Source organism: Guggenheimella bovis (assembly GCF_054492335.1).
In genome coordinates, this window is record NZ_JBQWTF010000003.1 from 53308 (window position 1) to 110978 (window position 57671).

At 41.1% G+C, this 57671-nt stretch carries 46 protein-coding genes, 2 tRNA genes, 1 pseudogene and 1 riboswitch (2 of these 50 only partly in view); of the genes and pseudogenes, 10 read left to right on the top strand and 39 right to left on the bottom strand.

The window, feature by feature from the left end; all coding sequences use genetic code 11:
• The 15 genes and pseudogenes from ACUB3H_RS07800 to ACUB3H_RS07870 form a co-directional block, all read right to left on the bottom strand.
• Positions 1 to 1930 carry the 5' portion of an ATP-dependent helicase gene (locus tag ACUB3H_RS07800; protein ID WP_459130116.1) on the bottom strand. 185 nt of this gene lie to the left of the window's left edge, so the window shows 1930 of its 2115 coding nt (coding positions 1-1930); it begins with the start codon at positions 1928 to 1930; its stop codon lies off the left edge, out of view.
• Positions 1931 to 1993: 63 nt separating this feature from the next.
• Positions 1994 to 2566 (bottom strand): indolepyruvate oxidoreductase subunit beta, encoded by a 573-nt coding sequence (locus tag ACUB3H_RS07805; RefSeq protein WP_459130117.1) that lies wholly within the window; start codon positions 2564 to 2566, stop codon positions 1994 to 1996.
• Positions 2556 to 4349, bottom strand: a complete 1794-nt coding sequence (locus ACUB3H_RS07810) for a thiamine pyrophosphate-dependent enzyme (RefSeq protein ID WP_459130118.1) — start codon at positions 4347 to 4349, stop codon at positions 2556 to 2558. Before ACUB3H_RS07810 ends, ACUB3H_RS07805 begins: the two co-directional genes overlap by 11 nt.
• A 15-nt stretch (positions 4350 to 4364) precedes the next feature.
• Positions 4365 to 4946, bottom strand: coding sequence for an ECF transporter S component (locus tag ACUB3H_RS07815; protein ID WP_459130119.1), 582 nt, complete (start codon positions 4944 to 4946; stop codon positions 4365 to 4367).
• A 52-nt stretch (positions 4947 to 4998) separates the two neighbouring features.
• Positions 4999 to 5111, bottom strand: a riboswitch (FMN riboswitch).
• Entirely contained in the window at positions 5112 to 6647 is a 1536-nt protein-coding gene (locus ACUB3H_RS07820) for a hypothetical protein (protein ID WP_459130120.1), read from the bottom strand. It abuts the riboswitch before it with no gap.
• Positions 6648 to 6694: 47 nt separating this feature from the next.
• Positions 6695 to 7096: a CBS domain-containing protein gene (locus ACUB3H_RS07825; RefSeq protein WP_459130121.1), complete on the bottom strand. Its 402-nt coding sequence runs from the start codon at positions 7094 to 7096 to the stop codon at positions 6695 to 6697.
• 9 nt (positions 7097 to 7105) lie between these two features.
• A complete protein-coding gene (locus ACUB3H_RS07830; RefSeq protein ID WP_459130122.1) occupies positions 7106 to 7645 on the bottom strand; it encodes a histidine phosphatase family protein in 540 nt (179 codons plus the stop codon).
• Positions 7642 to 7986 (bottom strand): cupin domain-containing protein, encoded by a 345-nt coding sequence (locus ACUB3H_RS07835; protein ID WP_459130123.1) that lies wholly within the window; start codon positions 7984 to 7986, stop codon positions 7642 to 7644. Before ACUB3H_RS07835 ends, ACUB3H_RS07830 begins: the two co-directional genes overlap by 4 nt.
• 14 nt (positions 7987 to 8000) lie before the next feature.
• Positions 8001 to 9200: a phosphoribosylamine--glycine ligase gene (gene purD / locus ACUB3H_RS07840; protein WP_459130124.1), complete on the bottom strand. Its 1200-nt coding sequence runs from the start codon at positions 9198 to 9200 to the stop codon at positions 8001 to 8003.
• Positions 9201 to 9208: 8 nt separating this feature from the next.
• Entirely contained in the window at positions 9209 to 10696 is a 1488-nt protein-coding gene (gene purH, locus ACUB3H_RS07845) for a bifunctional phosphoribosylaminoimidazolecarboxamide formyltransferase/IMP cyclohydrolase (RefSeq protein WP_459130209.1), read from the bottom strand.
• Positions 10697 to 10732: 36 nt separating this feature from the next.
• Positions 10733 to 11236, bottom strand: a pseudogene (locus tag ACUB3H_RS07850) (formyltransferase family protein); the annotation flags it as partial.
• Positions 11233 to 12231, bottom strand: coding sequence for a phosphoribosylformylglycinamidine cyclo-ligase (gene purM / locus ACUB3H_RS07855; RefSeq protein ID WP_459130125.1), 999 nt, complete (start codon positions 12229 to 12231; stop codon positions 11233 to 11235). The pseudogene ACUB3H_RS07850 and the gene purM, both read right to left, overlap by 4 nt.
• A gap of 8 nt (positions 12232 to 12239) precedes the next feature.
• Entirely contained in the window at positions 12240 to 13640 is a 1401-nt protein-coding gene (gene purF / locus ACUB3H_RS07860) for an amidophosphoribosyltransferase (RefSeq protein WP_459130126.1), read from the bottom strand.
• Positions 13633 to 14136, bottom strand: a complete 504-nt coding sequence (gene purE, locus ACUB3H_RS07865) for a 5-(carboxyamino)imidazole ribonucleotide mutase (protein WP_459130127.1) — start codon at positions 14134 to 14136, stop codon at positions 13633 to 13635. Before purE ends, purF begins: the two co-directional genes overlap by 8 nt.
• The gene (locus ACUB3H_RS07870) at positions 14136 to 17690 is read right to left on the bottom strand and encodes a phosphoribosylformylglycinamidine synthase (RefSeq protein ID WP_459130128.1); all 3555 of its coding nucleotides are present in this window, start codon (positions 17688 to 17690) and stop codon (positions 14136 to 14138) included. The genes purE and ACUB3H_RS07870 overlap by 1 nt, the downstream gene beginning before the upstream one ends.
• 81 nt (positions 17691 to 17771) lie before the next feature.
• Between ACUB3H_RS07870 and ACUB3H_RS07875 the strand changes: the two genes are divergently transcribed.
• The 3 genes from ACUB3H_RS07875 to ACUB3H_RS07885 all read left to right on the top strand — a co-directional run bounded on the left by ACUB3H_RS07875 (position 17772) and on the right by ACUB3H_RS07885 (position 18857).
• Complete coding sequence (locus tag ACUB3H_RS07875) at positions 17772 to 18647, top strand: LysR family transcriptional regulator (protein ID WP_459130129.1); 876 nt, start codon at positions 17772 to 17774, stop codon at positions 18645 to 18647.
• 49 nt (positions 18648 to 18696) lie between these two features.
• Positions 18697 to 18773, top strand: a tRNA-Pro gene (locus tag ACUB3H_RS07880).
• A gap of 7 nt (positions 18774 to 18780) precedes the next feature.
• A tRNA-Val gene (locus tag ACUB3H_RS07885) sits at positions 18781 to 18857 on the top strand.
• Positions 18858 to 18977: 120 nt separating this feature from the next.
• Here the strand turns inward: ACUB3H_RS07885 and ACUB3H_RS07890 are convergent.
• The 5 genes from ACUB3H_RS07890 to ACUB3H_RS07910 form a co-directional block, all read right to left on the bottom strand.
• Positions 18978 to 19103 carry a hypothetical protein gene (locus tag ACUB3H_RS07890; RefSeq protein ID WP_459130130.1) on the bottom strand — a complete coding sequence of 42 codons (126 nt, stop codon included), beginning with the start codon at positions 19101 to 19103 and terminating at the stop codon, positions 18978 to 18980.
• A 308-nt stretch (positions 19104 to 19411) separates the two neighbouring features.
• Entirely contained in the window at positions 19412 to 19723 is a 312-nt protein-coding gene (locus tag ACUB3H_RS07895; RefSeq protein WP_459130131.1) for a hypothetical protein, read from the bottom strand.
• Positions 19724 to 19755: 32 nt separating this feature from the next.
• Complete coding sequence (locus ACUB3H_RS07900) at positions 19756 to 21948, bottom strand: peptidase U32 family protein (protein WP_459130132.1); 2193 nt, start codon at positions 21946 to 21948, stop codon at positions 19756 to 19758.
• Positions 21945 to 22115, bottom strand: coding sequence for a hypothetical protein (locus tag ACUB3H_RS07905; protein ID WP_459130133.1), 171 nt, complete (start codon positions 22113 to 22115; stop codon positions 21945 to 21947). The genes ACUB3H_RS07900 and ACUB3H_RS07905 overlap by 4 nt, the downstream gene beginning before the upstream one ends.
• A 91-nt stretch (positions 22116 to 22206) precedes the next feature.
• Positions 22207 to 22698: a DUF1836 domain-containing protein gene (locus ACUB3H_RS07910; RefSeq protein ID WP_459130134.1), complete on the bottom strand. Its 492-nt coding sequence runs from the start codon at positions 22696 to 22698 to the stop codon at positions 22207 to 22209.
• A gap of 102 nt (positions 22699 to 22800) precedes the next feature.
• Between ACUB3H_RS07910 and ACUB3H_RS07915 the strand changes: the two genes are divergently transcribed.
• Positions 22801 to 23100, top strand: a complete 300-nt coding sequence (locus tag ACUB3H_RS07915; RefSeq protein ID WP_459130135.1) for a hypothetical protein — start codon at positions 22801 to 22803, stop codon at positions 23098 to 23100.
• On the opposite strand, the gene ACUB3H_RS07920 is transcribed toward ACUB3H_RS07915, so the two are convergent.
• Genes ACUB3H_RS07920 through ACUB3H_RS07935 form a run of 4 tightly spaced genes read right to left on the bottom strand, consistent with a single transcriptional unit; the run spans position 23086 to position 27177 of the window.
• A complete protein-coding gene (locus tag ACUB3H_RS07920; protein ID WP_459130136.1) occupies positions 23086 to 23484 on the bottom strand; it encodes a response regulator transcription factor in 399 nt (132 codons plus the stop codon). The genes ACUB3H_RS07915 and ACUB3H_RS07920 overlap by 15 nt on opposite strands.
• A 47-nt stretch (positions 23485 to 23531) precedes the next feature.
• Entirely contained in the window at positions 23532 to 24380 is an 849-nt protein-coding gene (locus ACUB3H_RS07925) for a 2-oxo acid dehydrogenase subunit E2 (RefSeq protein WP_459130137.1), read from the bottom strand.
• Positions 24381 to 24403: 23 nt separating this feature from the next.
• On the bottom strand, positions 24404 to 25966 hold the full coding sequence (locus tag ACUB3H_RS07930) for an NAD(P)/FAD-dependent oxidoreductase (protein ID WP_459130138.1): 1563 nt from the start codon (positions 25964 to 25966) through the stop codon (positions 24404 to 24406).
• A complete protein-coding gene (locus ACUB3H_RS07935) occupies positions 25963 to 27177 on the bottom strand; it encodes a BaiN/RdsA family NAD(P)/FAD-dependent oxidoreductase (protein ID WP_459130139.1) in 1215 nt (404 codons plus the stop codon). The genes ACUB3H_RS07930 and ACUB3H_RS07935 overlap by 4 nt, the downstream gene beginning before the upstream one ends.
• Before the next feature lie 246 nt (positions 27178 to 27423).
• Here ACUB3H_RS07935 and ACUB3H_RS07940 point away from each other — a divergent pair, with 246 nt between their 5' ends.
• Both ACUB3H_RS07940 and ACUB3H_RS07945 read left to right on the top strand, forming a co-directional pair.
• Entirely contained in the window at positions 27424 to 28308 is an 885-nt protein-coding gene (locus ACUB3H_RS07940) for a 4Fe-4S dicluster domain-containing protein (protein ID WP_459130140.1), read from the top strand.
• Positions 28309 to 28311: 3 nt separating this feature from the next.
• Positions 28312 to 29193, top strand: a complete 882-nt coding sequence (locus ACUB3H_RS07945) for a DMT family transporter (protein WP_459130141.1) — start codon at positions 28312 to 28314, stop codon at positions 29191 to 29193.
• A gap of 22 nt (positions 29194 to 29215) precedes the next feature.
• On the opposite strand, the gene ACUB3H_RS07950 is transcribed toward ACUB3H_RS07945, so the two are convergent.
• The 4 genes from ACUB3H_RS07950 to ACUB3H_RS07965 all read right to left on the bottom strand — a co-directional run bounded on the left by ACUB3H_RS07950 (position 29216) and on the right by ACUB3H_RS07965 (position 34354).
• Positions 29216 to 30175 carry a LysR family transcriptional regulator gene (locus tag ACUB3H_RS07950; protein WP_459130142.1) on the bottom strand — a complete coding sequence of 320 codons (960 nt, stop codon included), beginning with the start codon at positions 30173 to 30175 and terminating at the stop codon, positions 29216 to 29218.
• A 152-nt stretch (positions 30176 to 30327) separates the two neighbouring features.
• Positions 30328 to 31608, bottom strand: coding sequence for an amidohydrolase (locus ACUB3H_RS07955; RefSeq protein ID WP_459130143.1), 1281 nt, complete (start codon positions 31606 to 31608; stop codon positions 30328 to 30330).
• A complete protein-coding gene (locus ACUB3H_RS07960) occupies positions 31608 to 33074 on the bottom strand; it encodes an aminotransferase-like domain-containing protein (protein ID WP_459130144.1) in 1467 nt (488 codons plus the stop codon). The genes ACUB3H_RS07955 and ACUB3H_RS07960 overlap by 1 nt, the downstream gene beginning before the upstream one ends.
• Positions 33074 to 34354, bottom strand: coding sequence for an MFS transporter (locus tag ACUB3H_RS07965; RefSeq protein WP_459130145.1), 1281 nt, complete (start codon positions 34352 to 34354; stop codon positions 33074 to 33076). The genes ACUB3H_RS07960 and ACUB3H_RS07965 overlap by 1 nt, the downstream gene beginning before the upstream one ends.
• Positions 34355 to 34663: 309 nt before the next feature.
• Here ACUB3H_RS07965 and ACUB3H_RS07970 point away from each other — a divergent pair, with 309 nt between their 5' ends.
• Complete coding sequence (locus ACUB3H_RS07970) at positions 34664 to 35512, top strand: hypothetical protein (RefSeq protein ID WP_459130146.1); 849 nt, start codon at positions 34664 to 34666, stop codon at positions 35510 to 35512.
• Positions 35513 to 35548: 36 nt separating this feature from the next.
• Here ACUB3H_RS07970 and ACUB3H_RS07975 read toward each other — a convergent pair whose 3' ends face one another.
• From ACUB3H_RS07975 to guaB, 9 genes are all read right to left on the bottom strand, one after another.
• Positions 35549 to 36316, bottom strand: a complete 768-nt coding sequence (locus ACUB3H_RS07975) for a nucleoside phosphorylase (RefSeq protein ID WP_459130147.1) — start codon at positions 36314 to 36316, stop codon at positions 35549 to 35551.
• 774 nt (positions 36317 to 37090) lie between these two features.
• Positions 37091 to 37312 carry a type IV toxin-antitoxin system AbiEi family antitoxin domain-containing protein gene (locus ACUB3H_RS07980; protein WP_459130148.1) on the bottom strand — a complete coding sequence of 74 codons (222 nt, stop codon included), beginning with the start codon at positions 37310 to 37312 and terminating at the stop codon, positions 37091 to 37093.
• A gap of 282 nt (positions 37313 to 37594) precedes the next feature.
• Positions 37595 to 40129, bottom strand: a complete 2535-nt coding sequence (locus ACUB3H_RS07985; protein ID WP_459130149.1) for a DEAD/DEAH box helicase — start codon at positions 40127 to 40129, stop codon at positions 37595 to 37597.
• Between the two features lie 19 nt (positions 40130 to 40148).
• Positions 40149 to 41063, bottom strand: coding sequence for a HamA C-terminal domain-containing protein (locus tag ACUB3H_RS07990; RefSeq protein ID WP_459130150.1), 915 nt, complete (start codon positions 41061 to 41063; stop codon positions 40149 to 40151).
• A gap of 34 nt (positions 41064 to 41097) precedes the next feature.
• A complete protein-coding gene (locus ACUB3H_RS07995) occupies positions 41098 to 43080 on the bottom strand; it encodes an AlwI family type II restriction endonuclease (RefSeq protein ID WP_459130151.1) in 1983 nt (660 codons plus the stop codon).
• On the bottom strand, positions 43081 to 45249 hold the full coding sequence (locus ACUB3H_RS08000; protein ID WP_459130152.1) for a Dam family site-specific DNA-(adenine-N6)-methyltransferase: 2169 nt from the start codon (positions 45247 to 45249) through the stop codon (positions 43081 to 43083).
• Between the two features lie 145 nt (positions 45250 to 45394).
• Positions 45395 to 45586, bottom strand: coding sequence for a hypothetical protein (locus ACUB3H_RS08005; RefSeq protein WP_459130153.1), 192 nt, complete (start codon positions 45584 to 45586; stop codon positions 45395 to 45397).
• Positions 45587 to 45984: 398 nt separating this feature from the next.
• On the bottom strand, positions 45985 to 47502 hold the full coding sequence (gene guaA, locus ACUB3H_RS08010; RefSeq protein ID WP_459130154.1) for a glutamine-hydrolyzing GMP synthase: 1518 nt from the start codon (positions 47500 to 47502) through the stop codon (positions 45985 to 45987).
• Positions 47486 to 48958, bottom strand: coding sequence for an IMP dehydrogenase (gene guaB / locus ACUB3H_RS08015; RefSeq protein WP_459130155.1), 1473 nt, complete (start codon positions 48956 to 48958; stop codon positions 47486 to 47488). The genes guaA and guaB overlap by 17 nt, the downstream gene beginning before the upstream one ends.
• A 101-nt stretch (positions 48959 to 49059) precedes the next feature.
• Between guaB and ACUB3H_RS08020 the strand changes: the two genes are divergently transcribed.
• From ACUB3H_RS08020 to ACUB3H_RS08030, 3 genes are read left to right on the top strand one after another with little or no spacing between them, the layout of a single operon-like run.
• A complete protein-coding gene (locus tag ACUB3H_RS08020; protein ID WP_459130156.1) occupies positions 49060 to 50796 on the top strand; it encodes an ABC transporter ATP-binding protein in 1737 nt (578 codons plus the stop codon).
• Positions 50796 to 52721, top strand: coding sequence for an ABC transporter ATP-binding protein (locus ACUB3H_RS08025; protein ID WP_459130157.1), 1926 nt, complete (start codon positions 50796 to 50798; stop codon positions 52719 to 52721). The genes ACUB3H_RS08020 and ACUB3H_RS08025 overlap by 1 nt, the downstream gene beginning before the upstream one ends.
• Complete coding sequence (locus ACUB3H_RS08030) at positions 52708 to 53622, top strand: DMT family transporter (RefSeq protein ID WP_459130158.1); 915 nt, start codon at positions 52708 to 52710, stop codon at positions 53620 to 53622. The genes ACUB3H_RS08025 and ACUB3H_RS08030 overlap by 14 nt, the downstream gene beginning before the upstream one ends.
• Before the next feature lie 74 nt (positions 53623 to 53696).
• On the opposite strand, the gene ACUB3H_RS08035 is transcribed toward ACUB3H_RS08030, so the two are convergent.
• Complete coding sequence (locus tag ACUB3H_RS08035) at positions 53697 to 56810, bottom strand: type I restriction endonuclease subunit R (protein WP_459130159.1); 3114 nt, start codon at positions 56808 to 56810, stop codon at positions 53697 to 53699.
• A 33-nt stretch (positions 56811 to 56843) separates the two neighbouring features.
• On the bottom strand, positions 56844 to 57671 hold the 3' portion of the coding sequence (locus tag ACUB3H_RS08040; protein WP_459130160.1) for a restriction endonuclease subunit S. 384 nt of this gene lie beyond the right edge of the window; the window shows 828 of its 1212 coding nt (coding positions 385-1212); its start codon lies beyond the right edge, outside the window — the gene reads right to left on this strand; the stop codon is at positions 56844 to 56846.

Below are 57671 nucleotides of genomic sequence, written 5' to 3' on the forward strand. Positions count from 1 at the left end.
AGGAATTGGTAAACCCGCTTCTTCTTTTCTCTGATAGGTCGACTTTCACTTCACTTGGAATTTCGTCCAAGAAGATACTTGGACTCATAAGCTGAAGCTGTCCAAAGCGGAAGCGCTTATCGGCTCTCGTTAGAACGAGCCTCTTCATCGCACGTGTAATACCTACGTAGCAGAGTCTTCTCTCTTCTTCTAAGCCGTTAGGCTCTTCCTTACTTAAAAACGATGGGAAGATGTTATCGTCTAGACCTGCAAGCCATACGTAAGGGAATTCCAAACCCTTTGAAGAGTGAAGCGTCATCATGGTGACCATCTTCTTTTCTTCGAAGCTATCGACTTCACTCATGAGGCTCACTTTAGCGAGGTATTCATCGAGTCCCAAGCCTTCACTTTGACTAAAGATGAGAACGTCATTAAAGAGCTCTCCGACGTTTTCTAGACGTGTCTTGTCTTCAAGGGCCTTACTTTCTTCGAGCATCTTGATATAACCACTGCCTTCAATGAGCTCTCTTACCGTGTCATAGACATCGGCCGTTTCTAACGTCTCCCGTTTCTCTTCAAAGAGATCGATAAAGGCTTTTATCGCGTTATGCTGACGTGTCGTAAAGTCTCCATTTTTTATCCCTAAGAGGGCACTGTCGTAGAGACTGATATCCTCTACCAGAGAGATCTTTCTTAGGGTGTCTATAAATTTATCTCCTAGGCCTCTTTTCGGTAGATCGAGTGCCCTTAAGAAGGAGATGTCATCTTTGGGGTTTACGAGAACTCTCATGTATGCGAGAAGGTCTTTAATTTCCTTACGGTCGAAGAACTTCGTACCGCCTACAATCTGATAAGGGACATGACGAAAGCGGAGCTTATCTTCTATCGATCTCGACTGAGCATGGGTACGATAGAGAATTGCCATGTCCTCTGTGGGAATGCCGCGCTCTATTAACATCGAGATGTCGTTTGCGATAAACTCAGCCTCTTCTTCTTCCGTCTGCGCTTCATAGATCGCAACCTTATCCCCTTCGTCTTTATCGGTCCAGAGTGTCTTTTTTAGTCTTTCGGGGTTGTTTACTATGACGCCATTGGCGGCCTCTAGAATGGGCTTTGTAGAGCGGTAGTTCTGTTCGAGCTTTATGATCGTAGCCCCAGGAAAGTCCTTCTTAAAGTCCAGGATATTTCTGATATCCGCCCCTCTCCAACCGTAGATCGACTGGTCGGCATCACCGACGACGACGAGATTTCCTTTTCCACTTGTGAGTAAGTGTACAATGTGATACTGAATGCGGTTTGTATCTTGATACTCGTCGACTAACACCTCATGAAACTTGTCCTGGTAGTAGCTCAAAACATCGGGATTCTCTTCAAAGAGTTTCACGAGGAAGAAGAGAATGTTGTCGAAGTCCATGGCTTCTGACGCGCGAAGTTTCTTTTCATAAAGCTCAAAGGCTTCTAGATAGATGTCGTCTAAGAATTCATGTGCTTCACTGAAGTGAAGCATCTGACTCTTCGCTTGTCCGATAATAGCACGGACTGTCTTTGCAGGGTTCTTTTCGAGGTTAACATTCATCTCCTGAAGAACCTGCTTCATGAGTGTATTCTGATCGGCCGTATCGTAGACCACAAAATCTTTAATAAAGCCGATGCGGTCATGATGTTCTCTTAGAATTCGAATGGCGATCGAGTGAAAGGTTCCCATCCACGTTCCGGAGGGTCCTGTCGTTACGAGTTTTTCTAAACGTTCACGCATTTCTCTCGCAGCCTTATTCGTAAAGGTGAGAGCTAGAATGCGACTAGGGAAAATGCCTAGATCTTCAATTAGATGGGCGATACGGTATGTAAGCACACGCGTCTTACCACTACCTGCCCCAGCGAGGATCAGAAGTGGCCCTTTTTCGGCCTCTACTGCCTTCCTTTGCTGTTCATTAAGCGTAGATAAATCCATGATAACTCCTTTCCCTCATTATACCATTGAAGACTAGAAAAAAGGAAAGCTTGAGAAGCTTTCCTAGTAGTCGCCGTTTCTGCCTTTCTTAAAGGCTTCGACGTTTAGTTCTGTAAATTTTTTCGGTACGTTTTTCTCGATCGCTTCGATGAACGCTTCTTCCTTTAAGGGAATGTAGTTCGATAAGACGCCTAACATGAAGACGTTTGCGACGCCTGGATGACCGAGCCTTTTAGCGATGGCTGTCGCATCGAGCTTCTTCACTTCTTTGTACTTAGAAAGAATCTCATCGATGTCTTCATCGTAAGGAACTTTCTCTTGTTGTACGAGTGATGGAGCCATTTCGTAGTCGTTTACGATCGCAACGCCATCATTTTTTAGAAAGTGCGAAAGGCGCTTGGCTTCGAGCTTTTCGAAAGCTACGAGGACGTCTGCATTTCCTGCTTCGATGTTCGGTGAATGGATCTTTTCTCCGAAGCGAACGCTTCCCCAGATCTTTCCACCACGCTGTGATAGTCCGATAACGTCGTTTGTCTTTACATCATAGCCTTGAATGAGTGCGGCTTCACTTACAATTCTCGTTGCAAGCACGAGTCCTTGACCACCTACGCCACAAAAGAGCAGATTAGTTGTCATTTTCCACTCCTTTCTTCGACCAGCCTTCACGGCCGATGGCTTCTACGGGGCACACTTGAGCACAGATGGAACAGCCGACACATTGGTTCGGATCAATGGAGCTCTTTAACTTACCATCAACTTCTCTCATGCGAAGCGGTGGGCAGTTTGTGCGTACACACGTTCTACAGCCGATGCACTTATCGGTGTCTACGGAGAAGACAGGTTCTTTCACCTTATAGCGAAGGGCACATGGACGTGTGGCGATGAGAATCGATACGCCCTTTCTTCCCATGGCATCTTGAATCTTCTTCTGTGCACTCTTGTATTTAAATTGGTCAAAGCTTTCAATGTCGGTATAACCAAAGCTTCTTAAGATCTCTTCGATCGGGATATTCTGTCCCTTTCCATCCATCTGGAAGCTTTCAGCTGTAGGCTGACCACCAGTCATAGCAGTTGTAGAGTTATCGAGAATGATATAGGTGATGTTCTCTTCCCCTGTGAGCTTATATTTTAAGTTTAAGAATCCCGGTAGACCACTGTGGAAGAACGTTCCGTCACCGATCACTGCAACGAGTGGAAGGTCGCTATCACCATGGCGATCCATGGCAAGACGCATACCTTTAATCATTCCAACCGACGCACCCATGCTGATGTTCGTACGTAAGACTTCCATCGGATACATAAGACCCATCGAGTAGCAGCCGATATCTCCGATGACAGTGGCTTTTAGCTTCTTTAGGATGTCAAAGATGGGACGGTGTGGGCATCCTGAACAGAAGAGCGGTCCACGTAGTGTCGTCTCATGGGGTGCTACAGGCTCTACGCTTGATTCTAAGACGCCTGCTTCAACGAGACCTTTACGTACTTCTGGAATGTCGAGTTCACCAGTGAAGTTAAAGTACTTCTTTCCTTCACAAGGAATGCCTTCAAGCTTCAGTTCATTTTCGATAAAGGGCATCATCTCTTCGACGACGATGACCTTCTTAAACTTCTTACTTACTTCTCGAATCGTTTCAATGTCGATCGGATAGACGAGGCCTAACTTAAAGACTGAGATGTCTTCTGTAACTTCTCTGACGTGCTCATACATGAGTCCACTCGTGATGATGAGTACATCTCCACCCTTATCTTCAAAGTGGTTAATTCCTAAATCCTTGGCCTTATCCTGAAGCTCCTTCATCTTATCTTTCATACGATACTGAGCCGTAATGGTATAAGGAGGAAGCATGCAATACTTTTCCTGAACGCCATCAAAGGCCTTATAAGGAACCTCTACGCGGTCTTCTAAACTCACGACACTTCTCGAGTGATTCAATCGACTCGTCGTACGAATCATAACGGGTCTTGAATACGTTTCACTTAAGGTAAAGGCAAGCTTTGTAAAGTCCTTCGCTTCTTGAGAGTTAGAAGGGTCGAGGATCGGCATGTTGGCAAACTTTCCGAGAATACGGTTATCCTGCTCATTTTGTGAAGAGCTCATGCCCGGATCATCGCCACTAAGTAGAACGAAGCCACCACTGATGACCGTTTGGGTGAAGGTCATTAATGGATCCATTGCGATATTTACACCCACGTGTTTCATGGAAACGATCGTTCGTACGCCTCCCATACTGGCTCCGATCGCAACCTCGAGTGCAACTTTTTCATTCGTGCTAAATTCACTGTAAATCTCAGGGTAACGCTCGATAGCTTCAAGTAACTCTACCGTAGGAGACCCTGGATAACTTGCAGCAATCTCACCTCCCGCTTCATAGAAGCCGCGTGCGATCGCTTCATTTCCTGTCATAACCGCTGTTGGCATGACACTCCTTTCTTCCTATCGATGCAGAATGGGAGAAATTCGTTTGTAGACGAGGAACGTCAACAAGCTTAAGATAGCACCTTTAATGAGGTTAAAGGGAGCTACGACCCAAAGGAGATAGGTCGTAAGACTTGTCACCTTAGGATTAATAGCATTTGCCATACCGACGATCGCTTCTATCGGGAACTTCATTACATTCGCATAGTAAGGTAATAATAAGAATTTGTTGGACAATACGCCCATAAAAATCATACCCAAAGTTGCGAAAAAAAGTCCCGTTAAAGCAGATTTTCTAGTCTTATGATTCTTATAGATGATCGAAGAAATGAGAACAAAGCTTCCACCGATTAAGATGTTTGCAAGCTCTCCTACGCCACCCGTTTGACTTCCAATGAGGTGAAAGAGGTTTTTAATGACTTCTACCATGAAGCCACTCATGGGACCTAAGGCAAAGCCTGCGATCACGGCAGGAAGTGTAGAGATGTCGATCTTCATAAAGTTAGGAAAGATTGCGAGTGGTGTCTCTAGGTATGATAGTACCGTCGCAACGGCTGCGAGTACTGCAATCTTAACGAGTGTCTTGGTTGTTACTTTCATGATTCCTCCAAATAAAAAAAAGATGTTATAAAACATCTTCAAGGCAAAAAAACACGTTCTTCTCTCATCCAGACTATACTGTCGGCTTTGGAATCTCACCAAATCAGCTTAACGCTCGCGGGCTTTACCGCCGGTAGGGAATTGCACCCTGCCCTGAAGAATCTTTTACTTCATCATTGTACTCTTTTGGGCAGGGATACTCAAGACAATATTCAAAATTTCGTGGGTGAATCCATTTCGAAGCAGGACTCCTCCTAGTCTTTTCGCACTTCCTTTGATCTCTTCAAAGAGCTCACTGTCAGCAGGGTCTATGCCTGTCGCTGTGATATAGAAGATGGCCTTTTCATCGGATGAGAGGATTTCAATTTGATAGGTGCTCTCATTTTGCTTACTCAGGTTAAAGAGATTTTGAATGAGACTTGAAAGCTCTCGAATATTCGTACGAATACTTAAGTCCTTACCGATGAGCTTTAGATCAGACTTTGGCGCATAGCGACTCTTAAGTCCACGGAAGAGCTCATGAAGGCGCACTTCACGGTAGTTTTCTTCATCGATGAACTCGACATCTTGAAGCTTCACACCTTCTGCTACGGCAAGCTTACGCTGGAGCTTTAAGTTTTCGATGCGCTGCTCTTTAAGTAGGATTTCATAATCAGCTTGCTCTTGCTTTAAAAGAGAGTCTTTTCTGTCGGCGTCTGTGATCATGTAATCCATGAGTTTTTTAAGTGGGAAATCGGTAAATTCAGGATCCGCACTAATGTGCTTTCTCGAATCATAAGCATTCATTAAAGCACTTTCCATGGTATCCGTTCCCTTGTCAAGTTCCTTCAAAGTTCTCTTAATAAGGTACATTAAAGCACCGCTAAAGAGGAATAAAAAGAACAGGATTTCAAACAGGTGATTCTTTAGAAAGCCCTTAAAGATCTCTTGACGTACAGAGACGGCCGATTGGAGTTCACTCTTAGGAATGTAGTAACCGAAGCGAAAGCCGCTCTTTGTGGAAGCGTACTTCGTAAAGTAGTAGGACTCTTTACTCTTCTCGTCATCATTGGTGACAGTGGACTTTTCGTTTAAGTTCTTTCCCTCTCGATCGAAGATTACAATATTCGGGTCTAAGAGGTAGAAGTTAAGGCTCTTCACGAGTCTTTCAGTCAGCGCTTTTTCAAGGTCTACATAGCTTATCATCTCATAGCCGTAGAGATGGAACTGATCGTAGTAAATGAGATACTTTCCGTCTAAGTAAGGTTTGCGTTTGGTTTCACCCGGTTTAAAGCCTTCGAGCTTTTCTCCCAGTTCAAATTGTCCGTCTCTTGAATAGACGTATTGTGTGATGCCCGCTTCTTTGGTTGAGGTCTGAAGGTTTAAATCGAGTAGCTTTTTAATCTCGCTATCAGGCTTTTTTGCACCGTATCCTGCTTCATAGAGGAGTGTTCTTAGAAGCGTTCCTCGAAGCGAAAGGGCTTCTTCGATGGACTTTTTCTGCTCATCGTAGTACTTATCTGCGATCGAAAGGAGTGCTCTTGCCTTTTCATCGGAGGTTTGAACGAATGCTTGTCCCGATTGTTTTTTAAATTCGGTCATCTCTACGCTAAAGCGAGAATATAAAAAATTCACCCAAAGAAAGCCCAAGACGATCACAATGATGACAAGGGCTAAGAGAAAATATCGAATGTACTTTTTAATCAAGCTTTCACTGAGCATCAATCCTCCAAATAAGCTTACAAAAAAAGTTCTCTACTGAAAGAGAACTATACGAGTGCTTCTTTTAAGGCTTTAAAGAGATCACTTCGTTTGACGATTCCTATAAAGATGCCTTGGTCATCTGTGATAGGAACGAAATTTTGATGAACTGCTACCTCTAAGAGTTCAGAAAGATCGGTATTGATCGAGAGGGGCTTATAGTCCTTTCTCGAAGGAATATCACGAACAGTAATGAACTCGAGGTCGCGAAATTTGCCATCGGGGAGGCTATTGACCTTTCTTAAGAGGTCGCCTTCTGTGATGGCTCTCACGTAATGTCCCTTTTCATCCAATATAGGTAGTGCCGCATAACGGTGATGATTCATTTTTTCAAAGAGCTGCCTGACGGTTGCGTCAGCATGCTCGAAGATGACGTCCTTTTTAGGTGTCAAATAGAAAGCTGCATTCATGGTTGTCCCCTATAATTCTAATTCAACTATAGCACAATTCTGAATGACTTGTTCTTTATTTTCTCCACTCTTCTTTTGAATTTTTTTCATAAAGAGTTTTCCTAAGCTCCCGTGTGAGAGGATGAGAACGCGCTCAAAGGGCGTTTTTTTAAGGTCTTCGATAAAAGAATCGATGCGTTTATCCATCGATTCAATGGACTCAACTCCGAAGCTTTCGTAAGCGTCTTTTAAGAAGTCCCAATTGTCTTCATCCTTAGACCAGTCGAGGGACTCATAACTTTTACCCTCGAGTTCGCCGAAGTGGCGTTCGACTAATCGGTCATCGAAGTGCACGGGTAGGCTTAAGTTTTCATTTAGAATTTCTGCTGTTTCTTTCGCACGCTTTAGGGGCGAAGAAAAGATCGCTTCGAGAGAAAGTTCCACGATCTTCTCTCGAAGAACCTTAGCTTGAGCTCTTCCAGCATCATTTAAAGGGATATCTCTAGCGCCTTGAATAATCCCTTGTCGGTTGTAATCTGTTTCGCCGTGTCGTACGAAAAAGAGCTTCATTGATGGCCGTCTTCTGGAACGATGCAAAGGAAACGGAACACGCGGTTAGAGTTGTTTTTAAATTGATGCATGGCGTTATTCGGAATATAGACAGAGTCTCCTGCCTTTACGACATTCAATGCACCGTCAATTTCAAGCGTTCCCTCACCAGAAACGATGTAATTAATGTGTGGCCAATTGTGCGCATGACGGGGAGTATATCCGTTCGCCTTGAGTTCGAATTCGCGCATAACATAGCCTTTCCAGCCTTCCTTTGGTCCGACGAGAACCTTCATAAAGGCGTCACTGGCCTCAGGATTTGTCACACGTTCTTTTTCTACATTGTCTTTTAAGCGAATCAAATGTCTCTCCTTTCTTAGCGTCCAATATCACGTCGATATCGGGCTCCTTTAAAATGTATTTTATCAATTTCTCTATAGCACTTAGCTCGTGCTTCTTCTAAGCTCGATGCAGATGCAACGAGTGAGAAAATGCGTCCACCGTGGCTTTTGAGTCCTCCCTCATCTTTGACTCCAGCGTAGAAGAGCTTCACGTCTTCTAAGGGATCGATCGTAATCGGTTCATCCGGGGAATTCTTTACAGGATAGCCCTCTGATGCGATCACGACACAGACCGTGTGCTTCTTTTGTGGAAGTGGTTCATCGGGATAATGCTCATTTTTAGCCGTTCGAACGACGAGATCAAGGAAGGTCTCATCGTCAATATTTTCAAGGACTGCTTGGGTCTCAGGGTCACCGAAGCGAACGTTGTATTCGAGGACTTTTAGGCCATCTTTTGTTCGCATACAACCGATAAAGAGGACGCCTCGGAAACTGATATTTTCCGAATGGAGTCCTTCAAAGGTCTTACGGATGATTTCCTCACGTTCTTGATCTTCTTTTGATGTGAGTGAAACCGGTGTCACAGCACCCATGCCACCCGTATTTGGACCTTCATCATTATCGTAGGCACGCTTATGGTCGCGGGCATTTCCTAAGTAGTAGTAGCCCTTATCATTTACGAGGTAAAAGAGCGACACCTCAGGTCCCTCGAGGAGCTCCTCTACGAGAACCTTCTTTCCCGCGTCGCCAAAGGCGCACTCTTCAAAAAAGACTTCACTTGCGCGAATAAGGTCTTCCTCATTTTTAATAATGAGTACCCCTTTTCCAGCTGCTAATCCGTCTGCTTTTAACACACAAGGAGCTTTGGCTTTTTCTAGGAGTTCCTCTTTCGTCTCTACGTTAAAGCTCTCTGCACAAGGAATTTCATAGTTTTTCATAAATTCCTTACTAAAGACTTTACTCGTTTCTAAAAGGGCCCCATGAAGACCTGGCCCAAAGGCCAGCTTCTTCTTAAGCCTTACGAGATCCGCTTCTCCTTTAGAGAGTGGAACTTCTGGTCCAAAAAAGACCAGATCGAATGTCTCGCGATCCAAAAACGTAGATAGCGGTTCCTCCATGGCACGCTGGTCCATACCAGCGTTTCCTGGCATCGCTTTGACGAATGCTCCGGCTCTTTTCAATTTTTCATAGATAGCGTGTTCTCGCGCTCCACTTCCTATTAAGAGAATGTTCATCTTCCCTCCTAGTGTTTAAAGTGGCGGACTCCCGTAAAGACCATAGCCATTCCTAATTCATCACAAGCTTTAATGCTTTCTTCATCACGGATCGATCCACCCGGTTGGATTATAGCTAGTATACCATGATTTTTAGCTTCTCTAACGGTATCTTCGAAAGGAAAGAAAGCGTCGCTTGCAAGAACAGCACCGCTCGAATCTTTTCTCGTGAGTGCATAGCGTGCAGCATCGACTCTGTTGGTCTGTCCCCCTCCGATTCCTAGCGTCTGACCGTCTTTGGCGACGACGATGGCATTGCTCTTAACGTGCTTTACAACTTTTTGAGCAAAGAGGAGGTCTTTAAGCTGCTCTTCTGTGGGTTCTAGTTTCGTTACGGTCTTAAGTTCCGTTTCTTCAGCCTTATCTTGTGACTGAACGACAAAGCCACCGTTTACGCTTGAAATATACATTTCATCACTAGCTGGGTGGTTCACTTCTACGATGCGAAGGTTCTTTTTCGTTCGAAGGACAGCGAGTGCTTCTTCCGTAAAATTGGGAGCGATGACGACTTCTAGGAAGGTCTTAATGAGTTCCTTAGCTGTTTTTTCATCGACTTCTACGTTAAAAGCTACGATACCTCCAAAGATACTTACAGGATCGCTTTCGTAACATCTCTTATACGCATCGAAAGCAGTTTCTCCTAGAGCGACGCCACAAGGCGTATTGTGCTTTACCGCAGCACAACATGTTTCTTTAAAGTCTGAAACGACACCGTAACATGCGTCGATATCTTTCATGTTGATGTAACTTAGTTCCTTACCGCCAAGGATCGTAAGATCCTTCATGAAGCCATCCACCTGTAGGTTTTCGTAGAAAGCCGCACTTTGATGGGGATTTTCGCCATAGCGAAGAGAACACTTCTTCTTTGCGGAAATCGTAAGGAAGTTCTCTTCAGAACCTAGGAAGTTTGCGATGGCCGCATCATAGGCTGTCGTCTGTGTAAAGACTTCACTCGCTAGGTACTTACGGTATTCAAACGTGAGTTCGTCTTTTTCTAAGCGTTCTAAAAATTCAGGGTATTCCTTGACATCACTTAAGACGACGACGCTCTTAAAGTTTTTGGCGGCACTTCTTAGCATACTTGGTCCACCGATGTCGATAAATTCGATCAGCTCATCGAAAGACAAGTTCTCCTTCATCTTTTGGAAAAAGGGATAGAGGTTCACGCACACGACATCGATCGTAGGAATCTCCCGCTCCTTTAGGGTTTCCATATGCTCTTTGTTATCTCTAAGAGCTAAGATACCGCCGTGAATCTTTGGATGAAGTGTCTTTACTCTGCCGTCTAGCATTTCGTGTGAGCCCGTATAATCGCTCACTTCTTCGACCTCGAAACCCTTTTCTTTTAGATAGCGGTAAGTTCCACCGCTACTTAAGAGCTCATAACCTTTTTTTACGAGCGCTTCTGCTACTTTTTCGATGTCGGTTTTATCATAAACGCTTAAGAGCGCTTTCATACTTCCTCCTAACAGCCTTTTTACGGTACGTAAAAGCAGTGGTTTTTCGACCGCTTGTACCTTTTCACTGACGCGTTCAGCATCATCACTCGCTTCGATCGAAACGACCTCTTGACTGATGATCTCTCCGCGGTCGTACTCTTCATTTACATAGTGAACGGTGACACCCGTTTCTCGTTCCCCTTCCTCTACAACCTTTTTATGTACATTCATTCCGTACATGCCCTTTCCCCCGTAACGAGGTAAAAGGGCAGGATGCGTATTTATTATGCGATTAGGGAAAGCTTTGATGAGTTCGGGCTCGATCATTTTTAGGTATCCTGCGAGGACGATGAGATCGGGATTCATAGTCTTTAAAGTATTGATCCAGCCTTCTTCTTTCGTACTGAGAACAGGAATGGAATGCTCCTTTGCAATCTCTGTACAATGGGCATCCGGCTTATTTGTCACGAGATGTGTGACCTGAAAGGTATCGCTGTGTTCTACGAGATACTTAAAGGTAGAGCCGTAGCCACTAGCGAATACTACAACCGATTTCATCGAAGAATGCCTTCTTCACCTGGTTCTACGGTACCAATCTCAAAGCACTTAAAGCCTGTCGACTTGATGACTTCCATGACCTTAGAGACGTGTTCCTTGCTCGTTACAAAGACCATGCCGATACCCATGTTGAAGGTCGAGTAGAGTTCAAAGTCATCGAGTTCTGTAAGTTCCTTGATGTCTTCAAACATCGGATCTCTCTCCCAGCTTCCAAGCTTAATGTCAAAGGTTAAGCCCTTAGGGAGAATTCTCGGAATATTTTCGTAGAAGCCACCGCCCGTAATGTGTGCAATGCCCTTTACAAAGCCTGTTTCAATCGAATTTAAAACGGGTTCATGATAGAGGTGCGTTGGACGAACGAGGCGATCGCGGTACTTTTCTAACTTATCGCGGTGAACGTCTAAAAAGATTTTACGAACGAGTGAATAGCCGTTCGAATGGAAGCCGGAGCTTTCGATACCGATGATGACATCACCTGCTTTAATGGTGGAACCATTGATGATCTTTTTCTTATCGATAATACCGACGGCAAAGCCTGCCATGTCGATCTCATTTTCATCGTAGAGACCAGGCATTTCTGCCGTTTCTCCACCGATGAGAGCCGTTCCTGTCATCTTACAAGCATCGGCTACGCTCTTTACGACGCTACTGATGGTGTCTGGATTGAGTTTTCCCGTAGCGAGATAGTCTAAGAAAAAGAGGGGTTTTGCGCCGTGACAGAGGACGTCATTAACGCACATGGCGACGAGGTCTTGACCGACCTTCTCCATGGCATTGAGTTCTTGAAGGAGAAGAATCTTTGTACCAACACCATCTGTACCACTGACGAGTACGGGCTCTTCGAGTCCTTGGGGAAGCTTAAAGAAACCTGCAAAGGAACCGAGTCCCTCGAGGACATTTTCATTAAAGGTCGCTTCGACGCTTTGACGCATCTTCTTTACAGCGAGTTGACCTTGAGTTACATCGACGCCTGAATCCTTATAAGATATTGCCATAATCCCTCCTAATTCGTCTCAAAGACGTACTTCGTATGAATGGTTGGAACTTCCATCGGATAGTCTCCGTTAAAGCAAGCGAGACAAAGATCTTCCGGGCAACCGATGGATTCCTTTAGATCCTCTACCGTTAAATACTTTAAGCTATCTGCACCGATGCGCTCACGAATCTCTTCGATGCTGTAGTTCGCACCCATGAGGTTCTTCTTTGAAGGCGTATCGATACCGAAGTAGCAGCTATGCATCACAGGTGGTGAAGAGATGCGAACGTGCACTTCCTTCGCACCACCTTTTTTAAGCATGTAAATTAAGTTCTTCATCGTCGTACCACGAACGATCGAGTCATCGACTAGGACGACTCGCTTCCCTTCGAGACCGCTCTTTAGGACATTGAGTTTGAGCTTTAAGGAGAGCTCGCGCTGTTCTTGCGTGGGGTCGATGAAGGTACGACCGATGTATTTATTCTTAATGAGTACGTTTGTATAAGGAATGCCTGAAGCGTGAGAGTAACCGATGGCTGCAGCGATACCGCTATCAGGAACAGGTGCTACGATGTCATAGCGCTCTTCGTCCATCTCAGCGAGCTTCTGTCCCATCTTTTTACGTGCTTCAAAGACACTGACGTCGTCCATGACGCTGTCGGGACGAGCGAAGTAGACGTATTCAAAGGAGCAGACGGCTTTTTTCTTTGTTGTATCAAAGTGTTTGGAGACGATACCTTGTTCTGAAATCTCTACGATTTCTCCCTTTTCGATGTCACGAAGGAAGGTTGCACCTAAGAGATCGAGTGCTGTCGTTTCACTTGCAAGCACGTAGTCGCCGTTTTCCATCTCACCTAAGACGAGTGGTCTTAGGCCATAGGGGTCTCTTACGCCGTAGAGTGTGCCGTTAATTAAGATGACGAGGGCATAAGCACCTTTCACTTGTAGAACGGCCTTTTCAATGGCTTCGAGGTTGTTTCCATGGTAGTTTTTCGCGATGAGGCGAAGGATCACTTCCGTATCGATCGTGGTTTCAAAGGTATTTCCTTCGTCGATCATCTGGGAGCGGATGTCCATGGCATTGATGAGGTTTCCGTTATGAGCGAGGGCAATTTCACCGCCCTTAAAGCCTGCGGTCAGTGGCTGTGCATTTTTTCTTTCATCGGAACCCGTCGTCGAGTAGCGAACGTGACCGATACCAGCAGAGCCTGATAGCGTACGAACGCGTTCCTCGTCAAAGACTTCCTTTACAAGGCCTAGGTTTTTATATTGGACCATGCGATTAATCTGCCAGCAAGCAATACCCGCAGCCTCTTGACCGCGGTGCTGAAGACTAATGAGGCCGAAGTAGATTCGAGCTCCGACGTCGTGGTGTTCTTTGGAAAAGACGCCTACGACACCGCACTCTTCTTTGAGTTTATCAAGCATCGAGGTACTCCTTCGTGAGGTCTTGAATCTCAGCATCACTCTTTAAGACATCGACTCTCATCTTCTCTACGTATTCGTCGTACTTTTTTGCTACGTTTTCGTCAGATAGTGCGATGATGCGAAGAGCACCTAAGGCAGCATTTACTGCACCGTCTACGGCAACCGTTAATACCGGAATGCCCTTTGGCATCTGTACGATACTAAAGAGCGAATCCATTCCTCCCATGATCGAGGTCTTAATCGGGATACCGATGACAGGAAGAGTGGTGACGCTTGCTAAAACACCTGGGAGGTGAGCAGCTTTTCCTGCAGCTGCAAGGATCACTGAGAAGCCATTTTTCTTTGCGTTGCGAGCGAAGCCTAACGCTTCTTCACTCGTTCTATGAGCACTTAGTACATGGCATTCTGCTTGAACGCCAAAATCTTTTAAGGTATCGAGCGCTGGCTTCACTGTTTCAAAGTCAGAGCTTGAGCCCATGATCACTGCTACTTTCATTATTTGTCCTTTCTAAAGTAGTCGACAGCTGCTTGGAACAAGTTCATGTCGTTACTACAGGGAATATTTTGGTTAACACCAGCGCGTTCATTGTGAGCCATCTTACCAAAGATGAGACCGTCTGGACTTACGATACCTTCGATATCTCTAAAGCTTCCGTTGATGTTATCGATATACGTTGTGGCAATTTGTCCATTTTCATAAAGATGATCGAGGGTCTTATCGTCTGCAAAGAAGCGTCCTTCCCCGTGGCTTACAGGAACAGGATATTCTTTCTCAAAGTCCACGTACTTAAGCCAAGGAGACTTCTTCGAAAGTGCTTTCGTATAGACAACCTTTGCTTGGTGACGGCCGACTTCATTATAAGTGAGTCCCATCGTAATCTCTTTAGGATCCATGATCTTAGAGTCCATGAAGACACCGAGCTTTACGAGTGCTTGGAAGCCGTTACAGATTCCTAAAACGAGTCCTTTTCTTTCAATGAGCTTTGAAAAGGCTTCTTTGATCTTGGGATTTCTAAAGACAGAAGTGATAAACTTCGCACTTCCTTCTGGTTCATCGGCTGCACTAAAGCCACCAGGAATCGCTAGAATGTCCGTCTCTAACATGGCTTCATAGAGCTCGTCGATGGAGGAAAGAATTTCACCAGGGAGGTTTCTAAAGATGAGGCGCTTTACGGTTGCTCCTGCAGCTTTAAAGGAACGCTCGAGGTCAAATTCACAGTTTGTTCCAGGAAATACCGGAAGAAGTACTTTGACTTCCTTTTTTCCGTCATTTCCTGCTTCTATTTTACCACTTGAAGGCGTGTACTTTTTACCAGGAGCTTCTCCCAGGTAATAAATATCTTTTAAGATGTCTTCACGCTGTTGTAGTTCGTCTTTTAGGTCGATCGTTTCGCCGTTAAAAGATGCATCTTCTGTGACTTCACCGATGACTTCACCGACATCCTCTTTAACTTGTGCAAGGATCGTTCCATAAGGAACAGCTTCTGTATTCACCTTAAAACCTACTTCGTTACCAAAGCTCATCTCAAGGAGTGTATTTTGAATGTCACTCGTTACGACAGCAGCTGAAAGGATGAGTCCCTTCTTCTTCGCTTCAAGGAAGGCTTCAAAGGACTTCTTTGTAGCTTCTAGGTCGAAGGATCGGTTTTCATTTAGTACCGTCTTAAAGACAGAAAGCTTTGAAGCAGTAGGCTTTAATTCAGGACTAATGAGTTCTCCACTTTCCATGGTGTTTACAGCAAAGCTAATGAGCGTCGGTGGAACGTCTAAGCGCATCGACTCTGTAATGAAGGATCCACTCATGGAGTCCTTACCACCTATGGCTGGAAGCTTAAAGAAGTTTAGAACTCGGCTAGCTCCTAAGAGCGCTAAGAGTGGCTTGGCCCAGCGCGTAGGATCTTCCCCCAGCTTTTCAAAGTACTCTTGGAAGGTAAAGCGGATGCCTTCGATGGATCCACCGAGTGCAAGGACTCTAGCCATGGATTCCACGACAGCGTACTCTCCACCGTGATAGGGGCTCCAGGTTGCAATATAAGGATCATAACCGTAACCTACGACACTCATGACGTCTCTAGTTTTCGATCCTGGAATGTAACTCGCCATACCCTTTACAGGGGTCTTTCTTGTCTTTCCACCGAAAGGTGCGAGCGCATTTAAAGATCCGATAGAGGAGTCAAATTGCTCGACGAGTGCTTGGCGAGACGCCTTTATAAGTTCATCTCGAGCGACATCCTTCTCGCTATAAGGATAAGCTTTTAGATCAACTGGATTTGGTTTCGCTTTTGCTTCGCGTTTAGCACCGGTCGAATTTAAGAAGTCACGACTTAAGTCGACGAAAACCTTACCGTCCATCTTTAGACGGAAGCGGTTTGTATCATTGACTTCCCCTACGACGACCGCATTTAGGTTTTCTTCCTTCGCAATCTTCATAAAGGTATCGAGGTCACTTGGGTCGATGACAAGTGCCATGCGTTCTTGTGATTCACTAATAGCAAGTTCCCAAGGGTAGATTCCTTCGTATTTTACTGGAACTTTATTGAGTTCAATTTCTAATCCGTCGGCAATTTCACCGAAGGCGACACTGACACCACCGGCGCCAAAGTCGTTACAGCGAATGATCTTCGGGCCAATTTCTTCTCTTCTGAAGAAGCGCTGAAGCTTTCTCTCTTCGACGGCATTGCCCTTTTGAACTTCTGATCCACTTCCTTCTAAGACACCTTCTTTATGGCTCTTAGAAGATCCACTCGCTCCACCGATACCATCTCGTCCGGTAGGACCACCTACGAGTAAGAGAAGTTCTCCTGGTTTTGGAATGGAACGCTTGACGTGGCTCTTTTTAGCAGCAGCGATGACAAAGCCCACTTCCATGCGCTTTGCTTCAAAGCCTGGATGGTAGAATTCTTCGACAAAGCCTGTAGCAAGGCCAATCTGGTTACCATAGGAGCTAAAGCCATCGGCTGCACGTTTACAGATGGTCTTTTGTGGAAGCTTTGAGGGAAGCGTCTCTAAGATGCGAGGATCTCTCGCACCCGTGATGCGCATCGACTGATAAACGTAGCTTCTACCTGATAGCGGATCGCGGATCGCTCCGCCGAGACAGGTGGCTGCTCCACCAAACGGTTCAATCTCCGTCGGGTGGTTATGGGTTTCATTTTTAAACATGATGAGGTAGTCTTCCCCATCGACTTTTCTTTCGATGGAGCAGGCATTAATCTCCTCTGACACTTCAATGTCCCTAGGACCATCTTTTAAGAACATGCGTTGAGACTGAAGTGCGAGATCCATGAGACTAATAGGTTTCTTCTTAAAGAGTTCCTTTTGCTTGACATACGTCTCATAGCTTAAAACGGCTTCCGGGATATTATACTGACTAAAATCGACATCAGTTAGCTCTGTATTAAAGGTCGTATGACGGCAGTGATCGGACCAGTAGGTATCGATGACTTTGAGTTCACTCCAAGTGGGAAGACGATCCTCCGACTTAAAGTACTTCTTCATTTCACCGACGTCTTCAGCATTCATAGCTAAGTCGTAGCTAGAAACAATCTCTTGGTTGTCTCTTTCAAAGAAGCCTTCAATGCTATCGAAGCTGACGTCACGGTCTGTTCTCTTAGAGTCACTCTTATAGTCAAAGAGTGCTCTTTCTCTACTTTCTACGGGATTAATGAAAAATTCTGAGGCTGCCTTTTCAAGGCTCTTATCAAGGCCTTTTAATAGATAAATGGTTGAATAACGGACCTCAAAGGTCTCACCGAGAACTTCCAAGCTTCTATTCGCCCAGTAAGCTCTTTGATCAAATTGCCCCGGTAAAAACTCGGTGCGGAGGGCAAAGTAACCCTCAGGAATGACGAGTTCACGCGAAACCTCATCTAATACAGGTTCACTGAAGATCGTCTCGATCGATTCCTTGGAAAAGTCTGATTCACTATAATAGAGATGAATCATGCGTAGGTCTTCAACGTTCGTTCCTAAGTGATGGTTTAGGTCATTTTTCAGGTGCTCTTCTTTTGCTCGAAAAGCTGGTTTCTTTTCTACAAATAATTCAAACATAAGCCCTCCAATGCCATTATAGTGTTTTTTAGTATATAATAATAATGAAAATAATTAATCCAGCTTATAAGGAGTACTTCTATGCAGAACCTAGAGCGTTATCGCACCTTTTTAGTCGCAGCAAAGCATGAAAACTTTTCCAAGGCAGCGCTAGAGCTTTATGTATCACAGTCCTCCGTAAGCCAGACTATAGGGGCCTTAGAAGATTCGCTCGGTTTAAAGCTTTTTCACCGACAAGGAAAAAAGATTTCCCTTACACCAGAAGGCACCCTACTTTACAATGAGCTATTACCCGCCTTTGAGCGCATTGAACACGGAGAAAACATTTTAAGAGAAATGACGAGCTTAGAAAGTGGTTCTATTCGTGTTGGGGCGAGCGATACACTCTGCAGGCACTATTTAATCGAGCACTTTAAACGCTTTCGTGAGCAGTTTCCAAAGCTAAAGCTTACGATACAAAATACGAGGTCTCCAAGAGTCTTCGATCTCTTAAAAGAAGGACTTATCGATGTAGGGTTTATTAATGGAACGAAAGAAGACTGTGCAGGCTTTGATGCAGAACCCATCGCAGATGTGACTGAAGTCTTTTTTACATCGAATGCCTACCCTGAGTTACTCGGAAGAAAGTTAAGTAAAGAGGAATTAAAAAAGTGTCCCTTCGTCACCTTAGGACCGAGAACCTCAACAAGACTCGTCTTAGATAAGCTTCTTCATAGCCCCAAGCACTTTGCACCGAGTGTAGAGGTCATCAGTATCGACCTCTTAGTCGACATGATCGAAGCCGGCTTTGGCGTGGGCTTTACCCATCGAAATATCGTAGAGAAAAAGAACCTTCCTATCATTGAAACCGACTTTCCTATCCCAAAGAGAAAGCTCTTTATGGTGACGAATCTCAATCAATTCTTGAGTCCATCGACACAAGCTTTTATGGACATTGTAAGAAAAAATCTTGCTTGACGAAGGTCCATTTCTCTGTTAAGATAGTCAAGTAATTATAAAAAAAGCTCGGGGTGTAGCTCAGTTTGGTAGAGTGCTTGAATGGGGTTCAAGAGGCCGCAGGTTCAAGTCCTGTCACTCCGACCAAAGATATGTAGGTATAGCTCAGTTGGTTAGAGTACTTGCTTGACATGCAAGGGGTCGGTGGTTCGAGTCCACCTATCTACACCATAAATGAAAAGAAACGCTGAAATTTCAGCGTTTCTTTATTTTATATAGACAATAAGTACATATATAAGTACCTATATAAGTACATACAAAAGGAAAAAGGGCTCTTCCGAACCCTTTCTATTATGCTCCACATCCGCCTGAACTGAAGCCACCCGATTTAGGCTGTACTAAGAAGCCCTCCTCTTGGAATTCTAGGATCATATCTCCAAACTGATTGGCGAGTTGTTTTTCCATGATAAATATCATTCCGTCTACTTCATCGTAGTCGTCATCTTCTTTACGTTCATCCAGAACGAGTCCAAAGCTGGGTCCAGCTCAGTCAATACCAGCAATAAAGATGCGGACGGCAGTTCCACCTTCAGGAAATTCTTCGATGGCTTTTTTTAATTCAAGAACCGTCTCACTGTTCGTATGAATTTTCATATGTCCTTCTTTCTTGGCATGTGCTAGTTTTAATTAGCTTATACCCAGGAATAGTATTTGTCAACTTAATACATTGTATTTCTTATCTTAATACTATAAAAGGACAAAAAAAAGAGAGCCTAGGCTCTCTCTTAGTGACATCCGCTGCAGCTTGAGCAGCCGCCTTCTGGTTGATTTACAGGGTACACGAGGTATCCACCGTCGCTGAATTCTACGATAGCGTCACCCATTTGGTCGTATACAGCCTTCTCCATTAAGAAGCCAAGGCCATCTTCTTCGTAGTATTCGTCGCCTTCATTTCTTTCGTCGAGTGCAAGACCAAAGCTTGGTCCAGAGCAACCAACTCCAGCAACGAATAGTCTTACCATGGAGCCTTCGCCTGGGTTTTCTTCAATGACTTTTTTGATTTCGGCAATTGTTTGCGCGTTAGTTTGAATTTTCATGATTTCTCCTTTGTGTTTTAGGTATGTCCCTATTATTCTACCCCTTCTAGGTAGAAAGGTGACGTAAAAGTTTGTAATTGGGGCTCATTTATTTTCCTAAGCGTCTCTAAAACCTCGTCGTAGGACTCTGTCGTAAAGTGCAAGAGGAAGTTCTTGTAGCCCATTTTTTCTAATGTGTTACGTTCTGCTATGAGATTTATAGTCTCTTCGTGATATAAGTGATTTCTACAATACCTTGAGTGTTTTACATAGATCGTCTTTCCCATGCGGTCTATAAGGTTTTCTACACCTCTTCTACAGGGCCTTTCGCATGGAGTTCCCGTTTGATGAACGCAGTGCTCTGTGATCATTCCCTCTACTCTTCCGAAGAGTTTAATGTAGTGCTGTTCCTTTCCTTCGATTCGTTCGAGCTCTTCTCTTCTTAGCTCTTCACTGAGGACACTACCATCGAGGAATGGGTAGAGTTTCTTTCCTTCGGAATTCATCATTTGAAACTTTTCAGAGGCAATTTTTTCACCCTTCGCTTGAAGAAGGAGTGAGAGGTTGGAACTCACGACACCTCTAACGCCACGTTCGATGGCACCCAGGTAGTCTTTCATTTCTCTTCGAATGATACCACCGGAATAGAGGTAGTTCTCTTCTTTTATGTCTTCAAAGCTTAGGCTATCGGGATCTTGAAAGCTTGGGTCGATGGCGATGGGATAAGGGAATTTCTTTGCGGCTTCTAATTGCTTTTTCGTGCTAACGACGACAATCACATGTTCTTTAGGAAGCTTCTTTGGTTCGTCTATTTTAGACATTACATTTGCCGTTCGCCTTACCTTTGTCTTCTCTTCGAGCTTTTCTACGAACGATCGTCTCAGGTCGTTAAGGACCTTAACGGGAACAAAGGCATGATCTGTGGTGACTTCTTTTACAATAAGCTGAAAAGGCGTTTCAGAGCGCTTTTCGAGCTTCTCTTTAATCTGTTCTTCACTTAAGGGTGCGCGTTTCGCTTCTTCTGCGACGGGTCCTTCTAAGAATTCCTCTTCACTTTGAATTCTTATGGGCTTTCCTTTTAGAACCTCAACCTTCACCTCTACCTCGATCGCTCGTTCAAAGGGATTTTTTAGCATCTCATCGATTCTTCTCTTTTGTTCGATCGATGCATTCTTATAGACGACATCGCCTTCTTTTAAGCGGTTCGGGTAGACCTTGACGCGGTCACCTCTTTCGGCTCTTTCTATCTCTCTTCCGTTTCTCTCTAAGCGCTCTACGGTACTTCCATCGTCACGGTAAGCGATGCCGTCGAGCCGAGTGAGAGGCTTATCGAGTACGAGGAACCCACCTTTAACAGTACCTATGGGGATTCCCGTCTTCTTTTGCGTCTCACTCATGAGCGTATGATCGTGGATGCCTTCGAGGTAGTTATTCGTAAATTCTCCGCGTGAGAAAGCAAGTTGTAGCATAGAAGGGTCGGCGTCTTTTCCGTCGAGTAAGTCTCTATAGTAGCGTACGGCTTCATAGACGTACTCGGGAGAACGCATTCTTCCTTCAATTTTCGCACTCACGATACCGATTTCGTCGAGTTTTCGGATACCTTCCTTGACACTCAAATCCTTCGGTGAGAGGAGTGTTCCTACCTTACAACCTAGCTTGTATTCCAAGCGACAAGGCTGTGCACAGCGACCGCGGTTTGCGCTTCTCGGCCCAAAACCTGAGCTCATTAAACACTGACCACTGTAGCATATGCAAAGGGCACCTTGAATAAAGGCTTCGACCTCAACACCTGTCTTTACCATCTCTTCAAGTTCACCATAACTCAGTTCTCTTGAAGGAATGACGCGTTCAAAGCCTAGAAGCTTATAAAAACTTGCCGAGACGCTGTCGTGAATGGTCGCCTGGGTTGAAGCGTGAAGGGTGATCCCTTCAATCTCTAGGAGTCTATGAATTAAGCCTGGATCTGTGACGATAAAGGCATCGACTCCTAGTTCATAGAACTTCTTTACGTATTGAACGGCTTCCTCGAGCTCACTGTCCTTTAAAAGCGTATTGATCGCAACGTTTACCTTTACGCCATACTTATGGCAGTAATCGATCGATTCTTGAAGCTCTTCATCTTCAAAGTTTCCTGCAAAAGCGCGCGCCGAAAAGAGCCTACCTCCTAGATAGACCTCATCAGCACCTGCTTGTACAGCAGCGATCAGTTGTTCTTTTTTTCCTGCAGGAGCGAGGATTTTTATCATGCGAGCATTAGTCCTTCCACATTGAGCCACTTGGCAAAGAGGAGCTTTTCTAAGTAGATCTTAAGCGTATCTCTTTGTAATCTTGTTCCTACTTTGATGTAGACTGTAAATCCGTCTACCTCAAACGCTCTAAAGGGATGGTTGGAATCAGGTTTTCCTTCATACACGGAAGGAAGAGCTTGGGCGTTTCAACCACACGTTACCTTGACTTCAACCGATACCTCTTTAACCTTCTTCTTTTCTAGATAAGCTTTTGCTTCATCTGAAATGATGATCTTCATGTTCACCTCCATAGAGTACGAGTTCACTCATCTTTTTGTAGATATAGCTCTTCACAGCAAAGTGAAGGGCTATGTAAGAATTGGATTCCTCTTTTGAGGAGATCTCTTCAATCGCTTCAATAAGTAAGTTTCTAAAAAGTGAGTGGGTCTCTTCGGCACTGAGTGCCTGGAGGGTGTCTTTAATATCTTTAATCTCCTTTACGCTAAAGACTTGCTTTAGGCAGGCGATGATCATAAGGGATGTGAGGTGTTCTCTTTCGTAGCGCTTTCCGTTGGCACGAGGGAGGAGTCCTTCTTTCACGTAGTTATTGATCATGGCCCCCGTGAGATCGTTATCCTTGGTTCCTTCGACCTGGCAACGTCCTAGGTATTGGACGAGCTGGTCCATGTATAATTCGATATCTGGAAGGCGGTCCCATTCGCATGGGACGGATTCCTTTAATTTACTTTGAAATTCCTCGTGCGTCATATATTCCCCCTTTTCGAAAAGGATATCACAAAATAATTATTAGTACAATATGTGTGATCAGATATGCCATGATATAATATTGATTATCAGATAGGAGGATCTATGCAGACGATACACGTGTTGGGAGATTCTATCACAAAAGGCATCATCTTAAAAGATGGTCGCTATGAAATTCTTGAAACGAGCTTCATTTCTCAGTTAAAAAATGAAGGAATGGCGATTAAGAACTACTCTAATTTCGGCTGTACGGTAAAAAAAGGACTATCTAACTTCGAAAAGCACAAAGGAAAAATTCTCCCCGGTGATACCGTTGGGATCGAATTTGGCGGAAACGACTCGAACTTCGACTGGAAGAGTATCAATGACTCTTCCCGAAGAAAAGTCGATCTAAAAACACTCTAATTCAAAACGATCCTCTTCACTCTTCGTGCGCTTAAGCATGTTTTGAACCTTAGCGAGAAGAAGCCCTAAAGAATAAGGCTTTCCGATAAAGTCGTCTCCTCCTAAGCGGTAGCCTAGAAGCTGATCTTCTTCGGATACTCTTGCGCTGATAAAAAGGATCGGGATGTTCGAAGTTTTTCGAATGGCTTGGCAGAGTTCATAGCCACTTCCATCAGGGAGATTGATGTCTAGAAGAATTAAGGAGAAGGTATCTTCTTCGAGTGCTTGAAGTGCCTCCGTTTTAGAGGTGGCTGCCCTGGCAGAGACACCAGAATAGTTCATGTATTCCTTTGTACTTTGACAGAGTTCCCTTTCGTCATCAACGATCAATAAGTCATAGACCATTTTCTCTCCTTATTTAATATAAAAGAGCAGGCTATCCTGCTCTATCGTCATTCGATGTCTTCAACAATGGCTTCCAGTGGTTCTAGTAAGACGTTCGGGTCTGCTAAGAACTTCTTCGCCATCTTGAGTGATTTTCCTAAGTAGAAACCGTCACAGATTCTCTCATCTACGGTATAACCGATCTCAAGTGCTCGCTTCACTTCTACACCTTCTGGTGTTGCGATAGGAAGGAGCTCAGCCTGACCGATCGATACAAAGATACTCGTCGTTCCAACATTATAGAGATGGTGGTAGACGTAAGGCACCTTGATGCTCTTTAAGTAAGTTAAGTAGAAAGATGAGTGGAAGGGACTTACCTTTACGACAGATTCGGGCAATAGACCCGATCCATCGAGAAATATTAAGAAGTTTACCATGAAGCTCTTAATAAATCCTGGTAGGCGCATGATGGCATTGACGATCTTATCGACGTTTTCTGCCCCTTCTTCCGGTTTCATGCCTTCTTCAATGGCTTTCTGAACCGTTTCAGAAATCTCAATGATACTCTCTTTACCGGTAAATTCAAACTTGACGTTTGTCTCTTCCCCATCGTCACGTAGACCTCTTTTAATGACCATACTGATCTGAATGCCATGTCTAGCATAGATCTTTTGACCTAGGACGAAGCGGTTTAAATACGGTCTTAAAGCTAACGTACGGACATAGGCTGCGATGAAAACGTGTAAGTGATTTAAGCGGTGGCCTTTTTCATTTTGAATGCGAATAAATTCTTCAATAGGCTCGAGCTCAATCACTTCTTTCGCAAAGACCTGACAATCTGTACGACGTTTCATAAGGTAAGGAAATATCTTATTAAATGGTGGGATGGTTTTTATGATTCTGCCTTGTTTATTCATGGATTCTCCTAAGCCTATCCATCTTAGCACAAGGAACTGAACTCGGCAATGATACTTTCAGCAGCCTTTAACCCATCGACACAAGAGCTCATGATGCCCCCAGCGTGTCCTGCTCCCTCTCCTACGGGATAAATTCCTTGAATGTTACTCTCTAGCTTTTCGTTTCGTAGCATTCGGATGGGAGAAGAACTTCTCGATTCAACGCCAGTGAGAATGCTCTCGGGGTCCGAAAAGCCCCTTAGCTTTAGGTCTAAGAGAGGAAGGGCTGCACGAAGCGACTCATAGACAGGTTCTATGAAGAGATCCTTAAAGTCGACTCGTTTGACGCCCCTTGGGTAGGTTGGCTTAATGAAAGAGGTTGCAGAAGTGCTTCCCGTTAGTAGGTCTTGAGCTGTCATAAAGGGTGCTCTGTAGTCACCGCCTCCGAGTTCAAAGGCCTTTTTCTCTAACGCACGCTGAAAGTGGATACCAGAAAAGAGGTCGCTTCCGAAGTCTTTTTCATCGACGTTAACAAGGAGTGCGCTGTTGGCATTTTCTCCATTTCTCGCGTGATAGCTCATGCCGTTCGTTACGACTCTTCCCTCTTCACTCGTGGCTGCGACGACCTCTCCTCCTGGACACATGCAGAAGGAATAGACGGATCGCTTTCCTTCAATGTGCTGAACGAGAGAATAATCAGCTGCACCTAAGTACTTATGGAAGTCACCATACTGCGAGCGGTTAAGCTTTTCTTGTAGGTGTTCGATCCTTACTCCTACACTAAAGGGCTTATTGATCATCTCTAAGCCCCTCTTATGAAGCATAAAGAAGGTGTCTCGTGCACTGTGACCTAGGGCTAGGACTAAGACCTCTGTAGGAATGCGATTTCCATTAATAATGACTGCTTGAAGCTTTCCATTCTTTACTTCGATGTCTTGAAGTTCACTTCGAAAGTGCACTTCTCCACCGAAGGCTACAATTCTTTTTCGTAAGCGAATGACGACATCACGTAAGATGTCGGTACCAACGTGAGGTTTTGAAAGGTAGCGGATCTCTTCTGGAGCACCGCTTTCTATAAAGGAATTTAGAATGTAAGGGATTCGAGCGTCTTTAATCTGCGTTGTAAGCTTTCCGTCAGAAAAAGTCCCGGCTCCCCCTTCACCAAATTGAATATTACTTTTCGTATCTAAGATCCCTGTACGTTCAAAGGCTTCGATGGCCTTCACTCGTTCTTCGACGCTATCGCCTTGTTCAAAGAGGATCGGTTGATAACCGCGTTCAGAAAGTTTGAGCGCAGCAAAAAGACCACTGGGGCCAGCGCCAATGATCACGGGACGACTTGAAAGAATGCGCTCTCCAGAGGGAACTTCTTTGTATTCATAAGGAGATACTTCGCTAAAGCGTTCTCTTCCCTTATTCTTTGTATCGACGTCAAGCGTATAGACAAAGCGGACGTCGCTCTTGTCTCTCGCATCGATCGACTTTTTATGAATCGTAAAGGGAGCGAGCCTATGAAGTTTTCCTTTTAAAAGGTCTTCAAGGGACTTTTCTTCTCCTCGTTCAAAAAGCTTATCGACACGAACAGAAAGATTTGGAATTCTTATCATTCTCTTCCTGCTCCCATGGATGCGACAAAGGCACTAGACCAAGCCCATTGGAGGTTAAAACCACCACTTCTTCCGTCGACATCTAAGACCTCTCCTGTAATAAAGAGGCCATCTAAAAACTTACTTTCAAGGGTCGAGGTCACTTCTTTTAGAGGAATTCCTCCCCCCGTAACTTGTGCACTCTTAAAGCCCTTGGTGCCTTTTACACGAAAGTCTCTTCGCTTTAAGTAACCGATGATACCGCTTAGTTCCTCATCACTTAAGGAATGCACCGGGCGGTATTTATCGAGTGCTAGTTCTTTTAAGATGACTCCAGAAACCTTCTTATGAACGAGTCCAAGTAAGAAGCTTTCTACAGGTTTTAAAGAAAGTTCTTCACGGCGTCTTTCAAGGATCAAGCGGAGTTCTTCTTCTGTATAGCGAGCATAGAGGTCGACTCGAATAATCGAGGAGTCTCCCTGGTTCATACGGCGTGCTACGGTTCTAGAAAGCTGTAGAACAGGAGGGCCGCTAATGCCATAGTTTGTAAAGAGAATATCTCCCTCTTCCTTTTCGAGCACTTTATCGTCTTCAACGAGCGATACCTCGCCCTTGATCTTTACACCGTCTAGGAAGGGAAAGTGATCGCCTTCAAGCATGAGTTGCACGAGCGATGGATAGATCGAATGTACACTGTGCCCGAGCTCTTCTAAAATCTTATAACTCTCTCCGTCAGAGCCACTTTGGGGCATGGCTTTTCCACCCACGGAAAAGATGACGCGGTCAAAGAGTTCTTCTTTTTCTTCCGTTACGACTAAGATGCCACGCTTATGCTTTTTAAGTGCCTTCACCTCAGTATTTGTGAGAATGTTGACGTCTCGATCGAGGGCTTCAAAGCGAAGGATATCTAAAATGGATGAAGCCTGTTCACTTTGAGGGAAAAGCTTTCCATTTTCTTCTTCACGAGGTTCTACACCGAGGCTTCGAAAGAGATCGATCGCTTGCTCCGGTGAGAATGCTTCTAAGACCGACTTTAGTTTTTCAGGGTCATCGGTATGATAATCCTTACAGCTTGCAAAGCGGTTGGTGTAATTACAACGGCCATTACCAGTCGTAAGAAGTTTCTTACCGACACGGTCATTTTTTTCATAGAGGACTACTTGATGGTCCAAAGAACAGAGGATCGAAGCAAAGAGTCCACTTGCTCCTCCTCCTACAATTGCAATTTTCATACTGCCTCCACCTTGATTATAACAAAAATCGAGAGACATAACTTTTTCTAAAATTTCTTGCTTCTTTTTTTCTGAAAGAAGGGATGCAATGCCTTAGTATCCTTTTCACGCGAACTAGTAGCGTGTTCAACAAATACACAGAATATGCCTTATAATCAATGCCTACAGAGAATTCTAATACTACACATAACCGCTTCTTTCTGCTATAATAAATACATATTAGAATACATAAAAGGAGCCACGAAAATGGATCGAGTCGTTTCTGCTTCCGAAGTGAAGCGTTTAAAAGGATTAGGATTTCTGAAAGACAAGCGCTACCCAAACATCTTTAATGTCCGCGTCATCACGAGAAATGGAAAGATCACAGCGAAGGAACAAAAGATTATCGCAGAAGCAGCAGAGAAATTTGGTTCCGGTGAAATTGCTCTAACGACGCGCCTTACGATGGAGATTCAAGGTGTGCCATACGAAAAGAGTGAAGAGATCATCGCATTCTTAAAAGAGCACGATCTAGAAACAGGTGGTACGGGAGCCCTCGTACGTCCCGTCGTAAGCTGTAAAGGTACGACCTGCCAGTACGGTCTCTACGACACCTACGAATTGAGTGAATCGATTCATAACCGCTTTTATAAAGGTTACAGGGAAACAAAGCTTCCCCATAAGTTTAAGATCGGTGTGGGAGGATGCCCGAATAACTGCATCAAGCCGGACTTAAACGACTTTGGTATCATGGGACAACGCTTTGTAAAGCCAGACCTTGAAAAGTGCAGGGGTTGTAATGTATGTCAAGTGCAAGTGGCATGTCCTGTGAAGGCTTGTGAAGTAAAAGAAGGAAAGCTTTCAATCGATGAAGAAAAGTGCATTCGCTGTGGAAGGTGCTTTAAGAAGTGTCCTTTTGGCGTCATCGAACAAGCGACACCAGGTTTTAAGGTCTTCATCGGAGGACGCTGGGGAAAGAAAGTAAACCAAGGAATTCCTCTAAAGAAGGTTTTCTTTAGTAAAGAAGAAGTAGAAAAAGCGATCGAAAAGACGCTAGATGTATATATGAAGGAGGGAAAACCAGGAGAACGCTTCCGCGAAACCATTGATCGCGTAGGCTTCGAACACATTCAAGAACAAATTCTGGAGTAAATTATGAAAAAAATTGGTTTTATTTACGCCATACTTTCAGCTCTTATCTATGGCGTAATGCCACTTATGACCAAGGGCATCAGTAGCTTTGGAGCAGATCCCATCTCGATCAGTGTCTTTCGCATGGGAATCCTCCTTCCGCTCATGTACGTACTATGTCGCTTTGTCTTCCGCTACGACATAAGGGTCAAGAGAAAAGAGATCATCCCGCTCGTTTTAGGAGGAATCTTTTTAGCCTCAACAAACATCCTCGTCTACTCGTCTTACAGGTACATTAGTAGTGGCGCAACGACGGCCATTCACTTTATGTATCCCGTGCTTATCTTTATCGCAACGAGTGTACTTCTAAAGGATAAGCCCACGAAAGCCGAGCTCTTTTCGATTCTCCTCTGTACCCTCGGAATCATCTTTATCTATGACTTTAAAAACGCCTTAGACATCAGAGGTTTCCTCTTTGCAGCACTTTCAGCCTGCACCTACACGACGTATTCGATCATTATCGATAAGTCCTCTGTAAAGCACTACGAGCCTTTAAAGCTTGCGATGTACTTAAATATCTTTGGAGCGATGACAGGAATCTTCTTTGCTTACACGGTGGGAGAAGGTCTCTACACGAGCTTTAAGGGAATGCAATGGGTATACCTCATTCTCTTTGCACTCGCTTTAACGTTAGGTGCAACGTACCTCTATCAACTTGCAGTGAATAAGATTGGTTCCAAGCTCACATCGATGTTGAGTACCCTTGAACCCATCACTTCTTTAATCGTCGGTACACTCGTACTTAAGGAAGCACTGTCACCACTACAATTCTTAGCAGCAGCTTGTATCCTCGTTTCCACTGTACTCTTAGTTACAAGCTCGATGAAAACACCTAAAGAAAGCTAAAAGGCAAGTCGTAATGACTTGCCTACCTTTTTCCCCACATCTTCGATTCCTTTATGAGTTCTTCATAAAAGGCCGAAAAGGCTTTCGAACGATAATTATTCTTTAACATCATAAGACCCGTAATCCAAGGAAATACTGGATCCTTGAGTTCAATCATCTTTACATCATCTGAAGCAAAGCGCTTTAAGAGAAGCGATGGAAGAATCGTGACTCCATAGTTTAACCCAACAAGTTCAATGAGAAAGTTCCATTGGCTACTTGTAACCTTAACGTTGGGATCAAAGCCAGCCTTCTTACAAAGGCGAAGAATGTGATCATGGATCGTAAAGTCTTCAGAGAGAAGTAAGAAAGATTCGTCTTTAAGATCCTTGATGCTCACACTCTTTTTAGAAGCAAGAGGATGATCTTTAGATACTGCAAGAACATGCTTGGACCTAAAGATCTCTAAAAGTTCCACCTCATCATCACTCTTTGTAGGATGCTCAAAGTCTAGCATGATGAGACCAAGGTCGATGGAGCCTTTTAAGATCTCTTCTTTAATCGATTCACCTGGGATCTCAACGAGCTCTAAGTGAATGGAGGGATGACTCTCAGTGAAGCGAGTGAAGAGCCCAGGAAGGAAGATGGATCCTTGAATGTCAGGAATTCCAAAGCGAACACTTCCACTTTCTCCGATAATGAGGTCATCGAGTTTTAAGAGATCGAGATCGAGTTGCTTTAAAAGATTTGAGCCATAGTCGTATAATTGCTTTCCTTCGCTCGTAAGTCTTAATCTACGACCCGTGCGATCTACAAGCTTACACTGAAAACGTTGTTCAAGACTCTTAATGGCACGTGAGAGGCCTGGTTGACTAATGCCTAAGACTTCTGCAGCCTGAGTAAAACTCATGTGCTTACAGAACTCTACGAAGTACATCACATGGTCAATATTGATCTTATCGCTAATGCGATTCTCTGCAACTTTCTTTGATACTTTACTCATGGTTCTCCCCTATTCTATGTGTGTTTATAAATGTTGGCTCTATTTTATCACAGTGAACGGAATAAATGTACAAATTGAAAAGAATGTGAACAAAGTGTTGAAAAAGTAACGAGCTGGAGGTCGACAAAAAAGAGCCTTTCGGCTCTTTTCCGTTATCCATGGAGTTCTTTTAGTGCATGTAAGCAGACCTCTACAGTCGGTGCTAAACAACCTTCATCAAAATCAAAGCGGTTATTATGCACTGGTTCTGTCGTATCTGCTCCTATACCAAAGTAAGTTCCTATGCCACCGTTTTGTTGTACCTTTGTAATCATTACGGTAGCATCATCTGTTCCTCCGACATTCCCTTCAAAGTAGACGGTTTTAAACCAATCGACTTTCTTTGCAGCACGTTCAATGACTTTCATCATTTCATCGTCGCTCTTTCCTGCAGGAACCTCTCCCCAATCGACGATGTTCATCTTGAGATCGTAGGCGATTCGTGTCCCTTCTAGGATATCCATGATTCTCTTTCCTGCGTATTCACTGATCTGTGGTGTCTGTCCGCGGTACTCGATCTTCATTAAAGCGTTTGGAGCGATCGTATTGGCGACGACTCCTGCATGTATTTCACCGACATTCACTCGGCATAATCCTGCTTCGTGCGGTGCAATAGAATGAATGTTTAAGGCAGCAGAGCAGGCTGCAAGTAATGCATTTTTTCCTTCTTGTGAGGCACCACAAGGATGAGCTGCTCTGCCCTCAAACATTACATCGAGTTGTCTATCACTTAAGAAGTCCTTACAACCACACGCTAAGGTGTTGGAAGGAAGGGGTTCATTGTTTGCACTCAATGCAATATGCATTGTGATCATGTTCTTGACATCGTCAAGGTGACCTTTATCGACGATCGACTGAGCCCCATTAAAGCGCTCTTCTGCCGGCTGGAAGATGAGTTTGATCTTTCCCTTGATCGATGGTTCAATCTCTTTTAAACGCTCAGCCAAGGAGAGTCCGATGGCTGTATGGCCATCGTGGGCACAGGCATGCACACGCTCTTCGTGGGTCGAGATGTAATCTTCATCAAAGGGACGAAAGCCCTTTTCTTTAGGTTCTTCATAAGGTAAGCAGTCGATATCGAAGCGAAAGGCTGTCACAGGACCTTCTCGTTTTGTATCAAAGATCGCAATGACACCGGGGTAACCCTCCGTTCTTTTAACGAACTCGGGGTCTGCACCTTCTCGTACAGCCTGTTCCATTCTTTCTTTCTTCTCTTCTTCAGAAAGCACCCCTAGATTTCCTATGGTTTCTACATTGACAACGTCTTTACCCATGAGTACTTCATAACCCATTTGTGTGAGTATCTCTGCAATTCTTGCACTCGTTCGAAACTCCTCCCAACCGAGTTCTGGGTATTTATGAAATTCTCTTCGGTAGGCAATAATTTGATCCATTAAACGTCCTTTCCTCTAGAAGCATCCATCGCTTCTCCGAGAAGCTTGATTCCCGTTTCTATTTCTTCATCTGTCACATTGGAAAAGCAGAGCCTTAAGTGACCTTCGCCCTTTGGTGCTTTTTTATAAAAGAGAAAACCTGGCATGATGAGAACGCCTCTCTTCTTCGCTTCTTCATAGAGTGTACGTTCTGAAATTTCCTTATCTAACGTACACCATAGAAGTACGCCACCTTTTGGCTTTCTGTAGGTGATCCCCTTCTCTTTGATTCGATCTAAGGCTCTACATAAGGAATCTCTCTTTTTCTTGTAGTGCTGAGCGAGTTTTTCCGTATGTTCTCTCCATAGGCCACTTTCAATGTATTCGTTCAGTAAAAAGTCTCCGATATTATCAATCGTAATCTCGTCGAGAGAAACGAGTACTCCAAGCATTTTTACAAAGTCTGTCGGTCCTACAACGTATCCTGTTTTAATGCCATAAGGAAAGACCATTGTAAAGGAATCGATGTAGATGACAGACTTATAGCGATCTAAGGTATAAAGGCTTGGTATCCTTTCGTCAGAGTAGCGAAAATCCCGTTGTGAATCCTCTTCAATGATCGGAATTCCATAGTCATTGGCGATCGAAAGAAGTTTCATTCTCTTTTCTAGGCTCATGACGATTCCTGTAGGATTGTGGAAATTGGGAAGCGAATAGATAAACTTTGGCTTATGTGCTTTCAAAAGTTCTTCTAGGGCACGCATGTCCATACCATCCTCTTCCATAGGAACCGTTAGCACCTCTAGCCCCTTATTTTGTAAGATCGAAACGATGTCCGGTAGAACGGGTTCTTCTACTACAATGCTGTCGCCTTCTCGCATATAAAGCGTCGTAATACAATTTAGAGCTTTACTCGTTTCACAGACGAGTTCTATATTAGAAGGCTTTACGTACATATTTTCTTGACGAAGGATTTCACAGATATTCTTTTTTGTTCTCTCTGTTTCATCTAAGTCGATTAAAGGAATATTTCCTCTACTGTCCTTTTTTACGAGCCTTCGTACGATCTCTTCCATCCTCTCCACAGGAAACGTCTGAGGACTCATCTTTATTCCAGCAAAAGAGATAAAACGGTCGCTGTACGTATCAGAGAAGATGTCCATAAAAAGCTTAGCGTGCTGATCGTATTCATAGATGATACGCTGCTCCAAGGGGAAGAATCGATTGACGAAGTTATCTTCTTCTGGAACATCGATAAAGTATCCCTTAGGAGCCGTTCGGTAGACTGTCATGAGGCCTTCTGTAATGAGGTAGCTGTAGGCTTTTATGACGGTGTTACGATGGACACCTAACTCTTGAGCTAGCTTTCTTTCAGCAGGCATTTTAAAGCCATGAACGAGTTCCTGGCGCTGTAACATATCTTTTATGGCAAAGGCAATTTGTAAATAATAAGGCGTTTTACTCGACTTATCTATGGTTATATTCATTATTCTTTCGTTTCAAGCGCTTGTGCTTTTTCTCTTTCTTTGTACTTCTTTAAATACTTATCCCAAACGCGTACCATAATAAACCCAATGACCATAATAATCGTAATACCGATGAACATGATTCGGTATCCTTCGTCTTTATAGACGTCTAGGAGTTGGCCACTTACGAGTGGTACGAGCATTTCTGGAAGGTAACCTAAAGTACATACGATACCGATGGCAGTACCAGCGAGCTTTAGTGGAATTCCACCCTCTTCCATCATGGAGAATACGAGACTATATCCACCGTACATACCGATGTAGACTAAGATACAAAGAATTGTAAAGAGAGTAGAGCTCATGTTTGGAAGAACGATCATGAGAAGTGTTCCAATGGCCATCATAGAGAAGGTCACATAGAGAACCTTAGAACGTCCAAACTTGTCACCGACAATACCACCGCCAAAGGAAGCTAATGGTCTTACATATTGAGCTGCAACAGTGATAAAGGCACCCGCTGCTGCAGCCATTCCAAAGCGACTCGTAGCATAAGGTGTGAAGTAATAGAAGGCGATGTTCATGACGTAAGTACAGCATAGAATTGCAGAAAGAATCCACACTGCTGGAAGCTTTAGAACTTGACCAACGTGCTTAAGGGTGATCCTTTCATGCTCTTCGTTCTCTACCTTAGGAGCATTCTTCTCGGCTTTATTTAACAAGAGATAAACAAGAATTCCAAGAACAACAGCAATGACCGAGTAATATGTAATAACTCCATTGAGTCCACCGATATCTCCACTCACTTTACTGAAGTAAGCAAAGATCGCTACAATGAGCGTTCCGTCAATGGCATAGACGATACCACGACCACCATCCATAAATCCATAAGCTTTACTCTGTTCGTTTTCGTTTGCAATCTCACGAAGACTCTTTAAAAGGGATGGCCAGAAAGCAAAGAGAGATGTAAGTCCCCACATCGAATAAATTGCTAGAAGCATGGTGTAGTTAGGATTCATTAAGTGTAAGAAGCCACCCACACCGGTTAGAATGAGAGAAATACTCATGAGAATCTTAGGCGGTACCATGTCTGCTACGACACCACCAAAGAGGTAAGAAATCATACCGAAGACACCAAACATTGCACCAAACATACCCATTTGCGTGTTGGTTAGGTTGTAGGCACTGAGGTAAGCATCATAGAAATAACTTCTAAAGTACGGTAAGCCGTAAATCATGGCACCTGCGATTGTAATAACAATCAACGTAAAAAAGTTCTTTTTGAGCTTAGAGTTAGAATCCATCAAGTCCTCCTTAATCGAGTTTTTGTTCAGATTTGAAACAATTGTACCATAGGGTAATTTTATAAAAAGTACCAAAAGGACAGGAAAAAAGGCCTCTACCGTAGTCCAAAATCAGATATTTTTTCTAACTAATTGTTTCTAAAATGATCTGATACATTGTTTTTAAGCACGTTCAAGTCATTAATTTTCCATAAAAAATAGGCGTTTCACACTTTTATAGAGGAGGTAAAAATCTATACTATATAACCTAGACTTAACCCAGCTATTAAGTAAGCTTGCTATACTAGAACAAACTAAAGGAGATGACTTATGAAAAATAAAATCTTAGTACTTCTATTAGCTTTTGTACTCCTTCTCTCTGCTTGTTCTACTCCAAGTAAACCAGCAGAAGGTGAAACACCAAAGGAAAATACAACGACAACACCGCAAGAACAGAAGCCACAAGAAAAGAAAAAAGGTATGGACGAGTACGAAAAGACCGCAGACGGCTTCTTTATTACAGACTATTTCACGTACATCACAAATCTTCCAAAGACAGATCGCACAACAAAAATCCAAGTAAAGGACGTCGAAGGCATGGGCTTTCCGATGTCCCTACAAGAATACATGAATAAGTATAAGAAGGTTAAAATCGACCGCCAATACGTAAGAGATGATAACGGTGGTGAGCCTTTAGTCGATACCTCCATTGAAGGGCTTCTAAAAACCTTCTACGAGAAGTACAAAGAGACTGAGGTAAGTATTGATGCTGTACTAGCAGATGATCCTCAAAGTCCCTTATTTAGTGCGACTCAACCGCTATTCAAATTCTTCGACATCGATAAAGAACCAAATACGAAGAACTATGAAATCTTATTAATGTCCGAAGATTTCGGCGAACTGACACAAGCTGAGATAAAGGAAATGATCGACGGATTCGGTAAACCAGATAGAATCTTTTTAAAAGATGTTGTTGGAAGACAAAAGAATTTCGTAGATCAATCGTTCCTTCTCGTTTATGATTACGGGGACTACTACTTTGATTTAAAAGTAGTTGCAAACACGCGATTTGATGAGCAAGAAAACACTTTATTTTTGTTTAGTGCATCACAGTGTACTCCAGAAGTTTTTGAACAATTATTGAGTTCAAGTTATAAGGATTATATAGAACTTAAGTAGGAAAAGGTAAAGACTGAACCTCGAGGTTCAGTCTTTTTATATAAAGTCTTTTATTTTCTTCGCAAGATTTATAGCTTTAGAAAACATTGTGTATCTCATGTCTTTCGTGATAAGCCACTCCCACTTTCTATCCTGTGGAGTTTCAGGGTGGACATCGGAAACCATAAGAATCGATGCTGCACGAATTCCTACGTATTTACTAACGCTAAAAAGTGCCGATGTCTCCATATCGACACCTACACAGCCCTTCTTTCTCCAGAGTTCCTCTTTCGCATACGTTTGGCGGTATACGGCATCTGTCGTTACAATGGGATAGTCATTCACGTGGAGCTCGCATTTTATAAAATCTAGTAGCGTATCGTCTGGCTCATAGAAGTCTTTTATTCCGTAGTAGTGAATGCTTGTTCCTTCTTCACTAAAGGCTTTAGAAGGAGATATAATCTCCCCTACTTCAACCTTACTTGAGTATCCTCCGATCATTCCGACACCTAGAATCGTTTTTACTCCTAGTTCTGCTAAAGTTTCTACTGTATCCGCAGCCATTGGAGCACCACGACCACCATCGAGAAAAGCGATGTCATCGTTACCCTTTAGCATCCATATGGGACAGGAATGAAGAAATCTTGGAAAGGGTTCCTCGAGCTCATAACCCTTTTCATAGTCTCTTAAGTAATCCATCCATCCTCCCATAAAGAAGACGACTACAGTACCTGGAAGTTTAACCCTCTTTCCACCATGACTACTGTCAATATGTTCTTTTGCTGTTATAAGTGCTTCTGTATTGTCATTATCTAATAACCACATCGTTCCTCTTTAGCATCAATCATTTTCTTTCCATGGAGCATCCCATTCCATCCACTCAGTTTCTAACGTATTCCACCTTATGTAGTCGGCAATATCATTCTTAGTAAAGGGTCTTAATTTGATTCTTATACCTATGATTTCCATCATTCACCTCTCGGTTATTCGATCGCATTTCTTTTCGAATTTTAACCATATAGTTATCCCAATCCGTGTTCTCTATTTCTTGGCAGAGTTCTTTTAATCTTTTAGGTTAAGCATTATTTAACTCCTCTTCCCCATGACCACTATCTAATTTTTCGTTAGCTCCTTAATATCCTACTAGTCACTTGCTCACATTTTTACTTCCGTATGGAAATATTATATCAAAATCAGTAGGGTCATTTTTTGCATATTCACTTCAAAAATTCCTTATATGCTTTGAAGTATTAGTGCGTAGATTAAAAGCAATATGCAATACAGATTACCAGCGTTTAAGCCCTAGGTCGTTAAATAAACAAACACACATATCAAAGATGTGTGTGCGAATTTTATAGCAATAGTAATTTTTCTAAGTAATATCCAACGCTGATTGAAAGTCTGAAGACACATGATCATTAAAACCATATTCCGATCAAATCTTGAGCTACTTTTCGCACTCGGAGTGAATGTGAGTATTCCATGAGTTTCCCTAAATTCTTCGTAGGATCCTCAATATATGAGCGAATGGCTTTATTAAACGTATCTTTATCCATCTTATTTCGATAACGAAGGCAGTCGCAAATCAGACGAACTTTATCAAAGTATTGCATCAAGAAACAGGCGTATAACAGTGCTAGCTTCGCTGAAATCTTCAGGGTCTATCCACTGGTAACAGCCATAACGCGCTTTTTCAATCTGACCTTCTTTAAGTAGCTTCTGGATCTTAGGGTAAAATACTTTTTCTAAACTAAGATCTTTTGTGCGCATCATGCCACCGTATTTTTCGAAAATTGCTTTATAATGCTGTACGTCATTCATGAGCGCAATTCCTTTCAACTTTTATCACTTTCAAAATATCGAGCGGACAAACTAGTAATATTTCTTCAGGCGCATTCTTTTAATCAAGCAAAAAAATCCCTGAAACATAGTTGTTTCAGGGATTCTAATCTTTATTCTATTCCCACTCGATATTTTCATTGATATTGTTTTGTATAAATGGCATAAAATCAATGTTTTTGTTGTCGGATTTAACTTTATTATCCGTTTTATTTCTGTTTATCTGATTTTTTGCAAGCATATTGCAAGCACGAAAGCATTTTATCATTTTATAAAATTCAACTGAACCTGTATCCAATACGGTAGATTATCATAATGTTGTTTAATTATTTCTCTTATGTTTTCTTCTGACAATTCACTTTTTTCATTTCCTTTAAAATTCAGAAAAATTTTTTCAAATAAATAAAGTGATGTCTCACGCGGAATCCCCATTTCAATCATCGCTCTTGTAATATTATTTATTGCGCCTAATTGCATACAAACCAAAAAACAACTATCCGGATTTTTTATATCATATATAGGCTTTAATAACAAAGGAAGATTAAAAGATATTGTTTGTTGCAACAACTCAATTGTTTCGTCAATTTTTTCTGCACCACTATCTCCTTTATATCTATCATTATTAAATATGTCATATAACTTTATACCGTTAGCCCAACGTAACCCAAGTGAAACCATTATACTTCTTGATTGTCCATTCTGATATAAAGAGGGGATGTATTTTTTATACATAAAGGCTGTTTCTTCTTTATCTCTCAGCCATTTGAGTATCTTGTCTAGTTTATTTTTCGCACCTTTTTCAGATGGAGTTTTAGGAACAATCAGGTTAAAGTCCGTATAAATTTTTTCTAAAACAAATGGATCCCAATACCTGTTTTTATAACAAACTTCTTTTGGTACACTTAAGTTTTCAAGTTTCAATATTATTGCAGCAACCTGTTTTTGTGTGAGTTTTATTCCTACATTATCCATTCTATATTTTGAATCTTTGCCATATCTTAAAATTGACTGTCTTATGTACGATATTATATATCCATACTTTTTCATGGTTTCATCCACAACCTTGTCATTCTTAAGAGCATCTTCAATTTCCCATTTATACTCTTGAAATTTTTGTTCATAACCAGTCGATAGTTCTTTACTCTCATCCTCAAATAATTCTATTTGCTCATAACCTTCTGTTTCTGCGAACGCATCCTCGTCCATTACAAAAGTTCTTCCCACATAATCTTTTAATAATCTACCCGCCCTACCACGAAGATTAGCCATTTCATAATTCGTTAATTCTACTGCTTCCGAAGTTTTCTTAATATATAAATGCGGATTCCTAATAAATATATTTTGTGCAGGCAAATTTACTCCTTGGAGTAGCGTAGTAGTGCATACAACATTAGACACATTTTTATTCGCTATAGCCACCTCCAAAGTTCTTCTCACATGCAAAGGTAATTTCCCATGATGATATGCAACACCCTTCATAAGTGTTTCGCATAAAGAATAATTTTCACTTACAGAATTCCGATAATACTCTACTAAGTCTGAATTATATTGTGTTACGGGAAACTCTAACGCTACCGCTATTTTTCTTGCAGTGGATGATGTCGGTGCAAAAATAATATTTTGTGAATTCCTGCCAATTTTATTTACAATACAACTAAAATATTCCAAATAATCATTAGTATATATCTTCTTGCCATAACACTTTATATGATTAGTATTTTCAATCTCTATTACTAATGGATTTTTAGTAAGAATACAGTACTGTTTTAAAAAATATCTTTTATCTTTTTTCTTTATACTGTAAGTCAAATTTAAAACTGGACTAATGTTCGTCGTATGATCAATAGTCTCAATACCAAAAATACTCTCTCCTACCTTATCAATTTCTTCTATCCTAGGACCAGAAATAATAATTTTGTCAACATTATCTTTGTATCTAAATTCTACTAATGTATCAAATAATATTTTCGCTCGTTGATCTGAATCTTCTTCAATCCTTTCTATATTTTGAATTTCATCTGCCACAAGTATCAGTTTTTTAGAAAAAGCCTCATCAAAATTATCAAATGCTGCAATAGCTTTTTCTTGTGTCATTACATAGATATTCTTTCTATCTTTTACTTGCTTTCCATCAAAAGAATTAGTAATCCAATAATTCTCAACACCATTAGCTTTTAATTCACGATTAAAGTCTTCCATCACTTGATTGAGTAGACTCAATGTAGGAACGATATATACAATATCAATATTTTCAGTTCGCAATCTATTTACTATTTTTAATAGAATCACAAATGATTTTCCTGCAGAAGTAGGGGCAGAAATCCCTAAAATCTTATCATTATCCATACTATCCCAAATTTTCTTTTGAAAATTTGTTAATAAATACTTCCGATTACCTATATTGACCTCATTATTTAACTGATTTATTGTTGTTGTTATCTCATCAATATAACTGTCTAATACAGTAAATTCACAATTAGCTCTATCAAAATTCTCATCACATATAATAGCTGAGGTTGGATAACCTATTCTGGATAAAAATTTTACAATGATTTTTCTCAAATCATATTCTTCAAAATTAATATGTTCCCACATTAAACCAATAACAGTAATAATATAATTAACATCGGGAGAAGCAACCATAATAGATTCATAATCCAAGCATCTAACAGAGTTATATATTAATGTTTCATTGTAGCTAACTACTCTGTTAGCATTTATCAGCCCCATTTTATGAGCAATTGAAGTAAACTCAATATTTAACCACTGTTCAAGAATATCATTCTTTAGTTGCTTCATTAATTTGTTCCCCCTTTCTCTATATTAATTTCTGAAATTTTTCAGCTAATTCTTTTAAATCCCAAACCGGAAACACTATGTAAGTGATTCTCGACAATATTGGATTTTTTCTCATATCAATCTTATTTTTGTCATAATTTCTATATCTATCTTCAATTATTTTTTTTATATTATTTCTAATAGTATTCTCATCTATTTTATCTATTTCGGTTAATTCATTATAGGTTACTATACTTACCAGTTGAATTTCTACAGAATTTAAAGTATTATTCAAATATTTTTCAGCAACTACATTCATTTCATCATCTAAAAAATCTTCATGTACATATAATCCAAGCTCTGATCTATGTTTATTATACGTATTCAATATACTATCTAACGCATCAGAAAAAGCTTCATTAAATTTATATTTAGATGTATATGTTTTGGCTTCTCCTAATATAATTACATTTTTATCATTTTCTATTTTAAAATGTATTGCATCAGCACCAAATCTTTCATGATCAGAAGATGTAGCTATATTCATTTTTCTAAGTAAAGGAACTGCTTTCATGCACTTTTGAATAAAATGATAAAGTAACAATTCTCCCATTTGCCCCTGAATCAAAACATTCTCACTATTTTTATTGGCTCTGAATTTATTTTTAGCTTTTCTGCCAATATATTGCGAAGCTGCTGCTTCAGACTTGCCACTGTTAACCAGTTTTTTCTTAATTTCTTCATATTTTTCTGAACTATAAATCCAATCAACAATGGTGTCAGATAATTCTTCAACAAATCCATCTCTAAGCTCTTGTATATCTTGATATTCTATATATGCACCAATATGTTCTTTGTTATTTGGAAGAATGTCATATTGTTGAACAATAACACCAATCATATTGAATAACGAATCATTTTTAATCAGCCTTTTTAATATGTCTTTTTCTTCCAAAATTCACATCTCCTTTAAAAGTACGTAAAAAAATTTATGCTTTATACTCCCCAGTAGCCTCTTTTATCATCCCATCATGCCAATCTACCGTTTCTAATGGCATTTCATGATACTTATCAAAGACTTCATACAGATATTTGTATTTAATCTTATTTTCAATTATTTTCTTAAGAGAATCTGTGTCCATTGAAATAATCTTCATACCTGTAATAGTTTCTTCATCTCTGGTGTATGGAATTATCTTTCTATATCTAAAATCTGAGATTACATTTTTATCTAAGTATGTGCTTACAAATAGGCTGTAATCAAATGGATTATTAAATCTAATCCTATAATCTCCTAAATGTCTTGAAACAGGCTCCATTTCCATTCTTCTTTGATTAATTCCATCTGCAAGAGTTGCTTCAAGTAATAGCGAATGTTTAGGATAAGAAGTACATGCCTCATATTCATATATAATATCTGCATAGCCTCCGGCTGCATGTGTCTTAGGTAATAAATTTGCTTCTAATGATAATTTCATGAAATCTAAAATATTTCCCTGTCTTTCGCTTACCTTGTACCATATAATTCCTAAAATATATTCAAAAATAGTAGGTATTGCAGCTTCATCTGTAACAATTTCTTCTATTCGCTTATCATCTCGTGTTTCAAAACAATTTAGTAACTCTATAAGCACAGAATCATTAAATTTCTTGTCAATCAAAGTATTAAATCGTCTGTATCGTTCATCATTTACATAAGTTGCAGCTTGTTCCGGACTCTTAATTGTAATTCCTAAATCTTTACTTAAAGCTGCATATACTTTGCTAATATCTAACTTGAATGCTTCTGATATTGTTTCAAGTGAGGCATCAGCTCTAAGATTATTATCTATACTAAAGGTTTCTGTATACAGAACATCAATAATTTCTTTAAAATAATACTTTGGAATCATATCCAACTTAATCATACGATCTTCAAAAATTAGAGTATCCGTAATATTAAAATATCTTCTATTTAAATCAAAATAATCAGATAAAGTCGCCATTGCTTTAAAAACATGTAAATATTTGAAAAACACTTCTTTTAGTTCTGTTTCATTTTTACAGTTTATAAACGGGCATTGTTTGTGAATTGAAGACTTCCCATTTTTTCTTATAACACCTATATTGGTTGTTTTAAATAGTAAACTTCTCCACAATGTTCCGGGTTTTTGATTTATATTCTTTGCAGAATTTAATAGTAATTCATAAATGTTTTCACCATCAAGAAATACCTTCTTTAAATTCTCATACAATTTATAGTACGGCTTGTCATAGCTTCTGCTTTTACGATTCATTCCCACTAAACATATTAGATTTTCATCAACATCAGAGGCTATAAATTCTTCTTGTGCAAGTTTGTAGTTTTCCATTTGCATAAGCCTCTTATAAATTATTTCTTCCGGCAAAATTTTACCTTCTCGATATAATTTAATATCCGATATGATTTGTTTTGCACTTTCGTCATCTCTAATTAGCGGAACAAAATAAGTAAACTCGTCATAACTTAGAAACTCAAGTTCCGTCAGGCACTTTACAACCGCAATAAACGGTCTAACGATACTACCACTTACATCTATACTTGTTTTAAGAAGCTGTTTTAGATAGATAAAGCTATCTCTATTAATATTAAACACATTATTGGTTTCAAAATCCCCACTGCTTGTTATTTTAAGGAGTTCTCTTCCTGCATCCGTAATCAATCTATCTTCTGTAATTAAACCAATATCAACCAATCCTGATGTTTTTTCTCTTGCATCTTTGTCCTTTCTTTTTGCTTCCCCTGTTAAGAAAGCTCTATCTTTCATAAAATCATAATATCTTTCTTGCAATTCGTTGTTCCAGTTCCAGCTTGATTTCTTTATGACCTCATTATAAAACTCATCAAGAAGCAACAACTGTGCCTCGATTTTTAAATTTAGTTTTGCAGTTCTAAAACTTGTAGTTCCTATAACCCAACAAAAACTTTGATATGGAATACTTTTATTTACCATTTACTCATTCCTCCAATCAACTGGATAATTAGTAATCAAAACTTCTTCAGATATACTATTCTTATTTCTTCTGTGATAACTGCTATTTGAATAACTTTTATTCAGACGATTGCAGGAATACCCCTTACTTTCAATCCAATTATATAAAATATCATTTCTTTTATTTTTACTTTCCAAAACATTAGACAAAGCAAAGCTAAAACCTTTTTCATTGGCTTCATCCAAAAATTCAAGTAAAGCTTTTTCTTCTATTTCAGTCCACATTCCATTTTCATTATATGTTGCATTTGTAATCAAATAAGGTGGATCACAATAAATAAAAGTCTCCTGCGAAAAATCATCCAACGAAATTTCTCTGAAATCCTTTTTCATAAACTGGACATCTTTACTTTTTAATTCTTCAGAAAATAATACAAGTTTACTTCTCATTTTGGAATTAAAATCTCTCTTACCTACCGGAAGATTAAAAAGTCCCATTCGATTAAACCTAATCTGATTATTAAAAGAGAACACCATAAGTACATACAGCATTAGATAATCTATTTCTCCAGCAAGAACTTTAGCATTAAAATCATCTCTTAACTTGAGAAATCTTCCTTTATTGTATTCAGCTAAGCCTCTACTACTATCACAATCATAATAAGAATACCCATATAATGATGTATTTGATAAATTATACGCCTCAATAATATTGTCTATTTGTTTTAATAAAACATCAGTATCAGTGCCTTTTATAAATTCAATTAAATCTATCAAATTTTCATTCGTGTCATTAAAAATAACTTTTGAAGAAGATGAATTTATTCCAACATTTCCTCCTCCGGCAAACATATCTAAAAATACTTCCTTTTCATCAAATAAAGGTTGCAACTGTTCTAGCAACTTAAATTTTCCACCTGTATAATTAAACGGGCAAGGTATATTCATTTTCTTTTTTTCTTCGCTAAATACTTCGCATAAAAACAGTCTTTCTTTGTTATCTTTTATATCTGATTTTCCAGCCGAAAAACTCTTGTAGTCTGATTCAAATATAGTAACTTTACCTTTTTTACTAAGAATTCTCATAATATCTTCATCTGATATTTTCGCATTCGACCTATCATTTCCCTTGTCGGACATATTGTTATATGAAAGTAAAATATACTTTGTATCAGCCCTTTCAATAAGTTCTTCAAATGCTTTTGTAGCCGAAATCATGCAGTAATCACTTTTAAGCGAAGTCCTATCCATCTTCCTTGCAACCCCATAAACTTCAGGTTTTTCCCATCTTGCCACATTTTCAAGTAAATGATATGCATCACAATACTGCCTTGAATTATATGGAGGATCCAAGTATAACAAATCACCCTTAATACTTTTAACAAGTTTATTTGCATCTAAGTTGTAACAAATATTATTAGAATTTACCGTTTCTTCAGGTAATAAAACACTCAATACCAATTTTTTCTCAAAATCAACATTTTTTCTATATGCATCGTAATGTCCAACTGTGTTCGCAATCTTATCCATTGCATATAGAAGCGATGTAATCAATATTGCATATTCCTTAAAATTTATTTCTTTATTTTTATACTTTGCTTCTATATCTTCTCTTATATATCCTATCTTGCTACAATCATCAGCAGAAAAGAATGTATCCGCAAAATTTTCTCGCATATAATTATTTTCTTTTGTTTTAACTTGATTATAGTCGTATATAAGCTCAATTATCTTTTTGCTTGAATATTGTTCATATCCAAACCATGCATAATTGGAAATATAATTACTATACAGTAAATCATTTGTGATAAGCATTTTATCCTTAAAAGTATTCGCAACTGCACCGGTTCCACTAAATATGTCAATAACAATATTTACACCTTTACAATTTTCATCAACTGTTTTTCTTATAAAATCGGAAAGAGAATATTTATTTCCTAAATATCGTCTATTGTTTATGAATGACTGCTTTAATCCTAATTTAGATATTAAAAAATCTGTGTCATCCTTATCCTGTAAACCATCTTTATGCAAAAAACTTTTTATAATTTCAACTGTATTTTCATCCCAAAAGTACCTTCCTGTATCACTTCTCGGAATTAAAATATTTTCTTTATCTATTAATTTATATAAATATGACTTAGAAATGTCTAATTCTTTTATTACATCAGTAACATTAAGACTTGCCATCTTTATTCCTCCTTGCCACATTTTAATCTATTTAGTAGACATTATAGCCTATTTCACCCATTTTTTCTATATTTTTATTAAAAAATCAGATGCTAATTGCATCAAAAATGGAGAGCATCAAATTTATAATACTCTCCATGTATCGCTATAGCTCTATATCGTTACTCATACTATGACTCTGCTCTATTGTTTTATCTATTTTCCTTTTATGTTTCTTGATTGCTCCAATAACTGATTCCTTTTTCTCTGTTTTATCCTTACCAAGATACTCATTCATATTATTTTTCAGATGCGCCAATTCATCATACTGTTTTAATAATGAATTATGTTTCTTCATAATCTCCTCTTGTTTATCTTGCAATTCTTTAGAATGCTCGTTTAATCTCCTAAAAAGAATTTTACTTGATTTTTTCTTCAATCCTTCTAATACAATATCTTTCAAATGCGGAAATTGCTTAAAAAAAATATCTATTTCCTCATAGGATTTCTGATAGGCTTCTATACATTAGAAGTTGTTAAAACCATCGCCACAGATTTGTTGGCAGCTTCGATGAAAGCAACATTAAACTTATAAATGATAAAAAACAAAAAAGCAACTAGGATTTTTTCTCTTAGTTGCTTTTTGTATTCCTTGAAAATTATTCTTCAGGTGATTCATTTCTATAATCTGCAAGCATTTTGCAAGCACAATGCTCACAAAACGGCTATTTATAAGGCTTTAGAGCCTATTTTTAACTACTCCCACTCTATCGTTGCAGGTGGCTTACTTGTAATGTCATAAACAACTCTGTTTACGCCCTTCACTTCGTTTACGATGCGTCTACTTACGACATCGAGTACGTCGTATGGGATACGTGCCCAATCGCTTGTCATACCGTCTGTACTTAGTACCGCTCTTAGTGCTACGAGGTTTGAATACGTTCTCTCATCTCCCATGACACCTACAGATTGTACGTTTGTAAGTACAGCAAAGTACTGCCAGATGCTCTCTTGGAGTCCGTGCTTTGCAATCTCATCTCTAAAGATAAAGTCTGCATCACGTAGGGTGTCTAGTTTCTCTTTCGTGAGATCTCCTAGGACTCTGATCGCTAGACCTGGACCGGGGAATGGTTGTCTCCACACGAGGTCGTGGCGGATTCCAAGTTCTTCACCGACTCTTCTCACTTCATCCTTAAAGAGCTCTCTTAGCGGTTCAATGAGCTTAAAGTCTACGTCTTCAGGAAGCCCTCCGACGTTATGGTGAGACTTAATGACAGCTGAGGTCTTCGTTCCACTTTCTACGACGTCTGGATAGATCGTTCCTTGTACGAGATATTCTGCATCGACGTGCTTTCTAGACTCTTCTTCGAAGACTCTGATGAACTCTTCGCCGATGATCTTTCGCTTTCTTTCAGGATCACTTACTCCCTTTAGCTTTGTAAGGAAGCGCTCTTCTGCATCAACACGGATGATGTTCATGTGGAAGGCTTCGGCGTAGTTTTTCATGACTTCGTCGCCTTCGTTCTTTCTTAAAAGACCGTGGTCTACAAAGATACAAGTGAGTTGGTTTCCAATGGCCTTATGAACAAGAAGTGCTGCCACAGAGCTATCGACTCCACCTGAAAGTGCGCAGATGACTTTCTTGTCTCCTACTTCTTTTCTAATGGCTTCGATCTTTTCTTCTGCAAAGCTCTTCATCGACCAATCTTTTTCATGACCTATGATTTCAAAGAGGAAGTTCTCTAAGAGCTTCTTTCCGAAAGGCGTATGCTCTACTTCAGGATGGAATTGGACGGCATAGAAGTTCTTCTCTACGTTTTCCATCGCTCCGTACGGGCAGTCCTTACTATGAGCTACTCCCTTAAAGTTCGTTGGAAGCTTTGATACATAGTACGTATGACTCATCCAACAGGTGGATGCTTCTGGAAGATCTTTTAGAAGCTTACTCTTACCTAGATTGATATCGACCTTACCGTACTCTCTTACATCACTACGAGCGACTTCTCCCCCTAAGTCTTTTGCCATGAGCTGCATGCCATAGCATATGCCTAGGATCGGGATTCCTGCATCGTAGATTCTCTTATCGATCTCAGGAGAGTCTGCATCTGTTACAGACTTTGGTCCTCCGGTAAAGATGATTCCCTTCGGATTCTTCTCCATGATCTTTTCAAAGCTAGCTGTATACGGAAGGATTTCTGAATAGACGCCTGCTTCACGTACTCTTCTAGCAATGAGCTGATTATACTGTCCGCCAAAGTCAACGATCACTATCATAATTCGACTCCGATTGCGTGTAGTTCGGTGGCTCTACTGTAATCTGTACATCGTGTGGATGGCTCTCGATGAGTCCAGCACCGGTGATCTTAACAAATTCAGCCTTTTCAAAGAGCTCCTCGATGGTTTTTGTGCCACAGTAACCCATGCCACTGCGGATTCCACCGACGAGTTGATAAATCGTATCTTTAACGTATCCTCTATAAGGTACGCGTGCTTCTACGCCTTCTGGAACGAGCTTCTTGGTGTCATTTTGGAAGTAGCGATCTTTACTACCTGCTTCCATCGCTGAGATCGATCCCATGCCACGGTAGCTCTTGAAGCTTCTTCCTCTGTATACGATGCGCTCTCCTGGGCTTTCCTCAGTTCCTGCAAGGAGACTTCCTAACATAACTGTAGATGCTCCAGCTGCGAGTGCTTTTACGATGTCGCCGGAGTATTTAATACCACCGTCTGCAATGAGCGGTACGCCATATTGCTTTGCTACTTGTGCTACATCGTCAATGGCTGTAAGCTGAGGAACACCGACACCTGCTACTACGCGTGTCGTACAGATGGCACCAGGTCCAATACCTACTTTAATCGCATCAGCACCAGCTTCAATGAGATCCTGTGCTGCTTCTTTTGTAGCAATATTTCCTGCAATTACTTGTACTTCTGGATAGTTCGCTTTAATCCACTTGAGGCCTTCGATGACGTTCTCTGAGTGTCCGTGAGCACTGTCCAATACTAAGACGTCTACATTGCTCTTTACGAGCGCTTTTACTCGCTCTTGTAGGTCCTTTGAGATACCTACAGCAGCTCCTGCTAAGAGGCGTCCCTTTTCATCTGTTGCACGATCAGGATAGATCACGATCTTTTCAATGTCTTTAATCGTAATTAATCCCTTTAATCTAAAGTCTTCATCGACTAATGGAAGCTTTTCAATCTTATGCTTTCTTAAAATCTTTTCTGCATCTTGTAGGCTAATTCCAGGAGAAGCAACGACAAGACCTTCTTTGGTCATGACATCTTTAATGAGCTTTGTCTCATCTCTTTCAAAACGGATGTCACGGTTTGTAATAATACCGAGTAGCTTCATAAAGTCATCTACTACCGGTACACCACTAATGCGGTAGCGACCCATTAAGGCATTCGCCTCTGCTACGGTATTGTCGGGTCCTAAATAGAAGGGATCAGAAATAACTCCGTGTTCACTGCGCTTTACGCGGTCAACTTCTAAAGCCTGCTCTTCAATGGACATATTTTTATGAATAATACCGATGCCACCAGCACGTGCCATGGCAACAGCCATTTGACTTTCAGTTACTGTATCCATACCAGAACTAATAAGTGGGATATTTAGCTTAATCTTCTTTGTAAGCATCGTGTGGAGTTCCACTTTGTCTGGTGTGACAGTGGAACGTCTAGGAACGAGCAGGACATCATCGTAGGTTAAGGCTTCACGGATTCTCATTCTTCCTCCTTAAGTTGTAAAAAAAGTATTTCACCTAGAATAACAAACGGAGCATTACACGTCAATAAAAATATGGTAAACTTTAACGCGGAGGTGCACCTATGTTAAGACATTTTAAACCCTTCCTTAAGAAAAGCGGTTGGCGCTATCTCATAGGAATCGTCGTGCTATTAATTGTCGATCTTCTTCAATTAATTGTACCACAACTCTTAAAACAATTTACCGATTCCTTGCTTCAAAGTCAGACTTCTATGTCAGATGTTACGCGCTATACCTTAATCGTTTTGGCTCTTGCACTCGGTATGAGTGTTGGAAGATTCTTGTGGCGTGTTCTCATTGTCTGGACCGCGTTAAATTTTGAAACCTGGATTCGAGGCTCACTCTTTTCCCATTTAGTAAAGATGCCTCGATCTTTTTACAATCGAAACAAAACGGGAGACTTGATGGCTCATGCGACGAATGATATCTCTACAGTCCGTCAGGCCTTTAGCGGTGGAATCATCATGAGTGTCGATGCGCTCTTTATTACGATAACAACAATCGGCATCATGATCACGAGTATCTCCCCTTCTCTTACGTTTCTCGCTTTAAGTCCCATGCCACTCATCGCAATCTTTGTCTTTTTCATGGGAAAGATCATTCAAAGAAAGTACCGCGATGTTCAAGAGGGCTTTTCTATTTTAAGTGATAAGGCGCAGGAGAGCTTTGCAGGAATTCGTGTCATTAAGAGCTTTGCTCAAGAGGAAAAGAATCTAGAAGACTTTAACGAAAAGAACCAGTTGAACTATGACCGCAGCGTTTCTTTAGCAAAGTCGATCTCTCTATTACATCCTATAGTTAAGCTCATCGGTATGGCATCGAGCGTACTAGGTATCGCCTTTGGCGCGAAGTATGTATTAGATGGAACCATCTCTACGGGTTCTTTTGTAGCCTTCTTAAACTACTTAGACATTCTCGTATGGCCGATGATGGCTCTAGGTTTCTTTACAAACATGATTCAACGCGGAATCGCTTCGATCGAACGACTCAATGTCCTCTTCGATGAAAAGAGCGACTTAAGAGATAGTCGCTGTGTAGAGCGTCCAAAAGACCTCACCATTCGCTTTAAAGACTTTAACTTTAGCTACCCTGGAGAAGAGCGCCTTGCTCTTGAAGGCATTAACTTAACTATTCCTGAAGGCTCGAGCCTCGGTATCTTAGGTCGAACAGGTAGCGGTAAAAGTACGCTTGCAAGCATCTTACTTCGTCTCTATAACGTAGACCGGGGAAAGGTCTTTATCGGAGAAAAGGATCTAAACGACATCTGCATTCACGACACCAGAGAAATGGTTGGAGCAGTCGTACAAGATCACTTCCTCTTTAGTAAAAGAATTCAGGATAACATTGCACTATCTTCTGAAGAGGTAGATTTTGAAGAAGTACAAAAGAATGCAAAAATCTCCATGGTCCACGACGAGATCATGGGCTTTCCTAAGGGTTATGAGACGTACCTAGGAGAGCGTGGCGTAAACCTCTCTGGAGGACAAAAGCAACGTACATCGATCGCCAGACTCCTCTACAAAGACCCTGAGATCATCATCCTTGACGATGCGTTAAGTGCAGTCGATACAAAGACGGAAGACCGCATCTTAACCCATCTTCAAACAGAACTTGGGAATAAGACGACCATCGTCATTGCCCACCGTGTTTCTACACTTCAAAAGCTCGATCAAATTATCTTCTTAGAAGACGGAAAGATCGTTGAACGAGGAACACACGAAGAGCTTCTTGCTCTTCAAGGACGCTATGCCCAGGTCTGGAAGAAACAACAGCTAGAAGACAAGATTCGGGGGAACTAATGGCAAATTTTGAAGAAAAAGAATTAGAAAAAGGGATTGACCTTAAGCTCCTCAAACGACTAGGAAAGTATACAAAACCTCACCTAAAGATTCTGATCCTTTGTGTCGTATTACTCTTTATTACGACCATTGCAGACCTCTATAGACCTCGTCTTGTAAAAGATGTCATCGACCAATATATCACCGTAGAAAAGGTAACGCTAAAGGAAGTCGATGAAGGCGGGTTTCAGGCTGGTGATAAGCACTTTGTCATCGACAAAGAAGGTACCTTTACAAAAGATGGAGATACCATCACAGATGGAACGAAGACGTATTCACTTACAGATAAGAAAGCCTTTAATGATTACCGCTTACAAGCGATCTTTCGCTATGCGATCATCTTAGGAATTCTCATTCTCCTCGCCTTCTTTGCAACCTACGGACAGTCGATACTTTTAACGATCGTAGGAGAAAAAGTCGTCTACTCTTTACGAAGCGACCTCTTTCAGAAGCTACAAGGGCTTGACCTAAACTTCTACGAGAATAACCCCGTAGGAAGACTCGTAACGCGCATGACAAACGACATGCAAAACATCAATGCTCTCTATACAGAAGTCATCGTAAGCTTTCTCATGGACGTAGCACTTGTCCTGGGTTCGATGGGAATGATGATCTCACTCGATGCACGCTTAGCTCTTATTAGCTTCGCCGTCCTTCCCATCATGTTTGGTGTAACGATCATCTTTAGAAAGCAAGTTCGTGAAGCCTACCGCGTTGTTCGCGTAAAGCTTGCAAAGATCAATAGCGACCTAAACGAGAACTTCATGGGTATGAAGACGATTCAGATCTTTAACCAAGAAAAGAAGTTTAAGAAGAGCTTCGATGAGAGTAACGAAGAGTATAGAAAGGCATCGATGAAAGAGCTATACATCTATGCTGTCTTTCGTCCCGTACTAAACCTCCTCTACTATGCAAGCCTTCTCTCCGTCCTATTCTTTGGTGGAAAGATGGCCATTGAAGGAAAGGTTGCCGTCGGTGTCATCGTAGCCTTTACGCTCTACATCAAAATGCTCTTTAACCCCATTATGGAACTTGCAGAAAAGTTCAACATCCTACAGTCTGCCATGAGCTCGATCGAAAGAATTTTCCTCCTCATGGATGAGAAAGAACTCGTACTTGATCATGAGAATCTTCCTGTAGAGAGCTTAGAAGGTAATGTAGATTTTAAAGACGTGCGCTTTAGCTACATCAATGGCCAAGAGGTCCTAAAGGGAGTGAGTTTCTCTGCAAAGAAAGGGGAAACAATCGCCTTTGTAGGAGCCACGGGCTCTGGTAAGAGCACTATCATAAACCTCCTCTCTAGACTTTACGATGTAGATAGCGGTGAGATTCTAATAGACGGAAAGAACATTAAGAGCTATAAGAAGGAAGAACTGAGAAAGCACATCTCTCCTGTTCTTCAAGACGTCTTCCTCTTTAGTGGAACGATAAGAGACAATATTAGACTTAGAAACACAGAGATTACAGACGATGAGATCTTAAAGGCATGTAAGTACGTAAACGCCGATAGACTCATCGATCGCTTTGAAGATGGACTAGACCATGCGGTTGTAGAAGGCGGAGCAACCTTCTCCCAAGGAGAAAGACAGCTTTTAAGCTTTGCTCGAGCCATTGTTCACAATCCGGATATCCTCATCCTCGATGAAGCGACGAGTAACATCGATACCGAAACGGAAGAGCTCATCCAGGATGCCATTACGAAAGTAATAAGAAATCGCACGACCTTTGTCGTAGCCCATAGATTATCTACCATTCAACATGCAGATCAGATCATTGTCATCCACAAGGGTGAGATTAAGGAAATGGGTACGCACGACCAACTACTTGAAAAGAAAGGGTTGTACTACGACTTGTACGAACTACAGTATAAAGATGAACAAAAATAGTATCTTTTGGGGAATCTTTCATAGTATTCTCTGCAGCGTCCTCTTTGGACTCAGTTTCCTTTTCACGAAACAAGCCGTTCAAAACTACTCCATCCTGACACTCCTAGGGTGGCGCTTTCTCATCGCTGCCCTCTGTATGACGCTCCTTTGGGCCGTAGGATGGATAAAGATCGAGTACAGGGGAAAGGACCTCTTTAAGCTCACAAAGCTCGTCCTACTCTACCCTGTTCTCTACTTTATCGGTGAGACACTAGGTGTACTTCATTCCACAAGTAGTGAAGCGGGAGTCATCATTAATGTCATCCCGCTCACGACACTTCTAGCGAGCTTTGTGATCTTAAAAGAAAAGCCACTAAGAAATCAGGTGATAGGAATCTTAGTCACAACAGTAGGTATCTTTTTAAGTATCTTTGCTTCGAGTGTCGATGCAAGCTTTAGCCTCTTCGGTTACATCATGCTCTTTGTAGCGGTAGCAAGTTACTCCCTCTACGCTGTCTTTGTCATAAGAGCGCCTGAGTTTTCTATCATGGAAAAGACCTACTTTATGATGCTCATCGGTGCCCTCTTCTTCTTTGGAGGAGGACTCATTGAACAAACGCTACAGCATAACCTACACGTTTTCTTTAGCGCACCCTTTAAAGATATGGGATTTCTCACAAGTGTCCTCTACCTAGCCATAGGTTCTAGTGTCATTGCGTTCTTTAGTTCAAACTACGCACTAGAAGCACTGGGAGCGAACCGAAGCGTAAGCTACAGTGGCCTTACGACCGTGATCAGTATCATCGCTGGTGTCGTTGCACTAAAGGAGCCCTTTGGTCCTCTAAAGACCATTGCAGCTATCTTAATCATTGGTGGCGTTTATGTAGCCAATATGGACATTAAGAAAGAGGATTTGACGTAAGAAACAATTGAAGACAACAAAAAAGGAAGTGTCGGTGACTCATCACCGACACTTTTCATTATAAGTCTAAAACATTATCCTTCATCCTCTGGTAGCGAAATGTCAAAACCACCAGATAAGATGAAATCTCTCAGCAGATTGTCTGCTTTAATGTTGGCTCTAGGAGGGGAGATTTTTTGTTTTTCCTTTTTCGTAAAATACTCCACAGCCTTCTCTTTTACCATCGTCTGCTTTAAATCTGTATACCGATTGTATTCATTCAAGTTGTTCTCATTGAGATTGAGACTCATGAGGTTCCTTAACTTTTCCTCATCGACTCCCAGATAGTAAGAGACTTGATGAATTTGGTCATTTTTCGCATCTAACATGTACTCATAGATATAGTCACGAAATGTCTTGTTAGGAGATACCTCTACATCCCCTCTTTGAACATCATGAAGGAAGATATAGGCATACTTCTGTTCTTCTTGAGAAAGAACGGCAAAGGTCTGGTGAAGCTCTGTCAACGCTTCATTAATCAACTTTTCGTCTCCCGTATTTAGGTTATTTCTAACCTTATCAAAGCGTGAGTTCATGTATTCTGAATCGATTATTCCAGTGTCAATCTCTGTGATGTAGCTAACTAAATCATAAGGGGAGACGATCTTAGAAGGAGGGCCACCATCAATTGGAGCTTCTAGTTCCTTATATCGCTGAACTAGGATTTTATAGTTCAACTCATCAAAGATAATTTCAACGACTTCACCTGTTTTGTCATCTACATACGTCGATTTATTCCACTTAAAGCCTTGAATGATTACGGCTTCTAAGAGGGCATTGAAATCCTTAAATTCCATTGCAAACTTCTGATTCGAGGCTACATCATCGGGAAGCTTTTCAAAGTTTGCAACACCAGCGCTCACAAAAACACTCTTGATGGTTTCAAAGGTCCTATTTAGTTCCTTTAAATTCTCAATGAGATGTTGGACAAATAGTCCAAGAGGCTTATCTCCTGAATAGAGTTTGACTGCAGCATTAATGTTACTTTCCATGGTGTGCGGTCTTCTGTAGTATCTGATGGTCCCAAAAGGCTTGTCCGGTCCAAAGAGTCTATTCGTACGAGAAAACGCTTGAATGATGTTTTCATACTTTAAGACTTTGTCCATGTACAAAGTGTTAATCCACTTCGAGTCGAATCCTGTGAGCATTTGATCGACAACGATTAAAAGGTCAATTTGTTTTTCAGGCTCATTTTCAATTCGCTTATAGGCTTCCTTATGGGCCAAACGAGCCGCAATATCCTTCTTCATGGATTGGAAGGTAGGAATCGTAAACGTCTGACCGTAGCGTTCGTTGTAGTCCGTGATGATCTCAACGAGTCCATCTTCTTTATAGGTCGCTTTATCATTATTGTCGATATTGGGATCAAAGAGAGCCGTCGTCTTTAACTTCGGTACCATCTCTTTCATGAGGCGATAGTATTCTATGGCTTCAGGAATGCTACTCGTAGCAAGAATTGCATGGAACTTACTTCCTCTACTTAGAGTGATCCAGTTGTCTGCAATATCCCTAACAACCGCCTTCTGATGCTCCTTGGTCTCGTATTGAGAGTTTGGAAGGAAACTTTCAATTTCTTCCATTGGATAGACTTTAGGATTCAAATACTCGTAGTAAACGTCTTTCTTTTTCGGATCATGAACGGCTTCCATTTCGGTCTTTGCATTGGCATTTTTAAGAGCTACAGCCGTTCGTATGTCCTTATCCTTAAAGGTAAGTACTTTATAGGGGTCAAAGCCGAGGACGTTTTTGTCTCTAATACCATCGGCGATGCTGTAGCGATGGAGTTCATTTCCAAAGACAGTCGTTGTGGTATTTTGCTTCTTCTGATTTTCATCATGAATAGGAGTTCCCGTAAAACCAAAGAACATCGCTTTAGGGAATGTCGTCTTTATCTGTACTAGCATGTCACCAAAGGTAGAACGATGAGCTTCGTCTACGATAATGACAATGCGTTTGTTACTGATAAGCTCTAAGTCATAGCTATTAAGGCCATCAGGTTCATCTTTAATGTTGCTCATCTTTTGAATGGAAGTCACTATGAGCGTATCTGATGGGTTTTTACTTTTTAGCTTACTAATAAGCTGTCTTGTGTTCTCTGTTGCTTGAACGTCCTCATTTTCTGCAGCAAAACCCTTATACTCCTTTAAAGACTGAGTACCAAGTTCTATACGGTCCATTAGGAAAATGACCTTATCTGCATCCTTTGATGCGGCAATAAGCTGAGCAGATTTAAAGCTCGTCATGGTCTTACCAGAGCCAGTCGTATGCCAAACAAAGCCACCGAGTTGGTTATTACCTTCCCATTTGGCTTGAGAGACCTTAGTAGAGATGGCATTGGCTGCAAAGTACTGATAGCTTCTCATGACTTTAAGGATACCGTCAGAGCCATCAGCAACTGTATAGAAGCCTATGAGTTGGTGAGCCATGGGAATAGATAAAAGAGATGAAGCTACCTTATCCCACTCATTGATAGGCTCATTATAGAAGTCTGCCCAATGGAAGTAGTAGTCTTTATTAAACTTGCCATCAGGACCAGGGTTAGCGAAATACACAGACTCTCCAGGTTCCATTGCCACAAAGATTTGAACGAGAGAAAACAGGCCACTAAAGATTCCCTCATGAGAGTATTTTTCAATTTGATGATAGGCTTGACTTACAGGAATGCCACTTCTTTTTAGTTCAATGTGAATCACAGGCATACCATTAATGAGAAGCATTAAATCACCACGACGGTCATTTAAAATATTGGATTTCGTAGGAAACTTAGGTTGACTAGCAATTTGATATCTACTACTACCTGCAGCAATCTCCAGACGATCATAGATCTTAAGACTCACCTCTTTACCGAAGTGCAGTGTATCATCAGGGTTATCTCTAACAATAGAGACACTCTTACCATTGATAAAGCCATTGAGTTTTAGAGGTGTTCTAAGACTCGTAATTTGCTCCAAAATTTGTTGCATCTCAGTGCGGGTCAAGGGATAATCGTTTAGTCTATCTATATCCTTGTTGTTTTCAAAAAGAATGTTCGCCCAGTTCTGAAGCAAGTCTTCTTCTGAGTAATTCCTAAGAACATTCTTTTCCCAGCCATGCTCAGATAATATTTTTATTAGAGCTTCTTCAAAGTCAGCTTCTCTATTAAAAACCATTAAGTTCTCCTTACAATAGTCCGGTTAATAAGCCTAAACAAACATCTTTTCTAGGCAGGCTTTTTTGATATTTTTAAGCTTCTGGAGCTTACGCTGATGAAGGGTGATAGTGATATCAAGACTACGAAAAAAAATTCCTATTTGCTGTTGCTCAATTATTTTTCTTGGAACATTCATATCCATTTTCGCTAAATCATTAGAGTTGATAGCTGGATAACTTGTTCCGGTACATCGGTCCAAAACGTTCTTCACAAATAGGTCATTTTGTACCAAACAAAGTAAAAAGTAACTATCACAGTGGGGACGCAATTGAGCATAGCCTGTTGAGAAAACGTAGTTGTTGTCCCTTTTTTCAAAGAGAAAATTGTTTCGTTGATAGGGTCTAACCGTTTGATAAAATAAATCTCCATGTTTTGCTAGTCGTTGGGCTCTGCTAGGTGCAGATGACTTATTCTCTTCTCTGTGGGAAGCCATTTCAGTCCCTACAACAGATTCCAAATCGACATATTCAAAAACATCTGGCAATTCTGATTTTGGATTAAATTCTGCCAAAGTTTCCAACTTACGCTGTTCCCAAGCTTCAGTAAATCCCTTGAAACGAATTTCTGGCACTCTGCTACCATTTTTCGGAAACATTTTTTCAAGCATGGATTTTTTCACACTGACTAATGTGTCATACTTACGCTGATGAAGGGTGATAAGATCATCAAGTTGATGGAAGTATGCTCCGATTCGACGCTGTTCGTCAAGCGTCGGAAGAGCTATCTCAAGATCACCTACCTGCTCAAGAGACAAATTAGGTTGTGCACCGATGGTAGGATTTTTCTTAATATAATCAGATACAGCCTTACCTTTGAGATA

Excerpts from the sequence above, each read along its gene's own strand:
- ACUB3H_RS07890 (WP_459130130.1), bottom strand. The coding sequence starts at position 19,103 with ATGATATTTATCATGGAAAAACAACTCGCCAATCAGTTTGGAGATATG.
- ACUB3H_RS07970 (WP_459130146.1), top strand. The coding sequence starts at position 34,664 with ATGAAAAATAAAATCTTAGTACTTCTATTAGCTTTTGTACTCCTTCTC.
- ACUB3H_RS07965 (WP_459130145.1), bottom strand. The coding sequence starts at position 34,354 with ATGGATTCTAACTCTAAGCTCAAAAAGAACTTTTTTACGTTGATTGTT.
- ACUB3H_RS07825 (WP_459130121.1), bottom strand. The coding sequence starts at position 7,096 with ATGAATGCAGCTTTCTATTTGACACCTAAAAAGGACGTCATCTTCGAG.
- ACUB3H_RS07930 (WP_459130138.1), bottom strand. The coding sequence starts at position 25,966 with ATGATAAGAATTCCAAATCTTTCTGTTCGTGTCGATAAGCTTTTTGAA.
- purF (WP_459130126.1), bottom strand. The coding sequence starts at position 13,640 with ATGCTTGATAAACTCAAAGAAGAGTGCGGTGTCGTAGGCGTCTTTTCC.
- ACUB3H_RS07980 (WP_459130148.1), bottom strand. The coding sequence starts at position 37,312 with ATGAATGACGTACAGCATTATAAAGCAATTTTCGAAAAATACGGTGGC.
- ACUB3H_RS07915 (WP_459130135.1), top strand. The coding sequence starts at position 22,801 with ATGCAGACGATACACGTGTTGGGAGATTCTATCACAAAAGGCATCATC.
- ACUB3H_RS08030 (WP_459130158.1), top strand. The coding sequence starts at position 52,708 with ATGAACAAAAATAGTATCTTTTGGGGAATCTTTCATAGTATTCTCTGC.
- ACUB3H_RS08025 (WP_459130157.1), top strand. The coding sequence starts at position 50,796 with ATGGCAAATTTTGAAGAAAAAGAATTAGAAAAAGGGATTGACCTTAAG.
- ACUB3H_RS08005 (WP_459130153.1), bottom strand. The coding sequence starts at position 45,586 with ATGAAGAAACATAATTCATTATTAAAACAGTATGATGAATTGGCGCAT.
- ACUB3H_RS07995 (WP_459130151.1), bottom strand. The coding sequence starts at position 43,080 with ATGGTAAATAAAAGTATTCCATATCAAAGTTTTTGTTGGGTTATAGGA.
- purH (WP_459130209.1), bottom strand. The coding sequence starts at position 10,696 with ATGAAAGCGCTCTTAAGCGTTTATGATAAAACCGACATCGAAAAAGTA.
- ACUB3H_RS07935 (WP_459130139.1), bottom strand. The coding sequence starts at position 27,177 with ATGAAAATTGCAATTGTAGGAGGAGGAGCAAGTGGACTCTTTGCTTCG.
- purE (WP_459130127.1), bottom strand. The coding sequence starts at position 14,136 with ATGAAAGTAGCAGTGATCATGGGCTCAAGCTCTGACTTTGAAACAGTG.
- ACUB3H_RS07910 (WP_459130134.1), bottom strand. The coding sequence starts at position 22,698 with ATGACGCACGAGGAATTTCAAAGTAAATTAAAGGAATCCGTCCCATGC.
- guaB (WP_459130155.1), bottom strand. The coding sequence starts at position 48,958 with ATGAGAATCCGTGAAGCCTTAACCTACGATGATGTCCTGCTCGTTCCT.
- purD (WP_459130124.1), bottom strand. The coding sequence starts at position 9,200 with ATGAACATTCTCTTAATAGGAAGTGGAGCGCGAGAACACGCTATCTAT.
- ACUB3H_RS07985 (WP_459130149.1), bottom strand. The coding sequence starts at position 40,129 with ATGAAGCAACTAAAGAATGATATTCTTGAACAGTGGTTAAATATTGAG.
- guaA (WP_459130154.1), bottom strand. The coding sequence starts at position 47,502 with ATGATAGTGATCGTTGACTTTGGCGGACAGTATAATCAGCTCATTGCT.
- ACUB3H_RS07820 (WP_459130120.1), bottom strand. The coding sequence starts at position 6,647 with ATGCTCAGTGAAAGCTTGATTAAAAAGTACATTCGATATTTTCTCTTA.
- ACUB3H_RS07895 (WP_459130131.1), bottom strand. The coding sequence starts at position 19,723 with ATGAAAATTCAAACTAACGCGCAAACAATTGCCGAAATCAAAAAAGTC.
- ACUB3H_RS07925 (WP_459130137.1), bottom strand. The coding sequence starts at position 24,380 with ATGAATAAACAAGGCAGAATCATAAAAACCATCCCACCATTTAATAAG.
- ACUB3H_RS07830 (WP_459130122.1), bottom strand. The coding sequence starts at position 7,645 with ATGAAGCTCTTTTTCGTACGACACGGCGAAACAGATTACAACCGACAA.
- ACUB3H_RS07945 (WP_459130141.1), top strand. The coding sequence starts at position 28,312 with ATGAAAAAAATTGGTTTTATTTACGCCATACTTTCAGCTCTTATCTAT.
- ACUB3H_RS08000 (WP_459130152.1), bottom strand. The coding sequence starts at position 45,249 with ATGGCAAGTCTTAATGTTACTGATGTAATAAAAGAATTAGACATTTCT.
- ACUB3H_RS08035 (WP_459130159.1), bottom strand. The coding sequence starts at position 56,810 with ATGGTTTTTAATAGAGAAGCTGACTTTGAAGAAGCTCTAATAAAAATA.
- ACUB3H_RS07920 (WP_459130136.1), bottom strand. The coding sequence starts at position 23,484 with ATGGTCTATGACTTATTGATCGTTGATGACGAAAGGGAACTCTGTCAA.
- ACUB3H_RS08020 (WP_459130156.1), top strand. The coding sequence starts at position 49,060 with ATGTTAAGACATTTTAAACCCTTCCTTAAGAAAAGCGGTTGGCGCTAT.
- ACUB3H_RS07960 (WP_459130144.1), bottom strand. The coding sequence starts at position 33,074 with ATGAATATAACCATAGATAAGTCGAGTAAAACGCCTTATTATTTACAA.
- ACUB3H_RS07950 (WP_459130142.1), bottom strand. The coding sequence starts at position 30,175 with ATGAGTAAAGTATCAAAGAAAGTTGCAGAGAATCGCATTAGCGATAAG.
- purM (WP_459130125.1), bottom strand. The coding sequence starts at position 12,231 with ATGGCAATATCTTATAAGGATTCAGGCGTCGATGTAACTCAAGGTCAA.
- ACUB3H_RS07955 (WP_459130143.1), bottom strand. The coding sequence starts at position 31,608 with ATGGATCAAATTATTGCCTACCGAAGAGAATTTCATAAATACCCAGAA.
- ACUB3H_RS07805 (WP_459130117.1), bottom strand. The coding sequence starts at position 2,566 with ATGACAACTAATCTGCTCTTTTGTGGCGTAGGTGGTCAAGGACTCGTG.
- ACUB3H_RS07810 (WP_459130118.1), bottom strand. The coding sequence starts at position 4,349 with ATGCCAACAGCGGTTATGACAGGAAATGAAGCGATCGCACGCGGCTTC.
- ACUB3H_RS07815 (WP_459130119.1), bottom strand. The coding sequence starts at position 4,946 with ATGAAAGTAACAACCAAGACACTCGTTAAGATTGCAGTACTCGCAGCC.
- ACUB3H_RS07875 (WP_459130129.1), top strand. The coding sequence starts at position 17,772 with ATGCAGAACCTAGAGCGTTATCGCACCTTTTTAGTCGCAGCAAAGCAT.
- ACUB3H_RS07975 (WP_459130147.1), bottom strand. The coding sequence starts at position 36,316 with ATGTGGTTATTAGATAATGACAATACAGAAGCACTTATAACAGCAAAA.
- ACUB3H_RS07900 (WP_459130132.1), bottom strand. The coding sequence starts at position 21,948 with ATGATAAAAATCCTCGCTCCTGCAGGAAAAAAAGAACAACTGATCGCT.
- ACUB3H_RS07870 (WP_459130128.1), bottom strand. The coding sequence starts at position 17,690 with ATGTTTGAATTATTTGTAGAAAAGAAACCAGCTTTTCGAGCAAAAGAA.
- ACUB3H_RS07940 (WP_459130140.1), top strand. The coding sequence starts at position 27,424 with ATGGATCGAGTCGTTTCTGCTTCCGAAGTGAAGCGTTTAAAAGGATTA.